This is a genomic window from Streptomyces sp. 63XJN7_1_ISO-PGPR-S23-121, from assembly GCF_056173025.1.
The window spans coordinates 6,861,566-6,916,356 of record NZ_CM149653.1; the positions used below are offsets into that span (position 1 = coordinate 6,861,566).

Genomic DNA, 54,791 nt, shown 5'->3' on the forward strand with positions numbered 1-54,791 from the left:
CTCCTGGTCGAGCTGGCCCGGGAGCGCCGGGCGCCCGTCGCCGTCGACATCCACCGGGCCGGCCAGCAGCTCTTCCACGCGGCCCTGCCCGGCTCGACCCCCGACAACGACGCCTGGATCGCCCGCAAGCGCCGGGTGGTGGAGCGGTACGGCTCCGCGTCGTACCTGGTGGGTGCCCGTTTCCGGGCCAAGGGCACGACCTTCGAGGACTCCTCGCGGCTCGACCCCGACGTGTACGCCGCGCACGGCGGCTCCTTCCCCGTCACCGTGGAGGGCGTCGGCGTGGTCGGCGCGGTGACGGTGTCGGGGCTGCCGCAGGTGGAGGACCACCGGCTGGTGGTGGAGGCGCTGGAGCGGTTCCTGGGCGAGTAGCCCGGACGGCCGTCCCGGGAATCATCTCCGGCTCCCTCCGGTTGGCACGCGACAACAGACGATCACGTGCCACCGGAGGGATCGGAACCGATGAACGACGCGACGGCCGCACTGAAGGAATCCGTCGGACGGTACGGGATCTGGAGCCCGCACCTGCGCGCCGAGGACCCGGAGGGCCGGGACGAACGGGCCCACGCGACCGCCGAGTTGGAGCGTCTCGGGTTCGGCGCCCTGTGGCTGGGCGGCAACAGCTCGGCCCCGCACGCCGCCCCGCTGATCGAGGCGACCTCGCGGATCGTCGTGGGCACCAGCATCCAGAGCGTCTGGGAGCATGAGGCCCCCGCCACCGCGGCGGCCTTCGCCGAGCTGGAGGTGTCCCACCCCGGCCGCTTCGTGCTCGGCCTCGGGGTGAGCCACGGCCCGCGCGTCGAGGGGTACAGCCGCCCGTACTCGAAGATGGCCGACTACCTCGACGAGCTGGACAAGGACGGGATGCGGTCCGGGCACCGGGTGCTGGCCGCACTGGGTCCGAGGATGCTGGAGCTGTCCCGGGACCGGGCGGCGGGCGCGATCCCGTACCTGGTCACGCCCGAACACACCGCGCGGGCCCGCGAGACGCTCGGCGAGGACCCGCTGCTCGCCCCGGAGTTCAAGGTCGTCCTCGACTCCGACCCGGCCCGCGCCCGCGCGACGGCCCGCGCCTATCTCGCCCGGTACCTCCAGTTCCCGAACTACACGCGGAACTTCCTGCGTCTCGGCTTCACGGACGCCGACCTGGCCGACGGCGGCAGCGACGGCCTGATCGACGCCCTCTTCGCCTGGGGCGACGACGACACGGTCCGTGCCCGCGTCACCGCCTTCCACGACGCGGGCGCCGACCACGTCGCCCTCCAGGTGGTGGAGGACGACATGACGTCCGCCCCGAGGGAGGGGTGGCGCAGGCTCGCCGCCCTGCTGGGCTGAGCGAGAACGCGCCCCCGAAGGGGCGCGGGGAACTGCGCGACCAGCCGCAACAGCCCGCAGCCGACAGCGCACCGCAGTTCCCCGCTATCCAGCGGAGCGCTTACGCGTCCTTCAGCTGCTGCCGCTGCCGCCCCAGTCCCTCGATCTCCAGCTCGACCACGTCGCCCGCCCGCAGGTACGGCTTCGGCTCCGGCCGGCCCATCGCCACCCCCGCCGGCGTCCCGGTGTTGATCACGTCACCGGGACGCAGCACCATGAACCGGCTCAGGTACCGCACGACCTCCCCCACCGGGAAGATCTGCTCCGCGGTCGTCCCGTCCTGCTTCAGCTCGCCGTTGACCCACAGCCGCAGCGGCAGCCGCTGCGGGTCGGGCACCTCGTCGGCGGTCACCAGCCAGGGGCCCAGCGGGTTGAACGTCTCGCAGTTCTTGCCCTTGTCCCAGGTCCCGCCCCGCTCGATCTGGAACTCCCGCTCGGAGACGTCGTGCGCGACCGCGTACCCGGCGACGCACGCGAGCCCCTCCTCGGCCGAGTCCAGGTAGCGGGCCGTACGCCCGATCACGACCGCCAGCTCCACCTCCCAGTCGGTCTTGCGGGACCCGCGCGGCACGAGCACGGTGTCGTCCGGTCCGACGACCGTGTCCGGCGTCTTGAGGAAGACGACCGGCTCGGCGGGCGGCTCGGCCCCCGTCTCGCGGGCGTGGTCGTGGTAGTTCAGCCCGATGCACACGATCTTGCCGATGCGGCCCACGGGCGGTCCGACGCGCAGCCCCGTGGCGTCCAGGGCGGGCAGCTCGCCGGCCTCGGCGGCGGCCCGTACCCGGTCGAGTGCCGCGTCGTCGGCGAGCAGTTCGCCGTCGATGTCCGTCACCACGCCCGACAGGTCACGCAGGATCCCGTCGGCGTCGAGCAGGGCGGGCCGTTCCGAACCCGCCGTACCGACTCGCAGCAACTTCATGATCCCCAACTCCCTCTTTCGCGGGCGCCCGCCCGATGAGGTGCGACCTGGTTGCGGCAGGGCGCGGCCATCGGAGGACTTGTTCGATCGTCCGAGGTCGGCTTCCACTCCGCAAGACCCGGTTCACGTACTGGACCGTAGGCAGGGGCCGGGGCCCGCCTCACCGGTACAGGGCGGCCCGTTCGAGGGCGCTCCACGTGGTGCTGGTGACGATGTACAGGGCGGCGGCCAGCGGCACGACGGCCACGGTGACGAGGGTGAAGAAGGACATGAACGGCATGACCTTGGTGATCGCGCCCAGCCCGGGCACCTGCTGCTCCCCGTCACCGGCGGCGGGCAGCACGGGCCGGTCGGCCATGGTCCGCCGGGTGAGCCGGTAGCTGACGGCGGCGACGCAGGCGACCAGCGCGAACAGCGCCACGTACACGAGCCCGGCGCCGCCGAGCATCCCGCCGTCCCCGAGCGCGTCGGCCCACCGTCCGCCGAGCGGCGCGGCGAGCAGCTGGTGGGACAGGAGGGCGTTGGCCTCGCCGCCGATCGTGCCGCTCGAGAAGAGGTGGTAGAGGAGGAAGAAGGCGGGGAGCTGGCACAGGCTGGGCAGGCAGCCCGACAGCGGCGACACCTTCTCCTCGGCATGCAGTTCCAGGACGGCCTTCTGGAGTTTCTCGGGGTTCTTCGCGTGCTTGCGCCGCAGTTCGGCGATCCTCGGCCGGAGTGCGGTGCGCGCCTTCTGCCCGCGTGCGGCGGCCCGCGACAGGGGGTGGACGAGGAGCCGTACGAGGGCGGTGAACAGGACGATGGCGGCGGCCGCGGCGGAGGCGCCGAACAGCGGCTGGAGCAGGTCGGCGAGGTGCCCGACCAGGCTGGCGAAAACGGACATGGGTGAGGAGCCCTCCGGGGGTCTCGTCGTGCCGGGGCGATCGGTGATCGGGTGTGCGGCATGACGACCCGCGCGGGTGCACGGTCCTTGCGAGGTGAAGGGATGCCCTACGCGGTGGTCGCCGGGAGGGCGTGTCCGGGTGCTCGTGGCCGGCGGCGGCCTGCGGCGTCGGGATCGCGTTGCGGCAGGAAGGCCGTACGGCGGTCCCGGTCCCTGATGGCCGTACGCACCCGGGTGGGCGGCACGGCGGGCACGCAGCGCGCGGTGATCAGGGCGCAGACGGCGAGCGCGGAGCCGGCCGCGGCGGTCGCGGCGAGCGCGACGGTGGCGGAGAGGCTGCCGACGTCGACGAGGGCGACGGGCAGGAGCAGGAGCAGCAGCACGAGCAGGGGGCTCGGGACGGTCCGGTCCCGGGGCATCGGCGGCTCCTCCCCTCGTACGCGTGTTTGCCCCAGTTATACAGGACCCGGAACGGCGCCCGACAGCACGCGCACGGACGCCGGGTCGCCGCCTGGGCGCGGTCCCGGCGCCGGCGGTCGGCCACCGGCGCCCGCCGGATCGGTGCAGGATGACGCCCGAGACGTTTGTTCAAAGGGCCCGGGTGTGGGTGGACATCCTGCGGGGCCAGCCCCCGGAGGAATACGAGGCGCTGCTGGCCGAGCTGGGAGCCCGGTAACAGAGCAGTCACCTTCCGGTCCCGGCCCCGTTCGTTTTTGTCTTCGACGGCGAACGGGGCCGCGTCGTCTGCCGGCAAGCGGGAGGCGTACGTTCCACTGCTCGGTCGTACTTCCGGACAGAAGACCGCGGCCGCCGCCAAGGAGAGCAGTAGCATGTCGGACCCGGGAAAATCCGCTCAACTCCCCTGACTCGTAAGTGACCTGGTGGATCCGCAGAGAGGTTGTCGCGTGTACCTGAGTGTTCCCTTCGAGGACGGCGAGGTCTTCGTTGTCGAACTGCCCGACGACCAGGGGTCCGGGGTGATCCGGGCGAGCCGCGGCGACGGGCTCTTCGAGACGTCCGCCGACACGTTCGAGTCGGGCATGGCGCGGGTACAGCGAGTGGCCGCGACCATGCTGGAGCGGTTGGCAGATCTGCCACGCAGCCCTGATCACGTCCGTGCGGAATTCGGACTGCGGGTGACAGCCGAGGCAGGCCTAGTGGTGGCGAAAGGTTCCGGGGACGCCCATATCAAGCTGGAACTGGAGTGGAGCCGGACCGAGGGCGGTACGTGACACCGGCAGCCGAGCCGGACCGCGCGTGGGAGCGTGGGACGGCTCGGGTGCTGCACGCGGGCCGTCCGGTCGGGGTGGCGTTCCTGATACCCGACCGGCTGCTGCTCACGTGCGCTCACGTCGTGGCCGCCACCGCTGACCTTCCGGAGGACGAGCCGCTACCCGAACTCTTTCCGGTCACCCTCGACTTCCCGCTGCTGCCCGGGCGTCCCGAGGTCTCGGCGACCGTGCATTTCAGCGTGCCGGTGGCCGCCGACAGCAGCGGTGATGTCGCCGTCCTGCAGCTGACCGGCGAGCTCCCGCCGGGGGCCGTCCCCCTGCGGATCGTGGAGGCGGACGATCTGGCCGGGCACCGCTGGCGGGCCTTCGGGTTCCCGAAGTACTCGGGACGAGGTGGCACCAAGGACGCCGGAGTCTGGACCCGCGGCACCGTCGAGGGCCGCGAGGGTACCGGCTGGTGGCAGCTGACCTGCGACGAGGACGTACCGTTCTCACTGGCCGGCGGCTTCAGCGGAGCGCCGGTGTGGGACGAGGAGTACGGCGGTGTTATCGGCATCGTCGTAGCCGTCGAGGGGGACCAGCGGCGCCGGACCGGCTACGCGCTGACCGTGGAATCTCTCACCCGGGAATGGCCCCTGCTGCGCAGGAGGCTGTTGGCGGACAGCCCGTACCGGGAGCTGCTGCCGTTCACCGAGCACGACCGCGCCGTCTTCCACGGCCGTAGGAACGAGACACAGCGGCTGGTCGAACTCCTCGAGCAGCAGCAGGTGCCCCTCCTGCCTGTGCTCGGGCCTTCCGGGGTCGGCAAGTCCTCGCTGGTCGGCGCCGGTCTGCTCGGGAGCCTCGACCACGACCGTTACGTGATCGCCCGCATCCCGCTGGGGCTGCGCCTCACCGCCGAGGAACTGCTCGCCTGGGCCCTGAGCTCAGCAGGAGACGCGGACACCATGAAGGCCGACTGGTACGACCGCTGGTCGGCGCTGGCCCAGCAACTCACCGACGAGCAGGGCATCCGTACGGCTGTGGAGCAGACGCTGGCCCGCCACGGCGGGCGGTCTCGGCTGGTGCTGGTGGCCGACCAGTTCGAGACGCTGCTCGCCGACGCGCCGAGCACCGCCCGCCGGCTGGACACCATGCTCGGGGTCCTGACGGACCGCCGCACCGACGGAAGCCGCCCCGCCCAGGCCGTGGTCGTCGTCCGGATCGACTTCGTTCGGCACATCGAGCAGCTCCCCCACCTTCGGACGGCATGGGACGCCACGACGATGGTGGTGCAGCCGATGATGCGGAATCAGCTGGCAGAGGTGATCAGCGGTCCGCTGGCGGGCCGTGCGGGAATTCGGTTCGCCGACGGCCTGGTCGAGCGGATCCTGCGGGATGCCCCACCCGGTCCCGCGGCGCTGCCGATGCTGGAGTACGCCCTGAGCCGGCTGTGGGAGCGGCAGGAACGGGGTTGGCTGACCACCACCGCCTACCAGGAGCTCGGTGGTGTGCAGGGCGCCCTGGCGGGCGACGCGGATCAGAGGCTCTGGGCCTGGGCGGACCGGACCGAGCGGCAGGCGCTGGAGCGGATCTTCATCCAGCTTGTACGCCCCGGAGAGGAACTGGACGCCGGGGAACGCGGACCGGACACCCGCCGGGTCGCCGCCCGCACCGAGTTCTCCGAGGGTGACTGGGCATTGGTCCACCGGCTGGCCAGCACCCGGCTGGTCGTGGTGACGCGCCGCCCGACGGGGCGGGACACTGCTGAGATCGCCCACCAAGCGCTGGTGGAGACATGGCCGCGGCTGCGACGCTGGCTCGAGGAGAACCGCGCATTCCGCAGCTGGCAGGAGGAGCTTCGCCGCTCGCTGCGGATCTGGCAGGAGCAGGGCCGCCCGCGCGATCTGGCCCTCGGCCGGGAGCAGATCGCCCGGGCCCGGCAGTGGATCGATGAACGCGGCGAGGAGATCCCCGCTGAAGAAGCCGATTTCGTGGCGGTCAGTGACCAGATCCAGCGGCGACGCGTCCGTCGGCGCCGCCTGGTCCTCGCGGGTTTCGCCGTGCTGACCGTGCTTGCTGTCGTCGCGGTGTTTCTGGCCACCCGCAGTGCCCGCGACAGCAGTGAACAGCGGGCACTGGCCGCCGCCCGGAGCCTGGCCGAGGAGAGCCGTAAGCAGGCCATCGCCGACCCCGCCCTGGCCGCTCGTCTTGCTCTGGCCGCCGATCGCGTCTCAGCGACTCCGCAGACCCGCGCCCGGCTGCTGGCCGCAGTGTCCTCACCCCTGCGCGCCACCCTCGCGAAGCACACGGCGGCGGTGGCATCGGTCGCCTTCAGCCCGGACGGCAAGACGCTCGCGACCGGCGGCAACGACGGCACAGCCCGACTGTGGGACGTGCGGGGACGTCGGCAGGTAGCCCTACTCGACGGTCAAAGCAGCCAGGTACACAACACCGCGTTCAGCCCTGACGGCAGAACCCTTGTCACCAGCCATGCCCGTTGGAAGGTACGGGTGTGGGACGTCCGCACGCGCAAGCAGACCGCTGTCCTGACCGGCGCCGGAGGCCCAGCGGTTTTCAGCCCGGACGGAGACACAATCGTCACCGGAGGTCAGCAGGGGCACCTCCTTGTCTGGGACGCCCGTACTCATCGGAAGACCGGCGAACTCCAAGTCCACTCCAGTACCGATGGCGCCCAGCTCCACGGCCTCGCCTTCAGCCCGGACGGCACGACCCTCGCCGTCACCGTCGCGGGCTTCCGGGTCAGCAAGAGCCAGGAGTCCGAGGTACAGCTCTGGGACGCGATGAAGAGGACGCGTCTCGCCACGCTGACGGGACACACGGGACAGGTGATTTCGCTGGCGTTCAGCCCGGACGGCGACACGTTGGCCACGGGTGCGAGCGACGCGACGACACAGTTGTGGGACGTGCGCACACGGCGCTCGACGGCCACGCTCACCGGCCACAGCGGCTCCGTCTTCGCACTGGCCTTCAGCCCGGACGGCCGGACTCTGGCGAGCGGGGGACAGGACCGTAGCGTGCGACTGTGGGACGTGCGGGATCGTACGGCCGTGACCGTGCTGAACGGGCATGCGGGGATGGTGGACGCACTCGCCTTCAGTCCGGACGGCGTGACGCTGGCCAGCGGATCCGAGGATGCCGCCGTTCGGCTGTGGGACATGAGATCAGGGCGGCCACGCGCAAGCTTCGCCGGGCCGGGCGGTTCGGCATGTCCTGCGGACTACAGCCCCGACGGAAAGACGCTCGCCACCGGCGCCGGCGACGGGACGGTGTACCTGCACGACGTCCGCACGCAGCGGCCGGTGGGCCGCCTCTCTGGGCACACCGGTGAGGTGAACACGGTGCGGTTCAGTCCGGACGGCCGGTTCGTCGCCGCGAGCAGCAACGACGATGCGTCGGTCCTGCTGTGGGACGCACGCAGCCACCGTCGCCTGGCCAGGCTCGAGGGGCATGACAGGCCCGTGCAGCGCGTCCTCTTCAGTCCTGACGGCGAAACCCTCGCCACCAGCAGCTACATCGACAGGACGACGCGCCTGTGGAGTGTGCGCACCCATGGGCAACTGGCGTCCTTCACCAGCGCGAGCCCCCTGATGGCCTTCAGCCCGGACGGCACGGTCTTCGTGACCGGCGGAGACAAGTTCTCGTCCGTGCAACTGTGGAACGCACGGACACACAAGCGCCTGGGTGCCCTGGACGGGCTGACCGGCATGGTCAGCGACCTGACCTTCAACCCGGACGGCGATCTCCTGGCAACGGCGAGCTGGGACGGCGAGCTGCGGCTGTGGAACGTACGGGACCGCAGCCTCACCGCAACGTTCACAGGGCACACCGACGCCGCGCAATCGGTGGCCTTCACCCCGGACGGGAGGACGCTCGCCAGCAGCGGCAGGGACGCCACGGCAAGGCTGTGGGACGTACGCACCCACCGCCGCCTCGCCACCCTCACCGGCCACACCGGCGCCGTCTGGTCGGCCGTCGTCAGCCCCGACGGCCAGACCCTGGCGACCGCTGGCGACGACCGGACGGTCAGGCTGTGGAACATCGAGACCGGTCAGCAACTGGCCCTGCTCACCGGGCACACCGGCGTCCTGCGCTCGGCAGTCTTCGCCCCGAACGGGGACACCCTCGCCACCAGCAGCGACGACGAGACCATACGGTTGTGGGACACCGGCGCCTTCAACGACCTCGCCGCCCTCCATGACCAGGCCTGCGCCATCGCGGGCCGGTCCCTGACCGAGCAGGAATGGCACCAGTACGTTGTGGATGGAGTCGCTTACCGCCGGACATGCCCATGACGGCGACGACCGCTCAGTGTCAGGGCCGCTCGCCGTTGTACCGGTGAGCGTGTTCCTCACTTCGCAGGCGGACCATGCCGACTCTCAGCTCCGCTGGACCGACGCCGACGGCACCGAGCACGAGCACGCCCTCCCCGATGCGACGGACGCCCACCGGATCGCCAAGGGCACCCGCGTCCACCTGCGCCATCTCCCCGGCGCCCCCGAGAGCGTGGTCCTGGACTCGCCGGAGCGCTACCGGACGGCGGTGCTCGGCATGTGGCTCGGCGTGCTGGTGTGGGTGGGGACGCTGACGGCGGTCCTGATCCGCATCGCGAACCTGTACGCCTTCTAGCCTCCGCGTCGTCTCCGGCCACCGCCTCTGACCTGCGGGCCCCTGACTCCCGTCACCTCGCGGCAGTACGGTGTCACCCATGCGCCCCGACACGCCTGCCGAAAACGTCGACCACACCGCCGAAGCCGCCCGCCTGGAGCGGACCGCCGGCCTGTACCCGGAGGACGCCGAGGCCCTTCTCGTACGCGCCGCCGCCCACCTGGAGCTGTCCGGCGACCGCCCCTCCGCGACCAAGCTGTACGACCGCCTGTTGTCCTCGCCGGACGGGCTGGAGAACCCGTCCCTGGTCCGCGCCCTGAAGGCGTCGAACCTCTGGGAGTACGGCCACGAGGCGGAGGCCAGGGCGATCATCGAGGGCGTCCGCACGACGGCCCCGCGCGACCCGGCGCCGTGGGTGATCGTGGCCGAGGCCCTGGAGTCCCACGACGAACTGGAGGCGGCCCAGGAGACGTTCACGGAGGGCGCCCGCCTGCTGCTGTCGGACGTGGCCGAGCCCCCGTACACCACGCATCCGCTGCTGTACGGGCGTCACCGGGTGCGGCGCATGCTGGGCGTGCCCCACGACGACTGGGACCGCCTGGCGGACACCCTGCACTCGATGCCGGTGTCCCTGGACGAGCTGCACGACCCGAAGCGCGTCTGGTCCCTCGGCTCGGACGACCCGGCCGACCTGGAGGCGGAGATCTCCCGCCTGCGCGCCGAACTGGGCGCGTACCGCGAGGCCCTGTCCCGCCCCTTTCCCGTGGCCATGCTGCACTGGCCGGAGGACGAGCTGACGGAGCTGCTGGAGGCGTACCCGTCGCTGTCCGCCGAGTACCCCTCCTACGAGGAGCACCTGGCGACGATAGAGACGGCGCTGCGTGAACTCGCGTCGTCGGGCACCCCGAACCTGGGCGTCGTGCCCGGCACGGTCCCGTCGTACGAGGCGTTCGCGGCCTCGGAGGGCGCGTCCCCGGCCGACGCGACGCTGCTGCCGCAGTACGCGACGACCCTGGCGGCCCGGGGCCGCGCGACGGCGTGGCCCCCACAGCGGGGCGCGGCCTGCTGGTGCGGGTCGGGCCGGGCCTACGGGGAGTGCCACGGGGAGGCCGCCTCGGCGGGGTGAGGTTCCGTCGCGCCGCCTGGCGGGGTGAGGTTCCGTCGCGCCCGGTTGCCCGCACCGCGGTCGCGCCGGGCTCACCGCCGGGCGTGGTCGCCCGGCCTCGTCCGGAAAAACAATCTCCCGACCCACCGATGAGATCCCGCGCCGGGGAACGTCTACCCGTGCGACCCCCTCACACGAGGCGTGAGGGCCCTGACAGGAGGCACTTCATGAGCACCGAGCAGACCACCGCGGCCGACGGCTTCCGCTACGCCCTGACCCGCACCCTGAACGCCCCCGCGGCCCGCGTCTGGCAGGCCTGGACCACCCCTGAGCAGTACGCCCAGTGGGCGCACGCCGTCCCCGGCTCCGTCGAGATGGACGTCCGCCCGGGCGGCGCCTGGAAGTCCACGATGCTCACCCCGGACGGCACCGCCTTCCCGCTGACCGGCTCCTACGTGGAGGTGGCCGAGCCGCACCGCCTGGTCCTCGGCATGGACGTCCCGGGCCGCGCGGACCAGGTGACGATGACCCTGGAACTCACCGAGCGGGACGCGGAGCACACGGAGATCGTCCTCAGCCAGACCAGCGACACGGCGGAGGAACGGGACATGGCGGAGCAGGGCAGCGGGATGCTGCTGGACGGGCTGGAGGGGTTCCTGGCGGAGGGAGCGCGGGGCTGAGGCCCTTCCTCCGCCCCCGCCGTCAGGAACTGTGCAGCATCGCGTCGCCGAGCGCGAGGGTCGCGGACTCGTTGTCGCTCTGCACCGCCTCGATGTGGAGGATGGCGACGCCGGTCAGGTCCACGGTCACCTGCACGGGCCGGTTGATCTGCGCGGTCGCGGTCTTGAGCGTCTTCTCGCCGTCCTGACCGGCCTTGAAGGCCACCGTGACCGGATAGGCCGCGGTGTTGTCGTCTATTGAACCCGATGGCAACAGGGACGGACAGGGCTTTCCAGGAGCCGATCGCGAACCGCACCAACGGTGGGGAGCGGCGTACGACGCGCACCGCACCGCGCACGGTCGGGAGACGACCTCGAGCTGTCGCGTTACGCGCTGTCGCCCGCCTTGCCACTCCCGATAGCCTGCCTGGTGACTGTGGACAGCACGGCGTGGGGATACGAGGGGAACCGTGGGACGGGGCGATGTGCGAGGGCATTACGACGGGTTGGCAGCCGAGTACGACGAGCACTGGGTGTACGGACCGGACTATGTCCCATGGATGTCCGGCCGGATCGCCGAGGCACTGAGGCTGGACCCGGCCGACCGGATCGCCGACATCGGCTCCGGCACGGGCCTGTTCGCGAGGGAGCTGGCCAGGCAGCTCCGTCCGAGCCGCCCCATTCTCTGCGTCGATCCGTCCGAGGCGATGCTCCGCGGACTCGGCACCCCACCTCCTCCGACCCTGACACCGGTCGTCGCCTCCGCGGAGGACGTCGCCGAAGGTCGGGCTCGGCTGCCGTACGAGGAACTGGACGCGATCTGGCTGAAGGAGTCGGTGCACCATGTGGCCGACCAGGCAGGCACGTTGGGAGGTCTGGCCGACCGTCTGGCACCGGGTGGTCGGCTGCTGGTCGTCATGCTTCCGGCCACCATCCGGTACCCCTTGTTCAAGGCGGCCCTCGCCCGCTTCGAGGAACTGCAACCGGACCCGGGCGTGATCGAGGGGCATCTCCGCCGAGCGGGACTGGAGACCACGCTCGATCACGTCGAGCACGACCTCCGCATCGACCGCGACAAGTACTTCGGCATGGTCCGCGCCCGCTACATGTCCCTGCTCTCCACTTTCAGTGACCGCGAGATCGAGGAAGGCATCGAGGAGATGCGAACCGCTCACCCGGAACCCGTGTTGACGTTCCCGGACCGGTTCGCGTTCATCCTCGGTCGGCGAGCGGAGGGGAGCGCGTGAGTACCGTCGTCGACGAGCGGCTGAGGCGGTTACGGAGGGAACTCGACGACCACTCCCGGATCGCCGACCGTCTCGGCCTCGACCTGGAACGTCCGTTGCGGTCGCTCAACGACGGTTATCCGGAGAACGCCGTCGCGCTGGTCGGGAAGCTCACCGAGAAGCTCCTCAAGGAGCTGTGGCGACACCACGGCGTCGAGGGCGACCCGTCCACCAAGGCTCTGAACGACCTGGTGAAGCGCTGCCGCCCGTACATCCGCAGCAGCACGGTGCTGGACGCGCTCGACGACATCCGCCGCCTGCGCAACCGTTCCACACACGACGGGTACGACATCAGCGACGAGGACGGACTCCTCGCGGTGCGCAGGCTCGTCGACGTCCTCATCTGGTTCACCGACACCGGAAGCGCGGCCCTGCTCGGCGGGGAACCGGACGTCGCTCCCGAGGTCGCGCGTCGCTGCGAGTTCCTCGCGGGACTCCACGTCACCCTCGGCTACCGGCAGGCCAAGCGGTTCGTGCTCAGCCCGGACACCGTGTACCTGCTGTTCTGCCGGGAGTCGGGGATGCGGCTGGAGTACGTGGAGCTGATGCTCTCCCGGGACGCCGACGACCTCGGCACCGTGCTCGCCTCCCACGGCGGTGAGCTGCTCCGCACCCAGCTCCCCAAGCTCACTCGATTCGTGGTCGTGGACAGCGACGGCGGCGGCGCTCCCGGCGCGCTCCACCAGTTGCTGGGCACGGACTTCCGGATCGTGCGGTACGACGGGTTCGTCGACACCATCGTCAATCTCGACGCCCACCTCGCCGGACTCACGGACACCACCGACGGCGCTGCCGACGCTCGGCCCGAGCCGCGGGCCGCCGTCGCCGCGACCGTTCTGAGCACCGACCCGCGCACCGGCGAACCGACGGTGACCGAGTCCGGTGACGCGGCGGAACTGCTGACCCACCTCGCACGCGGCAGCGCCAACGTCCTGGTCACCGGACGGCCCGGCAGCGGGAAGAGCACCCTGCTGCGGGCCCTGGCCGCCGACCCGGAGGTCCGCCGTTTCCGCTTCTACTTCGACCTCGGCCTCAAGCCGAAGGACGAGCCCTTCTCCGAGTACGCCGCCCGTCTCCTGGCACCGGCCATGGCCTCGGACCGCTCCCGCGCGTACGACCTCTTCCTCTACCTGATCCGCTCGGGCACCGCACTGTGTGTGCTCGACGCCGTCGACGAGGGCGTCGCGGAACCGAGTCCCGCGGGCTTCCTGCGCCTGTTCACCGACCTCTCGGCCGTCCTGTCCGCCGAGTCCGCCGTCGTCATCAGCTCCCGGGTCTCCTTCCTCGCGGACTCCCCCCAGGTGCGTCAGCTCCTGGACAGCGGCGCCGGCCGATCCGAACAGCTGGTGGAGCAGATGTACGCGAACGGCGTGGATCCGTCCCGCGTTCCGCATTTCCACGTCGTACGCCTCACCGAACCGGAGGCGACCCCGCTCGAGCGACACCTCACCACGAGGCTGGGGCTCCCTCCGGGCCGGCCTCTCGCCGAGATCCTCGGCGCGCACCTCACGCGAACCCTGGCCGAGCACGGCAGTCCCGAGCTGGAACAACGCCTGCCCGGCACTCTCGGGCGCGCCTTCCTCGCCGACCGGACCGTCTTCTCCCTGCTCGACCTGTACCGCGAGCTGGGTGGCGACGCGTTCACGGACGGACGCCTCGATCCGGCCTCCTGCGTCCTCGCGCCGCTGCTGCGCCCCGCGGGACCCGACCATGTGGCGTTCGCCCACACCGCCTACCAGGAGCTGCTGGCCGCCCGGTATCTCGCCGACCCGGCTCACCTGGCGGCCGTCGCGGACACCCCGGACGTCTTCCTGACGGAGCAGGTGCGTGCCTTCCTCGCCGAGCTGTCCAGCGGGCGGGCCGGCGGCAGTGACGGCGGCACGGTGAGCGAAGACTGCGTGCTGCCCGCCGGGGCGTATCTGGTCGGCCCGGCGGAGCGGCTGCTGATCCGCCCTGTCCGGCGTCCCGTACGCTTCGACCGCCGAGCGGTGACCGTCGCCCGCTACCGGCGTTTCCTCGAAGCCCTCGAAACGGACGGCACCTCCCGGTGGGACCACCCGGACCAGCCGTCCCATGTCACCCACCGCCCCTGGACCGACCGGCTTCGCCACCCCGACTACTACGAGAACCCGCGCTTCGACGACCATCCGGCGACCTGCGTCAGCTGGTGGAGCGCGTACGCCTTCGCCGCGTTCGAGGGCAAGCGGCTGCCGACCTCTCTCGAGTGGGAGGCGGCGGCGCGAGGCACCGACGGGCGGCTCTTCCCCTGGGGTGACGTCCCGGACAGCGACCGGGTCAACTGCGCCGACACCTGGGTCGGCCGGCCAGTCGTGACATACCAGACGTGGTACCGGGACTTCGCCGGCGACGCCGTCCGCCGTGCCGGTGCCACACCCGCCGACGACCGCCCGGGCAACCGTTCCCCGTTCGGCGTCCTGGACATGGTGGGCAACTGCTGGGAGTGGACATCCACATCGCTGGGCGACCCGGACGAGGCCGTCATCTGCGGCGGAAGCTACGACAACCCCATGCGCGCGGTGCAGACCAGCACCAAGGGCATCTACCGCAAGCGCGGCGGGAGCAACGCGGTCGGCTTCCGCTGCGTCCAGGACATGGCGCCGACGGGGACCCTCGTCACCCCTGGGTCCGACGACACGGCCGACAAGGGGAGGACGACAGCATGAGCGGCGGCAGCGGGGGCGGCGGATTCGGCGTCGGCGGCGGGCCGCGGCACGGCACCATCGTCGACCGGCGGCCGAGTGGTGGAGGGGCGAGTGGTGCCCTCGGCTCCTACATCGTCCGGGACGACGAGGACGAGCGGTACTACAGCTTCGACTACCGACAGATCGTGACGGAGGGCTTCCGCACCATCCGCACCGGCGAGCACGTCCGTTTCCACGTCAGCGCCACCAGCCCCGACAGGGCGGAGTTCGTCATCCGTCTCGACCAGCCCGACCCTGCCGAGTACTACCGGTGACGGCACCCGACGCCGGCCCGCGCCTCGACGACGTCACGGGAGCCCGGCAGGAGGTGACCGTCGTCCTACCCGTCCGGCTGCGCCGCGCTCCCAACTGGGCCGAGGGCCCGTTCCCCTTCGAACTCGGCAGCCGCCGCACGGACACGCAGACCCGGTCCACCTACTTCGCCCCCGCCTCCGCACGCGCCCTCTACGGTGCCCCCGGGCGGCCGTGCCGCTGGCATCGGCCACTGGACATCAAGCACGACGGGCTGCGTCTGCTCGGTATGGAGCTGCTCAGCACGGCCACCGCCCGTGACCCCGAACACGCGCTGGCCGTCCTGCACTTCAGCGCGGAAAGGCCGCTCCTGCCGCTCCTACGGGCCCTGTCCGGCCGCGGCCCGGCCGCCACGGACGGACCGCTCACCGGACCGTTCGATCCAGCCGTGCTCCTCGGCGGCATCGCCCACGTCCAGGACCCGACCGCGCCGTTCGCCATAACCCGGCCCTACACCATCGCCTTCCTCACCCCGAAGGCACACCACACGCCCGCATTGCGCGACGGCGCGGAAGGGCAGCTCCCCGCCACCGCGGACCACTGGCTGTGGCAGCTCGCCTCCCGCTCCAACTCGCAGGACTTCCCGCTGGCCCCGGAGACCGCCGCGGAGCAGCTGAAGGACGCCGTACGCATCTCCGCGGACTGGAGTGCCCTGGTGCTTCGGCAGGGCGCCGCCTTCCTCGGCCACCGGCCGGACACCGGCGAGGGCGACTTCTACGAGTTCGGGGCACTGCACTCCCGCACCGTCTACCTCGACGCCCTGCTGCTCGGCTCCCTCCAGCGCGACCACATCGACGAACTGACCGACGAGCTCTCCGAGGTGTTCACCTCCTCCAGACGCCTGGCCCGCCGGGTCGCCACGCTGGAGCGCAACATCGCGCACTTCCGCAGTGGCTACTGGAGGCAGCACCTCACGGCACACGGCCCCGCGAACGAGCTCCTCCTCGCCTTCCAGAACCAGCATCGACTGCCGGCCCGCTTCAACGAGATCCTCGGCGAGGCCGCCGACTACAGCCGACTGGTCCAGACACAGGAGAGCCAGCAGATCAGCGGCGCCCTGGGCGTCCTGACCATCCTCGGCCTCCCCCTCGGCACGGCCCTGGGCATCCTCCAGGTCCTGGACGACCACTCGCTGTCCCACCTCCTCACCGCCCTGGCCCTGTCGGTGGCCGCGACGGCAGCGGTGCTGACCACGCGGTACGGACGGTTGGTGCTGTCCTCGCTGCGGGGTGGGAAGAGGGAGGGATAGGAAACTCGCTGGCGGCGGCATCAAGCCTGAGGCATCACCAGTCACCCTGACCGGAGCTAACCGCGAGTCTTTTCACCCCGTGACGTGCCGCCAACTCACATGAAAGAGTGTCTTCATGGCTTTGATCGACAAGTTCCAAGCAGTCCCGTCTGACACACAGAGACTGCACGGGCCGGTTACCTGCGGCTACCGCACGTTCACGGCGGATGGTCAGCGCATCTTGCAGTTGGACACCTACGGGTCTCCGGATCGGCAGATCCTCGATAAAGTCAGCCAAAGCATCCAACTCGACGCTGACTCAGCCCGAGATCTCCTGAAGATTCTCCAGGAAGCGTTCCCCGGGCTCACTCACTGAAGACTGCGCCCTCTACCTCTACGGGATGTCGGTAAGCGAACTTCAGCCGTAGATCGTGATCTTCGTGCCGAGGTGCGGATCGCCGCCGGCAGGGACTAGCGCGCGATCGTGGCTGGTGGCGGCACCCGTCGGATCGGAATGTCTACCACCATGACCAACTCAGCACGCACGCCCACGCGGTGAAGCCGTGAGGTGGCGGTGCCGCAGAGTGGGCACGACGTTTACCGGGCCTGGCGAGGGAGTATGTCCTGTCGCATGTCTGTATCGAGCAGTTCGCCACTCACCACGCCTACTTGCCGCACCGCTCGCCTAATTGATTCGAACGCACCGTGAACTCACGCCAGAGAGAGGAACGATGGAAGCGCGAAACCGAGACTTGAAGGATTGGGTATCTGCTATCAGCCGGGGACAGGTTCAACTCCCCCGCTTTCAGCGCTTCGAAGCGTGGAGTTACGGCCAGATTGCCAGCTTGCTTGAAAGCGTCCTGAACGAGCTGCCCGTTGGTTCAATGTTTGTCCTGCAAGTCGAAGGTGAGCCCCCCTTCAAGCACAGACCCATCAACGGTGTACCAGTTCCCGACGATGCACGAGTATCCGAACTTCTTCTTGATGGCCAGCAGCGCCTCACCGCGCTCTGGAAGAGCCTCAACGCTCGCTATCAGGACCGAGATTACTTCGTCAGTTTTAATGAGCGGACAGATTATGACGGAATAGCCGTTCAGAGCGTAAAGATCAACTATAAGCAAGGCAGGAAGTACCCTCTATGGACGAACAGCCCGGTTGAGCTAATAAAGCGCGGATACGTCCCTGTCCAACTCCTCCTGCCCGGCGAAGAGACGGCACAACGAGTTACCGAATGGGTCAAAGAAGCGTGCGTTGATTCACCTGAAGAAGTCCTTGAGCATGTAATACGAATCAACGCTTGGCGAGCCAAGTTTTCATCGTTCAACATCCCCTTCTTGTCGCTCCCGACCACAACCAGTCGAGCGCAAGTACTGGAGGTCTTCACGAGGATCAACACAGGCTTCACACCTCTTTCCATCTTCGATATCATCACCGCCGACATCGAGCAGGAAATTGGCGAGTCTCTGCATGACTTGCTCGAAAGTCTCAATGGCCGCGTCCCAGGACTTGCCCGCTATGGAGACGTTCAGGACATTATCCTGCGCACGGCCGCACTGGTGCAGGACAAGACGCCGGACCGACCGAGCATTCTAGAGCTCGACTGGAAAAAACTTGTCGCAGGTTGGGCGGAACTCGTAGTCGGGGCCGAAGAAGCAGTCAAGTTCCTCGAATCAGAAAAGGTACTCGACGCGCAACGACTTCCGACTTTCACGGTCCTGCCCGCACTCATCACCCTCTGGTCTTACGCCGCAGAACTCACTGGCGACAAACTCGGCGAAGCACGGACTCTCCTGCGTAAATTCCTTTGGAGGGGGTTCTTCACGGAGCGCTACGAGAGCAGCGCACACACAGCCGTAATTCAAGACGTACGAGAACTCAGGAAAATAATCCGTGAGGGCGGAGAAGGAAATCCCCCAATCTTTGCCGCAGATCTCCCAAGCAAGCAGGAGATACTCGAGGCTGGGTGGCCCAAGAAAAAGGACCGCCTGGCTCGCGCCATTCTCCTAGTATCCCTTAAGGGAGGAGCAACGGACTTGGCGGACGGAGGAGAGATACAGGTCAGCAACGCTAGCCAGCGCGAGTATCACCACATATTCCCCGAGGCTTACCTCAAGAATCAGCGAGCAGAGCAGCCTGGCAGTCTCGCTCTAAACTGCGCGCTGATAACATGGAAAACGAATCGCACCATTCGAGATAAAGAACCCCTTGTCTACATGCGTGATCGAGCAGACGCAAGTAGCCTGGGAGATGAAGAGATCCTTTTTCGCTTGAAGAGCCATTCGATCCCTGAAGAGCCTCTGCGGGAGAATAACTACGAGGCATTCCTGAACGACCGTGCCGACTTGGTTGAGGCTGCTATGCGCGCTTTGGCAAGCGGCCGGCCTTGGAGTCCGTGATTTAGTGACAGCCTAGGGCCGTCTCGATGACATCGATGACAGCCCAGCCGTAGAACCGCTGCCCCTTCGCGCCTTGCCCCGTCGGCATGCCTCGCTGAACAGGCATCGATACGAAAACAGTGCAGAGGATCTCTGCTCTGCACGCTCTTCTAATAGAACTACGGGGCTCACGCGCTCACCATTAACGCGTCTCGCCCTCCGCCTCGAAGTGCGCCTGGGCCCGGTCCAGTACGTCGTCGGGGTCCCGGCCGTGTGCCCTGAGCCAGTGGAGGAGATCGGCGATGACGTCGATCGCCGTCTCCTCCGCGACGGTCGCCCCCAGTCTGCTGAAGGTCGCGCCCCGCGGCGGCATCGGCACACAGGCGTAGAGCTCCAGCACATCCGCTGCCCGGGCCACGCGAGGCGGGACCGTGTGGTCCTTGGTCGCCGTGGGGCCCGTGCGGAGTTCGCACCAAGTCGATTTCCGGTCGGCGGTGAGGTCGACGCCCCAGCGGTCGGTGACGGCGTCGATGAGCGCCAGACCCCGTCCGCCCTCGGCGTCCGTGCCCGCGTCGGTCAGTACGGGGAGAACCCGGGAATTCGGGTCGGTGACCTCGATCCGCAGGCGGGTTGCGTTCGCAGAGACGGCGAGCAGGGACGGTGTTCCCGGCCCGACGTGCTTGATGACGTTCGCCACCAGCTCGCTGACGCAGAGCTGGGCTACGTCGGCCAGATCGTGCAGGTTCCAGATCTCCAGGTGCAGTCGCACGAGGCGGCGCAACCCGGCCACTTCCTCCGCTTCCGCCGAGAAGGGCAGCTTCCATGCCCGCCTCGCCCTCTGGACGGCACTCCCCATGAAGTCGCTCACTCTCTTACTCCTTCGACCTGGACGTCCCGTGCTCTCCGTGACGTCGTCGCAACTAAGAGTCGCAGTGAAACTCTCAAAATGGAACTCTCACGAGCCTCGGGAAGGAGCGTGGAGGCTCAGCGCGCGCCCCCGGCGCACACCGTCTTGCCGTTCCTCTCCATGGACAGGACGATCTACGGCATCGACATGAAGGGCAGTTGGCATGGCAGTTGGACCCACCACTCGCAGGCGTCAGCTAGGCGCCGACCTGCGTCGACTCCGCGAGACGAAAGGTTTGACGCTGGAGGAGGCGGGGGCTCTGGTCGGCATCTCCAAGGCAACACTCAGTCGTTACGAGACGAAGGAGGGCACGGTCAAGTGGCCGGCCGTCGACGCCTTGTGCCGTGAGTACGGCGCCACCGACGCGGAGCGCTCAGCACTGGTCGAGCTTGCCAAGGGTGCCAAGATCCAGGGCTGGTGGCGCTCCCTCGCCGACCCCATCCCCGAGTCCATGAACCTCATGCTGACCCTCGAGGACGAGGTCGTACGTGAGGACCACTACGCCTGCATGTACGTGCCCGGTCTGCTGCAGACCCGCGCCTACGCCGAGGCCGTACATCGAGCCTCGGAAGTGCAGTGCGAGGAGCGCGAGGTGCGACTCATGGTCGACATCCGCATGAAACGCCAGGAGTTGCTGGACCGCGAGGAGCCGCCGCACATCTGGTGCGTCATCGACGAGGCGGCGATCAGGCGGCGAGTCGGCGGCAAGGAGGTCATGAAAGGGCAGCTTGAGCACCTTCTCGCCATGGCCGAACGACCACACGTCACGGTGCAGGTGCTGCCGTTCGCACGCGGCGCGCACGCAGCGGCCGTTGGCAGTTTCGCCCTTCTCCACGGACAGACTCCCGAGCTGGACGTCGTGTACGTGGACCTTCTCGGCGGTGGGCTCTTCATGGAGAAGCCGCAGGAGTTGGAGCGTTATAGGTTGGCGTTCCAGTACCTCAGCGCACAGGCGCTCGACTTCGAGTCGTCAGCCGAACTCGTCGATCGGATCAGCAGGGAGCCATGATGACGGCAGCGTCGGAGCCGCACTGGTTCGCGTCCTCCTACAGCGGAGGCAGCGGCACCGAGTGCGTGGAGGCCGCGTTCATACCGACCGGCATATTGATCCGCGACTCCAAGCGCCCCGACGGACCTCGCGTCCAGGTCTCCAACGACGCATGGTGCCGGTTCCTGGCCGCCTCCCTGAAACGCTGATCCGTACCCCTACGCGAACTCAACAAGCCGGAACCGCAGGCACACCAGCGGGGTGTCGCCGTCCACCGGCGTGCCGATGGCTTCCCAGAAGCGGCTGTGGCCGGTGCGCCACTCGTCCAGGGAGCGGTCGCCCTCTCCCTCGGCCGCGGCGTGTTCCCACGTGACCTCGGCGAAGGGGACGAGCTCGACGCCGGTGATCTCGATCGTGGCGACGCGGTCTCCGTCGTTGCCGAGCAGCGCCAGGCGCTCGCCCTCGAACTCCAGGCCCTCCGTTTCCTCGGCGTACTCGGCCAGCAGCCCGGTGGTGGCGGTCTTCCTCTCGGCCAGGACGAGCGCGTTGAGCCGCTCCCGCATCTCACCCGCCGTGCCGAGCTCCAGCGCCCGCATGCCGTCCACCCGTGGCCACATGGTTCCCCCACCCCTTCCGGGCACCTGCACCCGCGCCGTCACCGACCGTTCCGCACGGAGTCTAGGCATCCGCCGTGCGGGGACCGAGGACGAGGCACCGTCAGGACGGCGTCCCCGCCCCGTCCGCTTCCAGCTGGTGGTCCGCCCAGACGTACGTCTCCGGCAGCAGGTCGGTGACGGGCACCGTCCGGATGTCGGCGCCCCTACCGACGACGACCTTCAGGTCGGGGAAGTAGTCGGCCAGGACTTGCCGGCACCGGCCGCACGGGGGGACCACGCCCCGGTCGCGGTCGCCCACGGCGACGATCGTGTCCAGCTCGTAGGCGCCCTGCGCGGCCGCCGCGCCGACGACGACCAGCTCGGCGCAGGGGCCTCCGGTGAAGTGGTAGGCGTTCACCGCGGTGACGATCCGGCCGTCCCGGGCGCGGGCCGCGGCCGCCATGGTGTGGTTGTCGCCCCGGCAGCGCGTGCGCGCGACGTCGGCCGCGGCCTGGATCAGTTCGTGGTCGACGGGGTGCGTCACGGCGGGGTCTCCTCCGAGGTGGTCAGGGCGTCGGCCGACCAACCTAACGTCGCCGCCTCCCCCTTCGGCACCGAATATCGGCGGCGGGGGCGCCGGCGTCCGGTGGGCCGGGACGGTGAGAGAGTCCGCCCCATGACGCGAACCACACCGCCCCGCCCGCTCGACGTCGAGGCGCTCTTCCCGGAACTCGCCCGGTACCGCGGCACCACCACCCGGCTGCACCCGCGGGCGGGCCGCCCGCTCGCGACGGACAGTTCCGTGGGCGGGCCCCTGCTGTGGCCCGTGGACGAGCCCTGGCCCGTGTGCGTCGAGCCGCACGCGCGGGACCGGGGACGCCGGCTCCCGGACATCCGCCGGGAGCGGGAGCTGTGGGCGGCGGCACGGTGTCGTGAAACGGGGCTGACGGACGCCGAGAGCGAGCTGCTGGACGAGCTGAAGCGCACCCACCGCGCGCCCGGCGTCCCCGAGACGGCCCCCGTGCCGCTGATCGGTCTCGCCCAGCTGTACCGGCGGGACGTCCCCGACCTGCTGCCCGGGCCGGACGGCGCCGACCTGCTCCAGGTGTTCTGGTGCCCCTTCGAGGCGCACGGCAGGACGGGGTACGAGCCGTACGTGCACCTGCGGTGGCGCAGGTCGGCGGAGGTGGGTGAGGTGCTGACCGCGCCGCCGCTGCCGGAGGTGGTCGGCTTCGCCGGGTGCGTACCCGAGCCCTGTGTGCTGCACCCCGAGCAGGTCGTCACCTATCCGTTCGCCGGGCTGCTGCCCCAGGAGCTGTGCGACCGGATCGACGCCTGGGAGGAGGCGTTGGAGGAGGAGGCCGAGGAAGCCGCCGACCGCGGTGCCGACGCGGGCGAGCCGGTCGGGTACCCGTACGACCTGTCCATACCGCCCGGCTGGCACGCGGGCGGCTACGCCTCCTGGCACCGGACCGATCCGTACGCCGTGGACTGCCGGGCCTGCGCGGCCCCCATGGAGCTGCTGCTCACCGTCGACTCCTCCGAATGGGACGGCGGCAGCGGGAGCTGGAGGCCTGTCGAGGACCGGGACCTGCCGCCCCACCCCTTCGCCAGGCCCACGGAGGTCGTCGTCGGCAACCACGGCGAGCTCAACGTCTTCGCCTGCCCGGCCGACCCGGGGCACCCGCACCGCTGGAGCGTCCAGTGAACATCCGCGAGGGCTAACGGAACGCCGCCGCGTTGCGGGTCGCCCAGTCGGCGAAGTCGCGCGGTGCGCGGCCGAGAATGCGCTCGACGTCGGGGCTGACGCGCTGTTCCGCGGGTGTCGGCTCGCCCAGTATGGACAGGGTCGTCTCCACCACGGGCCCGGGCATGAAGCCGAGGAACCGGGCGGCGGCCTCCTCACGGGTGAGTTCCGTGAAGCGGACCGGTTCGCCCAAGGCCTCGGCGATCGCCTGTGCCTGCCGACGCGGTGTGACGAGGGCAGGGCCCGTCAGTTCATACGTCCGGCCCGCGTGGCCGCCCGCCCCGTCGCCGCCCTGCCGCAGGATCGCCGCCGCGACCTCGGCGATGTCCGCCGGGTCGACGGTCGGCAGACCGACGTCCCCGAAGGGCGCGGCGACGGTCCGGTGGGCACGGACCTGCCCGGCCCAGGCGTACGCGTTGGAGTGGAAGCCACCGGGGCGCAGGATCGTCCAGATCAGGCCCGATTGCCGCACGGCCTCTTCTATGGAGCGGCCGACCTGTCCGTGGGACGGCGACTCCGGCCGGGTGGCCACGCCCTGGGAGGACAGGAGAACGACCCGCTCCACACCTCCCGCCTTCGCCGCGTCGAGGATCCCGCGCGGGTCGATCAGGTGCGCACTGGCGCCGCCGTTCTGCAGGAACAGTGCGTCGGCGCCGTCGAGAAGCGGCCGGAGGGACTCGGCGTCGGTCAGGTCCGCCTGCCGGTGCCGGACGCCTCGCGGCACGTCCGCGGCCGTGATCCCGCGGGACGTCGCGGTGACCGCCTCGCCGGCCGCGGCGAGGATGCCGACCAGTGAACGGCCGACGCCGCCGGTCGCCCCCGTAACGGTGATCATGCTTAACCCCTTTGCTCATCAGGCACGTTGTTGGCTCGGTGAGGAGCACGAGGAGACGCTAACAGCGTCGGTATAGTAGGTACCCAGAGGAAAGTGACTTTCCGGAAGGGATGCGCACGTGGCCCGTGACACCGCCCGCAAGGCCGCCCCGGCGGCTCCGGTGGACGATCCCGAGCTGGCCTGTCCGGTCAGTCCCGTGGTGGACATCGTGTTCAGCCGGTGGACCACCCCGATCCTGTGGTCCCTGCACGCGTACGGGCGACAGCGGTTCGTGGAGCTGGAGCGGCGGATCTCCCGCATCACGCCCAAGGTGCTGACCCAGCGGCTGCGGCAGCTGGAGCGGGACGGCCTGGTCGTGCGCACGTACCACGCCGAGGTGCCGCCCCGCGTCGAGTACGAGATCAGCGACCTCGGCCGCAGCCTCGCCCCGCTCTTCGCGCATCTGTCCGAGTGGGCCACCGAGAACCTGGTCAAGGTCGAGCGGGCCCGGGTCGCCTACGACTCCGAAGCCGGCCACTGACTAGCAGAACGCCGATTCTGCGACCAACTACTTTCCAGTCAAAGCGAGTTGGCGGTCAACCGCGCATTTTTCGCCTCAAACCTCCAAGGGCGAAGGTCCGTAGTCACTGAGCTGCCACAACGCGTGAGCACAAGCGGTAGGGTCCCTGCCGAACGCCCTTGGCGGGCCCGGTAGTTCAGGTGTGTGAAAGAACGAACCTGCGCTGCCGCGGGCCCGTCGCCGCCGTCGACCCGCCGCTCGCGCAGGCCCGCGCTTGCGCCCTGGAGATCCATGTCGTGCACCCTCACCGTTGACAGCACCGTTGAGTCCTCGGCGCGTGGAGGCGTGACGGGGGCCCGGTCCCGGGCCGTGCCGCGCGAGAGCGGCGAGGGCCGTCGCGTCCCCGTGCCGCGGGCCGGGAGACGCGGGCCTTTTCTGGCTTGTTGAGGCCCCTGGCCGCCGACGGGCGGATGCCGGCGCGCCCCCGGGGGCCGCGGCACCGGCCCGCCGGGCCCGCCCCAGCCCTCCCGCCGTTCCCCCGCCCCGGCCGTTCCCGCCGCCGCGGCCGGTCGTCCCACCGGCTCCGCCCGGGCCGGCCGGCACCCCCGCACCGACGGCTTCCCGATCCGTGAGGACCTGATGACTGAACTGGTATTGACCGGCGCCGTGCTGCTCGCGGTGGCCGCGGCCGGGGCCGCCTGGTACTTCCGGCACAAACACGGTCAGGCCCGGCGCGAGGCCGAGCTGCTGCGCCGGCACGCCGACCGGCTCACCCTGCAACTCCTGTCGGCCGAGCAGTGCGTCGGCCACTTCGCGACCACCGTGATCCCCGCGGCGGCCGGCGCCGCACCGGACGGCGACGGCCGTCAGGGCGGACTCGTCGTACCGCCGAACCTCGAGGGCACGCCGCTCGCCGAGCGGCTGCGCACCCTGCCCGGGGCACTGGCCTCGGCGGTCGGCGAGATCCGGGCCCAGGAACGGGCCGCGGCCGCCCGCACCGCCGACCAGTTCCGTCAGGAGACGGAACGGCAGATCGCGCAGGTGCGGCACGACTCCGTGGGCGTGGCCCGGGCCGCCGTGCGCGGCTTCGCCAACAACGTGGTGGCGCGGGCGGCGCGGCTCGGCCGGGCCGTCAGCCAGGGCGTGCGGCGGCACATCTCGGACGAGGCGTACGCCACGCTCGTGGAGATCGACCACCTCGCGCAGCAGATGCTGCTCACCGCGTCCGGCTACGCCGTGCTCGCCGGGGACAAGCTGTCGCGGCGCTGGCCCGCCACCTCGCTGAACGACATCGTGCGGGCGGCGATGGGCCGGATCGAGGGGTACGAGCGGATCAGGCACCCCGAGATGGGGTCCGTCGCGGTCGAGGGCCGCGCCGTGGAGGCGGTCGTGCACGCCCTCGCGGTGCTGCTGGACAACGCGCTGCGCTACTCCCCACCCGCCGCCAGCGTCCACGTCTCGCTCGAGCAGGGCCACCACGCGTTCTTCCTGATCGTGGACGACGCCGGCCTGCGCATGGACGACGAGCGGCTGCTGTGGGCCAGCAACGTGATGTCCGGCGAGCAGCGCGACGACATCACACGCCTGGGCGCCCACCCCCAGACGGGGCTGCGCGTGGCCTCCCTGCTCGCGGAGAACTACGGCTTCCGCGTCGAACTGACCGCACCCAACATCTACCAGGGCACCCGGGCCATGATCGTGCTGCCGAAGAACCTGCTCGCCACCTCGGGGCCGGCCGGCCCCGCCGTCGTCTCCGCGCCGTCGGCGCCCGCGGCGCAGCCCGAGCCGCCCGCCGCCGCGCCGGCTCCCGCCGCCGTGCCCGCCGCCGCGCCTGCCCCCGTGGCCGAGCCGGCACCGCGGGCCGTGCCGGCGTCCCCCGTGGCCGAGCCGGAGCCGCAGGCCGCTCCGGCGGCCACCACCGCCAGCGGCCTGACCGTCCGCCGGCGCACCACGGCGCCCGCCACCGCGCGCCGCACCGCCGCGCCCGCCCCCGTGGCCGGGCCCGGCCGTCCCGCCATCGCCGCGGCCTGGGCGGCAGGCACCCGCCGCGGCCGGCAGGACCAGCCCTCTCCCACCCCCACCGGGTCCGACGCGGCACACCGGACGGCACCCGGACCCGACCCCGCACACGACGAAGGAAACTGATCGTGCGAGACACACACAGCAACAGCCTGGGCTGGCTGCTCGACCAGGAGCTCGGCACCGTCGAGGGCGTCCGCTTCGCCGTACTGATGAGCAGCGACGGTCTGCTGACCGCCCGAACCGAGACGATCGGCCAGGACGACGGGGAGAAGTTCGCCGCGCTGACGGCGGCGCTGCGAGCCGCGGGCAAGGCGTGGGACGAGTTCACCGGCGGCCAGGGCATGCGCCAGCTGCTGATCGAGTCGGTCGGCTGCATCGGCCTGACGACCACCGCGGCGAGGAACACCATGCTGTCGGTGTGCACGACGGGTCCGGACGCCGACGTCGGCCTGATCTCCCATCACATGGTGCGGCTCGCGACCCGGGTGGGGCACGAGCTGGGGACCGCGGAGCGGGTGCCGGCCGCGGAAGGCGGCTGGCCGGCATGACGGGGCCGCGGCGTGACCCCGACATGGTCAGGCCCTACGTCCGCACCGGCGGTCAGGTCCGCGCCCGTGACGACGTGCGCCTGGAGAGCGTGCTCATCGCCGCGTCCGGGCCCACGGACGCCCTGGGCCCGGACGCCCGCCGGGTGATGCGCCTGTTCGCCGGCGCGGAGGGCGGCCTGGCCGTCGCCGACATCGCCGCCGCGCTGGAGCTGCCGCCCTCCACGGTGCGCATCCTCGTCTCCTCGCTGATGGACGCCGGCCTCCTGGCCAGCCCGGTCGCGGCGAGCGACCACATGCCCGAACCCGACCTGTTGCAGGAGGTACTGCGTGGACTGCGCTCCTTGGTCTGACCCGCCCGTCACCTATGTCCCGGCCACGGTGACACGGTCGGCCAAGATCGTGGTCGCGGGGGGTTTCGGCGTCGGCAAGACGACGTTCATCGGCAGCGTCTCGGAAGTGAAGCCGCTGCGGATGGAGGAACCCATCACGCAGGCCAGCACCGGTGTGGACGATCTGCGGGGCACCCCGCACAAGACCACGACCACGGTGGCGATGGACTTCGGCCGCATCCACATGGCCGGCGGGCGCCTCGCGCTGTACCTGTTCGGTCTGCCGGGGCAGGCCAGGTTCCAGCCGCTGTGGGAGGACCTGGCCGAGGGCGCGCTCGGCTGCCTGGTCCTGGCCGACACCCGCGACCTCGACGCCTCCCACGACGCCCTCGGTCTCCTGGACAGCGGCGGCATACCGTACGCCGTCGCCGTCAACACCTTCCCCGGCGCTCCGGGTTACCCCGCGGAGGAGCTGCGCGAGGCACTGGCCCTCGACCCGGCGACTCCGCTGACGACCTGCGACGCCCGGGACCGCACGTCCTCCCTGCACGCCCTGATCACGCTCACCGAGTACCTCACCGAGCACCGCTCGGCCGCCCTGATGGAGTCCCGCCGATGACGATGCCCTCCGCCGCGTCCGTGCCGACGAGCCCACCGGACCGGATCGCCCTGTACTCCGCGGAGTTCGCCGCCGACCCGCACGCCGCCTACCGGCGCATGCGCCAGGTCCACGGCCCCATGGTGCCGGTGGACCTGGCGCCCGGCGTCCCGGCGACGCTGGTGATCGGCTACTACCAGGCCCGCCGCATCCTCAACGACCCGCTGCACTTCCCCGCCGACCCCCGCGCCTGGGAGAAGCTGATCCCGGCGTCCTGCCCGGTCAAGCCGATGATGGAGTGGCGCCCCAACGCGCTGCGTTCCGGCGGCGCCGAGCACGCCCGCTACCGCGGTGCGAACACCGCCGCGATCGGGGCCGTCGACCAGCACGGGCTGCGGGCCCTCGTCGAGCGGGTCGCCTCCGGCGCGATCGACGACTTCCGCGCCAAGGGCGAGGCGGACCTGCTGTCGCAGTACGCGTTCCCGATCGCCTTCCGCGTGCTGAGCGCGCTGCTCGGCTGCCCGGACGAGATCGGCATGCGCATCGCCGACGGCATGGCGAAGATCTTCGACACCAGGCATGCCGAGCAGGGCAACCGGATCCTCGGGCAGGCCGTCGCCGACCTGGTGTCCCTGCGCCGGCAGCACCCCGGTGACGACATCACCTCCCGGCTCGTCCTGCACTCCGCCCGGCTGACCGACGAGGAGATGGGCCACCAGCTCGTCACGCTCTACGGCGCCGGGATCGAGCCGTTGACCAACCTGATCAGCAACACCGTGCTGAAGATCCTCACCGACGAGGAGTTCTCCGCCGACCTGCACGCCGGGCTGTCCACGGTGCGCGACGCGCTGGACACCGTCCTCTACACCGACCCGCCCATGGCGAACTACTGCATCTCGTACCCGCCGTTCCCCATCGACGTGGACGGGTACCTGCTGCCCGCCGACCAGCCGGTCGTGATCTCCATGGCGGCGGCCAACAACGACCCGGCCCTCACCGACGGCGTGCCCGAGGGGCGCCATACGGGCAACCGCGCCCACCTGGCCTGGAGCGTCGGCCCGCACACCTGCCCCGCCCGCTCGCACGCCTATCTCATCGCGGAGACCGCGGTCACCCATCTCCTCGACGCGCTGCCGGAGACGGACCTCGCCGTGCCCGTCGCCGGCCTCGTCTGGCGGCCCGGCCCGTTCCACCGCGCCCTGGAATCCCTGCCCGTCACCTTCCCCGCCGTTTCCTAAGGAGCCCGCCATGGCCGACCAGCAGTCTCCCCTCGTCCTGGACCCCGCCGGCGCCGACCACCACGCCGAGCACCGTGCCCTGCACGCCCGCGGCCCGGCCACCCGGGTGGACGTACTCGGCGTGGAAGCCTGGTCGGTCAGCGACCCGGCCCTGCTCAAGCAGCTCCTCACCGGTCCCGACGTCTCCAAGGACGCCCGCGCGCACTGGCCCGACTACGCGCAGCGGGTCGGCACCTGGCCGCTCGCCCTGTGGGTGGCGGTGGAGAACATGTTCACCGCCTACGGGCCCAACCACCGCAAGCTGCGGCGCCTGGTGGCGCCCGCCTTCAGCTCCCGCCGCATAGCCCACATGCGGCCGGCCGTCGAGGGCATGGTGGACCAGCTGATCGACCGCCTCGCGGGCCTCCCCGCGGGCGAGCCGGCCGACCTGCGCCAGGAGCTGGCGTACCCGCTGCCCATCGCGGTGATCGGCCACCTCATGGGCGTGCCCGAGAGCCAGCGGGACGACTTCCGGGCCCTCGTGGACGGTGTCTTCGACACCACGCTGAGCCAGGACGAGGCGCAGGCCAACACCGCCCGGCTGTACGGGGTCCTGGACCAGCTGATCGCCGACAAGCGCGGCACCCCCGGCGACGACATGACGTCCCTGCTCATCGCCGCGCGGGACGACGAGAGCGACGGCGCCCGCCTGTCGCCCGAGGAGCTGCGCGACACCCTGCTGCTGATGATCAGCGCCGGCTACGAGACGACCGTCAACGTCATCGACCAGGCCGTCCACACCCTGCTGACCCGTCCCGACCAGCTCGAACTGGTCCGCAAGGGTGCCGTCACCTGGGACGACGTCGTGGAGGAGACGCTGCGTCACGAGCCGGCGGTCAAGCACCTGCCGCTCCGGTTCGCGGTCACGGACATCCCGCTGCCCGACGGGCGGACCATCGCCCGCGGTGACGCGATCCTCGCGTCCTACGCCGCCGCCAACCGTCACCCCGGGTGGCACGACGACGCCGACACCTTCGACGCGGCCCGCACCGTCAAGGACCACCTGGCGTTCGGGCACGGCGTGCACTTCTGCCTCGGCGCGCCCCTCGCCCGCATGGAGGTCACCCTCGTGCTCCAGCGGCTGTTCGACCGCTTCCCCGACATCCGTCTCGCCGTGCCCTCGGCCGAGCTCGGAACGGTGCCGTCCCTGATCAGCAACGGCCACCAGCGGCTCCCGGTGCTGCTGCACGGCTGAGCCCGAGCGGCGTGAACGGCCCGCCCCGGGTTGCCGGGGCGGGCCGTTCACGTCCCGCGTCCCGCGGGCGTCAGCCGAACATGCCCGGCTCGTAGTCGCCCGCCGGCTGCCGGGTGATGACGTTCAGCCGGTTGTAGGTGTTGATGACGGCGATCAGCCCGACCAGCGCCGCCAGCTGGTCCTCGTCGTAGTGCTTCGCCGCGTTCGCCCAGGCCTCGTCGGTGACGCCGCCGGCGTCGGCGATGCGGGTGCCCTGCTCGGTCAGCTCCAGGGCGGCGCGTTCGGCGTCGGTGAAGACCGTGGCCTCCCGCCAGGCCGCGACCAGGTTGAGGCGCAGCGAGGTCTCCCCCGCCGCCGCGGCGTCCTTGGTGTGCATGTCGAGGCAGAAGCCGCAGCCGTTGATCTGGCTGGCGCGGATCTTCACCAGCTCCTGGGTGGCGGCCGGCAGCGCCGAGTCCGTCACGACCTTGCCCGCCGAGTTGATGTGCCGCAGGAGCTTGCCGGCGATCGGACTGCCGAAGAGGTTGAGGCGAGCGTCCATGGTGGTTCCTCCGTCGTGGGTCGTCGGCGGTTGCCGTACCGCGTTACACAGTTACGACGGAATGCGGCGGCCCGGTGTGACAGACCGGCCGCCCGAAACGGTGTGACCTGCGCCACAGCGTACCGGTGACCGGCCGTGCGCCCGGCACGGGTGCCGGGCACGGCGGGGATTAGCCTCGGTCCGAGAGGCCGGAGAAGAGCCGGACAAGAGCCGGCGAACGGCCGGAGCGAAGCAGGAGGCAGGCATGGCGAAGATTCCCAGCGCGGTGGTCGCGGCGGGCGGTCTCGTCGGCGGGTACGCCGTGGCCCGCTGGACCGGGAAGCGGCAGCTCGGCGGGGCCGTGCTCGCCGTCGCCGGGGCGGCGGCCGCGCAGCAGTGGCGCGAGCGGGCCGGCGGGCGGGCCGCCGGGGCGCTGTCGGCCGCGTACGTGACCGCTTTCGCCGGGTCCCACCCGCTGGCCAGGAAGGTCGGCGCCTGGCCCGCCGTGTTCGGTGTCGCCGGTGCCGTCGCCCTGGCCTCCTGGGCGGTCGCCGACCGGCGGGCCTGACCGGACCCGGTCCGTGGAAGCCGATCGTGCCCGTCCTGGCACGGCCGAGCATCTGGCCTCCATGCCCGGTCCCACCGTCCGTGATCTGGATCTGGCTGCCGCCCTGGCCGTCGCGCACCAGGAGAGCGCCCTGGTGCTGCCGATGGCCAGGGCTGCGGACGGTGGGCGGGTAGGGCCGTACGGGCTGGAGGTCTTCATGGCGGTCTGTCAGAGCTTCCAGTCGCACCCTGAACCGGTGGGCAAGCGCATCACTGCAGCCGTCCTCCTGGCAGACGACCCACGTGGCGATCGAACGTGCCCCTCGCTGGCCGCCGCCGTGCGCGGTCGGCGTGATGGCGGCGCACACGAGCGCAGTGCTGCTGGACCGGCGTTCCGCGTGCCGTGATCGAACCACGTGCGAGCCCGTTCGGCCGAGCTGCCAGAGGACACGGTTCGACACAGCGCGATTTGCACTCCTCATCTGCGGTGCTTGCCGTGACGTGGCCGCGGGCGGGTGCCACGGGTGAAGGCGCAGACAAGACCGAGGCATTGCAGGACGGCGCAGACGGTGATCACTGTGTGTATGTCTGCTGGGGTGACGAGTGCCATGAGGACGCCGGCAAGGGGGTAGGGCAATAGGAGAATCAATACGGTCACGGACAGCGTGCTGCCGAACACTTCGGCGGGGATGAGCTGGGATCGCAGGGTGCGCAGCACGACGGCCAGCACGCTGTCGCCGGCCATGAAGACGGCGGTCAGGATCAGGTAGGTGGGGTAGGAGCCGGCGTGCGCGACGAGGAAGCACGACACTGTCGTCACCAGAGCGGCACAGCGGCCCACGCTTGTCAGCCCCCACCGGTCGATCGTGACGCGGCAGGTAGTGACTGCCAGCAGTGAGGCGGCGGCCGCGCAGGACCATACCAGCCCGACCGAGGCGCTGGACTGGCCGAGTTGCTTCACCACGATCACCGGGGCGGCCGCTTCCAGAAGACCGAGGGCCAGGTTGGACAGTGCCAGCCCCGCCACCAGCCACGCCAGCCTCGGCAGCTCGCGCAGGGTGGACCAGCCCGTCCGCCACCCCCGTGCCACGGGCCCGGTTGCCTCCGGTGTTTGCGGAGGCGCGTGACGTGTGCGCGGGGCGATGGCGGCCGAGAACATCGATAGGCCACTGATCACCACGAGCATGCTGCTGGAGCCGCCCCACTGCAGGAGGAGGCCGCCTGCCGCGGGGCCGGCCAGAGCGGCTGTCTGGTCGATGCCCAGCAGGACCGACTGGACGCGGTGCGCCGCGCGGTCGGCGTCCCGGCTGGCGACCGCGCCGACACTCTCGGCCGCGATATAGCTGAACTGGGTCAGGCACCCGGCGCACGCCGCCAGGAGCATCACCAGGCTCGAGGCCGTTTCGTCGTCGGTCATGGCCAGGGCGGGCGCCGCGCATCCCGCGACCAGCGCCCGGGCCGTGGCGGCCACCCGGAAGACTCGTGCGGGCCCGAAATGGTCGACGGCCGCTCCGGCCAGACTGAACGTGCACAGCCGTGGCGCCCACGCCAGCATGAAGGCGATCCCGGTCAGCGATGACGAGTTCGTCGTGCCCAACACCAGCAAGGGGATGCCGTAGGTGGCCATGGAGGACGCGGCAGCATCCGCGAGGCGAGGCAGATACACACCCCGTACCTGGCTATGGACCACGGCCCGGGCATGCCGGGGTGGAGCAGGCCGGACGTTCGTAGGTATCAACGAGACGTGCTTTCTCTGTGAACGGTGGCGGCGGTCAGCGATCGTCCCGAACAGGAAGCGGAACAAGACACGGCAAAGTTCTCTTTCTCGGCGAACCTTTCTCTGTGGGAGCTGGGCAGGCCACATTCCGGACCGTGATCACAAAGGCGGCCCTGCCCCCTGGCAAGCGGCAGCGGGCGCCCGACGCCATGCAGCCCACTACGGACGGGTGGCGCTGCGACGTAACACCGGTGATCAACCGGTACACCTCTAGAAGCGTGATCGACTTGCTGAACGTTACGCCGGGTAAGCCGAGGTCACACATGCCGAGGCGGGTATGAAGAGGTCATCACCCGCGGTCGCCCGGACCGAACGGCCATCCTCTTCTTTCACGATTTCCGCCCCGCCGCCTGCCACCGCCATCGCAACCGGAGCGGCGCCCCTTGCGGACTCCGCCGATGTTCTGCGCGGTGTGGCGCCACCCGGACAGCGACCGTCTGCTGGTCGCGTCCCTTGAGGTGGACGGCGAGCATCGCCCTGCGCCACGCGCTCCGGCGACGTGGCGCATGGGCACCTCGGCGGAAAGCGACTCGCCGCAGGCGGCCGCCTCGTCCGCTCCGCCCGAAGTGCCCCTGTCGGCCGAGACGGCTCGGGCGCCTAGGAGCGGTGCGTCAGCACGTTCACCACGCGCCCGCTCGGGTCGCGCACGAAGAAGCGCCGCACGCCCCACTCCTCATCCCGCAGCTCCCGCACGATCTCCGCGCCCGACGCGACGAGCCGGGCGTGGACCGCGTCGACGTCCTCGACCTCCACGCTGAAGTCGGGGACGACGGGCGCGGTGCGCTCCTCGGTGAAGAAGCTGATCTGGGCGGCGGGACTGGACGGTGAGGCCAGGGTCGTCACCCAGCCCATGTCCATGACCTCCTCGAAGCCCAGCAGGCCGTAGAAGTCACGGCCGGCGGCCAGTTCGTCCGGGGACCCGGCCCGGATGTTGGGGACGATCCTGCGGACGGTCATGGGGCTCCTCGCGGTCGGTCGGGTCGGAGGCGGTGCCCGGACTCTACGCCGTCGCCGTCCCCGTTTCCGGCGTGTCCTTCGTTCCCGCCCCCGCGGCCGACAGCGGCTCCGCGATGTCCTCCAGGGAGCGGCGTTCCGCCTTCACCGCGAGGAACGCCGCCACCAGGCCGGCCGCGCACATCAGTCCGGCGCCGATCTGGAAGGCGAGCACCGTGTCGCCGACCACGCCGGACTCCGTGAGGTCGGCGAAGAGCAGCGGGCCGCTGATGCCGCCGGCGGCGGTGCCGAGGGCGTAGAAGAAGGCGATGGCCATCGCCCGGGTCTCCATGGGGAAGATCTCGGAGACGGTCAGATACGCGCTGGAGGCGCCCGCGGAGGCGAAGAACAGCACCACGCACCAGCAGGCCGTCATGGTGTTGGCCGTCAGCGAGCCGCGGTCGAAGAGCCACGCCGTGACGAACAGCAGCACACCCGACAGCAGGTACGTGCCCGAGATCATGATCCGGCGGCCGACCGTGTCGAACAGCTTGCCGAGCAGCAGCGGGCCGAGGAAGTTGCCCGCGGCGATGACGGCGAAGTAGTAGCCGGTGTGGCCGGTCGGCACGTCGAAGAAGGTGATGAGGATGGTGCCGAAGCCGAAGGTGATGGCGTTGTAGAGGAACGCCTGGCCGATGAAGAGCGACAGGCCGAGGATCGCGCGCCGCGGGTACGTGCCGAAGACGGTCCTGGCGATCAGGCCGAAGCCGATGCCCTTGCGCTGGTGGATGGTGATCTCACCGGCCGGCGGCGGCAGCGGCTCGCCCTTCTCCTGCTCGATCTCGCGTTCCACGGACGAGACGAGCCGCTCGGCCTCGTCGCCGTAGCCGTGGATGAACTGCCAGCGCGGACTCTCCGGGACGTGCCGGCGCACCAGCAGGATGACCAGGCCGAGGACCACACCGAGGGCGAAGCTGAGCCGCCAGCCGAGGTCCTTGGGGAAGATGTCGGTGTCCAGCATGACGATGGACAGCAGGGAACCGCCGATCGCGCCCAGCCAGTAGCTGCCGTTGATGATCAGGTCGACCCGGCCCCGGAACTTGGAGGGGATCAGCTCGTCGATCGCCGAGTTGATGGCCGCGTACTCGCCGCCGATGCCGAAACCGGTCAGGAACCGGAACAGGAAGAACCACCAGGACTCGAACGACACCGCCGTCAGCGCGGTCGCCAGCAGGTACACGACCAGCGTCAGCATGAACAGCTTCTTGCGGCCGTGCCGGTCGGTCAGCCAGCCGAAGAACAGGGCGCCCGCACAGGCACCGGCCACGTAGAGGGCGGCGGCCAGGCCGGTGATCTGGGCGGAGCTGATGTCCAGCCCGCTGCCGTCCTCGGCGATCCGGCCGGCCACGTTGCCGACGATCGTGACCTCGAGGCCGTCCAGGATCCAGACGGTGCCGAGGCCGATCACGATCATCCAGTGCCACCGGGACCAGGGCAGCCGGTCCAGCCGGGCGGGGACCGCGGTGGTGACGGTCCCCCCGGAGGCGCGACCGGAGCCCGGCGACGACGATTCCGCTGACATGACTCCCTCTCCGCCGAGGACCGTGGGCTGCGATTCGCCCGGTCCCGCGGTGCCGTGCGGCGCCGTCGGAGCGGGCGATCGGAACCCGTGTGCCCCCAACCGCGGCGGGCAAGCGCGGCCGCTCGGGGGCTACGCGCCCAGGACGCGGGAGACCGTGTAGATCAGCAGTCCGGCCAGCGAGCCGACCACCGTGCCGTTGATCCGGATGAACTGGAGGTCCCGGCCGATGTTGGCCTCGATCTTCTTCGTGGTGTGCTCCGCGTCCCAGCCCGCCACCGTGTCGGTGATCAGCGACGTGATCTCCCGCCGGTAGGTGGTCACGACGTACACCGCGGCGCCCTCGACCCACCCGTCGACCTTGCCCTGCACCTTCGGGTCGGAGGCCATCCGGGCCCCCAGCGACAGCAGCGACGCCCGCACCCGCAGCCGCAGCTCGCTGCGCTCGTCCTCCGCCGCCGAGACGATCATGGATCGTACGGCGGTCCAGGCGGACGCGATCAGGTCCTGGACCTCGCCGCGGCCCAGCACCTCCGTCTTCAGCCGCTCCACGCGCGCCCGGGTCGCGGTGTCGGACCGGAGGTCGGAGGCGAAGTCGGTGAGGAAGCGGTCGAGGGCGCCGCGCGCCGGGTGGGCGGGCATGTCGCGCATCTCGGTGACGAAGCGCAGCAGCTCCTTGTAGACGCGCTCGCCGACCTTCTTGTCCACGAACCGGGGCGTCCAGCCGGGCGCCCCGCCCTGCACGGCGTCCATCACCGAGTCGCCGTGCAGCACCAGCCAGTCGTGGGCGCGGGAGACGACCAGGTCCACGGCCCGCCGGTGCCCGCCGTCGGCGACGACCCGGCCCAGCAGCTTGCCGATGCCCGGGGCGATCTCCTGCGCGTCGGCCCGCCGGGTGATGGCCTCGCCGACCACCGCCTGCACGTCGGAGTCCCGCAGCACGGTCAGGGCGCCGCGCAGGGCGGCGGACAGCTCGGCCGCCACCCGGTCGGCGTGCTCGGGCACCGCCAGCCAGGCGCCGAGCCGGCTGCCGATGCCGACGGCGCGCAGCCGCCCGCGCACGACGTCCTCGGAGAGGAAGTTCTCGCCGACGAACTCGCCCAGCGAGACGCCCAGCTGGTCCTTCTTCCGGGGGATGATCGCGGTGTGCGGGATGGGCAGCCCGAGGGGGTGGCGGAAGAGGGCGGTGACCGCGAACCAGTCGGCGAGCGCGCCGACCATGCCCGCCTCGGCGGCGGCCGAGACGTAGCCCGCCCAGGCGCCCGCGCCCCGGTGGGAGGCCCACTCGGCCAGCACGTAGACCACGGCCACGAACAGCAGCAGGCCGGCGGCGGTGAGCTTCATGCGGCGCACGCCGCGCCGCTTCTCCTCGTCGGCCGGGCTGAACGCCGTCATCGCCCGGTCGCGGACGGGACCGGACCGGGCGGAGGACTGGCTGTAGGCCGTCCCGGTGTCCTGCCCGCTACCCATGGAACCCTCCGGACGTTCTGCCTTCGTGCGTGCCATCCGCTCCACCGTTCGCCGATCCGTCCCGCACACACTGTCCCTTCCCGTACGACTCCCGGAACGGAACACACGTTCCCGGCGTCTGACGGGGAAGGGGAAAGCACGGGGGTCACGAGGCCTTCTCCGGGCCCATGCCGCATCATGGGCTCATCGGACCGGAGCCTCGGAGCTCCCCTCGCCCGAGGAGAACGACACAGCATGACCCAGGGTCATGACGGAGGCGTGGGGGCGCCTCCTCCCAGCAAGCAGCGTGCCCTGCTGGCCGCGATCGTCGCCCTGGTGGTGGCGATCTCGGCAGCCATATACGCCACGGTGGCCTCCGACGACGGCACCCGCGACCGCACCCCGGTCGCCGGCGGCCGGGCCCCGCACAACGACGCCGCGCCCGCCTCCACGGGCACCTGGGTCGGCGCCTGGTCCACCTCGCCCGTCGGCCCGGAACCGGGCACCGCGGCGCGGGGCATGGCGGGCCGGTCGGTGCGCAACGTCGTGCACGCCGGCATCGGCGGCAACGGCGCCCGGATCACCCTGTCGAACCTGTACGGCCACTCGCCGCTGACCGTCACCCACGCGTCCATCGCGCTGGCCGCCGACGACGGCACCGCCGCCGCGGCCGAGGGCAGCATGCGCCGGCTCACCTTCGGCGGCAGCCCCCGGGTGGTCGTCCCCGCGGGCGGCCAGGTGATGAGCGACGTCGCCCGCATCGCCGTCCCCCACGGCAGCGACGTACTGATCACCACCTACTCCCCGGTGCCGTCCGGCCCGGTCACCTACCACCCGCAGGCACGGCAGACCAGCTACGTCGCCGACGGCGACCGCGCCGAGGACGTCACCGCCGACGCCTACACGGGCCGGACCTCGTACTGGCGGTACGTGACGGCGCTGGACGTGCTGAGCCACGACGCCGTGGGCACCGTCGTGGCCCTCGGGGACTCGATCACCGACGGCTACCTCTCCACCATGGACGCCAACCACCGCTGGACCGACTTCCTCGCCGAGCGCCTGCGCACGGCGGCCGGCGCCGGGCGCAACGTGCCCCGCTACAGCGTCGTCAACCAGGGCATCACCAGCAACCGGCTGCTCACCAGCGGCCCGGGCACGCCCCCCGCCAACCCCAGCACGCTGTCCCGGTTCCCCCGGGACGTGCTGGGCCGCACCAACGCCCGGGTGGTCGTCGTCGCCATCGGGGTCAACGACATCCTGCACAGCCCGGAGCTCGCCGACCGGGACTCGGTCCTCGCGGGCCTGCGCACGCTCGTCGACATGGCCCACGCCCACGGGCTCAAGGTCGTCGGCGCGACCGTGATGCCGTTCGGCGGGCACAGCGGCTACACCGCCGCCCGCGAGACCATGCGGCGGGAGATCAACGAGGAGATCCGCGAGGGGCGGGTGTTCGACGAGGTCGTCGACTTCGACGCGGCGCTGCGCGACCCGTACGACCCGCGGCGGCTGAGCGCGGAGTACGACTGCGGCGACCACCTCCACCCCAGCGACCGCGGCTACGCCCGCATGGCCGCGGCCCTCGACCTGACCGACCTGAACCCGAGAACCCCGGCAACCCTGTAACACCACCGCCGCCCCACCCGCCTCAGCCGCGGGCAGTCGTGCTGGCCTCACCCGCCCCAGCCGCGGGCAGTCGTGCCGCTGGGGCGGCACGGGTGGGCGCGGCGGCACCCCGCCCGCGCCGGGCCGCGCGACCCACCCGCGGCGGCACCCGGTCACGCGGTCAGTCCTCGCGCCGGCGCCGCTCCCGCATCAGATCCCGGTGCCCGTCCAGCATCGTGCGATGGGCCTCCTCCACGTCCTCCCGGAACGAGGAGTGCAGCTCCCGCCGCGCCGCCCTGCGGTCCAGCTTCTCCTGCCGGCGCTCCTCCTTCAGCCGCACCCGCTCCGCCCGCGTCACCTTGCGCTCGACGCCGACCCCGCCCCAGAAGGCGAAGCCGGTGACCACCACGCGCGGGGCACCCGGCTCCGCGGGGACGCCCTCCTCGCGGTGGTCGAACCCGCCCATGATCCCGATGCCGCGCACGACCACCTCGACACCCGGCGGCACGATCACGTTCAGGCCGCCCATGACCGCGACGCAGTTGATCACGACCTCGCCGTCCGCGAAGTTCGCCTCCCGCAGGTCGAGCTCACCGCCGCCGCAGAACGCGAAGCCGTTGAACCGCTTCGGCACCGTCCAGCGCCCCTTGCGCTCGAACCCGGACAGCACGGCGACCGCCCACGACGACGACCCCTCGCCGCCGGTGATCCGCCCCGCCCAGCCCCCGCTCTCCGCGGGCTCCTTGGTCATCGACACCCGCGGCACCGACGCCGCGGCGCCCTGCCCGGCCGGCAGGTCCCGAGTGATCGGTGCCAGGTCCCCGTACGTCCGCGCACGGTAGGTGGCGTCCAGCCGCTCCTCGAACTCGGCCATGTCCAGGCGGCCTTCGGCGAGGGCGTCCCGCAGGATCTCGGCGACTCGTTCACGGTCGGCGTCGGATGCCCGGAGGTCCGGGGCGTCGTCGGTCATGTACAGCAGCCTACGAGCTCACCCCGCCGGGCACTACGCGCTCGCCCGTTCCGCGTACATCTTGGCGATCACCGCTTCGATGTCGGGCTCCCGCACCGAGAGGTCCACCAGCGGATACCGGGCCGCGATGTCCGCCACCAGCCCCGCGGCCGACGCCGACGCGGGAAACGCCAGCCACTGCCGCGGCCCCTCCACCCGCACCACCCGCGCCGGGGCCGGCACCTCGACCGGCGGCAACTCCCGCTCCAGGTCCACCACCAGGGTCCGCTCGCTCTCCCCCGCCTCGTGCAGCCCGGCGAGCGGACCGTCGTACATCAGCCGCCCGTGGTCGATGACCATCACCCGCGAGCACAGCTGCTCGATGTCCTGGAGATCGTGCGTGGTCAGCAGCACCGTCGTGCCGCGCTCCGCGTTCAACTCCCGCAGGAAGCCGCGCACCTGGGCCTTCGACACGACGTCCAGCCCGATCGTCGGCTCGTCCAGGTACAGCACGTCCGGATCGTGCAGCAGCGCCGCCGCGACGTCGCCGCGCATCCGCTGGCCCAGCGACAGCTGCCGCACCGGCACGTCCAGCAGGGACCCGAGCCGCAGGAGCTCCACGCAGCGCTCCAGGTTCGCCCGGTAACGCGCGTCCGGGATCCGGTACATGCGGTGCACCAGCCGGTAGGAGTCGATCAGCGGCAGGTCCCACCACAGCGTCGTCCGCTGCCCGAACACCACCCCGATGCGGTGCGCCAGCCGCGTCCGCTCCCGCGACGGGTCGATGCCGGCCACCCGCAGCCGCCCGCCGCTCGGCGTCAGGATGCCGGTGAGCATCTTGATCGTCGTCGACTTCCCGGCCCCGTTCGGGCCGATGTAGCCGACCATCTCGCCCCGCGCCACGGTGAACGACAGCCCGTCCACCGCCCGCACCTGCCGCCGCTCCCGCTTCAGGAACCCCGTCCTCCTGCGCACGTCGAAGACCTTCTCGACGCCCTCCAGCTCGATGAAGCCCGCACCCGGTCCCCCGGTGCCGCCGGTGATGTCCATCTCCCGCTAACTCCCTGTACTCCGGTACGAACGAAGCCCCGCCCGCCACGCCAGACCCGCCACCGCGCAGCAGGCCACGGCCACCAGCGGCGTCGTGAACGCCACCCATCCGGGCAGCCCCACCGGGTACGGCCGCTCCAGCACATAGCTCGCCGGCAGCCAGTTGACGAAGGCCAGCGGCACCACGAACGTCACCCCCGCACCAGCTCCTGCGCGAACACCGTCGGCGGGTACTGGAGCATCGTCGTACCGCCGTACGTGAAGGCGTTGGACACCTCCGAGGCGTCCTGCGCCACGAACTGGAAGGCCGCCGCCGCCACGAACACCGCGCAGAAGATCCCCGCCCCGCCGAGCAGCATCACCGGCATCAGCAGCAGCTTCGCCGCCGACCAGTCGATGTCCAGCACCACCAGCGCGTAGCCCAGCACCAGCGCGCCCTGCGTCACCCGGCCCAGCCGGCGCAGCGCGAACCGGTCCGCGGCCACCTGCGCCAGCACCGGCACCGGACGCACCAGCAGCGTGTCCAGCGTGCCGTCCCGCACCCGCCGCCCCAGCCGCTCCATCGAACCGACCGCCAGATCGGCCAGCCCGAAGGAGACCCCGGACAGCCCGTAGAGGAACGCCACCTCGGGCAGCGCGTAACCGCCCAGCGCGTCGACCCGGGAGAACATCAGCAGGACCGCCACGAAGTCCAGCAGGGTCACCGCGAAGTTCGCGAACACCGCCAGCGCGAAGGACACCCGGTACGCCATCGTCGACCGGATCCACATGCCCGCGATCAGCCCGTAGGCCCGCACCCCCGCGGCGACCCGGCCGCCCCCGGCCACCCGCGTCCCGGCCGTCTCAGCCACCCTGCACCACCACCCGCCGCGTCGCCGCCGACTGCACCAGCCGCCCCACCGCCAGCAGCGCCACCGCCCACCCCGCCTGGAACGCGAAGGTCCCCAGGGGGTCCGCCTCCCCCAGCAGCACATCGGCCGGCGCCTGGAGCAGGGACGACCACGGGAGCACCCGGACGACCTCGCCGAGCGCCCCCGGGAACACGTTCAGCGGCAGCAGCATCCCCGAGCAGAACAGCCCCGCGATCCACGCCATCTGTGCCACCCCGGTGCCGTCCATCAGCCAGAACGCCGACAGCGCCACCAGGTAGCGCAGCGCGAACCCCACCACCATGGCGAGCCCCACCGCCACCAGGAACGCCAGCCACCTGGACGCCTCCCGCGGCAGCGCCACCGGGAAGAACAGCGCCCCGAAGACGAACGGCACCACCCCGCGCCCCAGCAACTGGAACAGCGCGCGCCCGGCATCCGCCGCCAGCCACCACAGCTGGAGATCGGCCGGCCGGTACAGATCGACGGCGATGTCACCCGTACGGATGCGCTCCATCAACTCGGTCTCGACCCCGCCGCCACCGATCGCCAGCGCCGCCAGCAGCGCCTGCCCCAGCCACACGAACGTCACCGCCTGCGCCTGGTCGTAGCCCCCGAGCTGCGGTTTCTCGTCCCACAGGGCCAAGTAGGTGTACACGAGGACCAGCCCGAAGACCGTGTTGGTGAACACCCCGGCGGCGGTGGCCGCCCGATACGTCGCGTACCGTCGGAATCCTCCCACCGCGACGGCCGCGTACAACCGCCCCGAACCCACGCCCACAGCCCTCACCTCCGCCCGGCGGCAAAGCGCAGGAGCCTAGTACGACGGCGACGGGGCACGCCACGGAATTACCGGGCAGGGGGTTAGGAAACCGGGACGACGGCACCCAGTTTCACGGGTGTGCCGCGGAACGGGAACGGAACGCCCGGTGCGAGAGTCTTCAACAGAGGACGCAGAAGCGTACAAGGCCGTACGAGACCGTACGACGCGAAACAGGAGTCCGTGCACGAGATGAGCGACGAGCCGCAGCAGCCTGACCAGGGCTCGGAACCGGGAACGGCGAAGGCGAAGAAGCCGAAGAGGCCCAAGCGGACCGGATGGCGCCGGCTGATCCCCACCTGGCGCATGACGCTGGGCGCCTTCGTCGTCGGCGTCCTGCTGGTGATCGGCGGCTTCTTCCTCGGCTACCAGCTGGTGCAGATCCCGTCGTCGGCCAACACCCTCGCCACCCAGCAGAGCAACGTCTACCTGTACGCCGACGGCAGCGTCCTCGCCCGCGACGGCGAGATCAACCGGGAGAGCGTCGCCCTCTCGCGGATCTCCAAGGACGCCCAGCACGCCGTCCTCGCCGCCGAGGACCGCGACTTCTACACCGAGTCCGCCATCGACCCCCAGGCGATGATCCGGGCCGGCTGGAACACCGCCACCGGCAAGGGCAAGCAGTCCGGCTCCACGATCACCCAGCAGTACGTCAAGAACTACTACCTGGCACAGGAGCAGACCGTCACCCGCAAGGTGAAGGAGTTCTTCATCTCGATCAAGCTCGACCGGCAGAAGAGCAAGGACGAGATCCTCGAGGGCTACCTCAACACCAGCTTCTTCGGCCGCGGCGCCTACGGCATCCAGGCCGCAGCCCAGGCCTACTACGGCGTCGACGCCGCCAAGCTCACCGCCGCCCAGGGCGCCTACCTCGCGTCCCTGCTCAACGCCCCCAGCGAGTACGACGTCGTCGCCCACCCGGAGAACAAGGCCGCCGCCGAGGCACGCTGGAACTACGTGCTGGACGGCATGGTCAAGATGAAGTGGCTCACCCAGGCCGACCGCGTCGGGCTGACGTTTCCCGCGCCCAGGAAGACCACCGTCTCCACCAGCATGTCCGGACAGCGCGGCTACGTCGTCACCATCGTCAAGGACTACCTGATCAAGAACGGCATCGTCGACGAGGAGGACCTCGACCGCGGCGGCTACCGGATCACCACGACCCTCCAGAAGGACAAGCAGGACGCCTTCGTCGAGGCCGTCGACGACAAGCTGATGTCCGAGCTGGACAAGGACCGCAAGGTCGACTCCTACGTCCGCGCCGGCGGCGCCTCCGTCGACCCGCGGACCGGCAAGGTCGTCGCGATGTACAACGGCATCGACTACGTCAAGCAGTACACCCCCAACGCCACCCGTCGCGACTTCCAGGTCGGCTCCACCTTCAAGCCCTTCGTCTTCACCGCGGCCGTCGAGAACCACTCCGACACCCAGGACGGCCGCATGATCAACCCGAACACGACCTACGACGGCACCAGCGAACGACCCGTCGAGGGCTGGAGCGGCGCCCGCTACGCCCCCGAGAACGAGGACCACCGCGACTACGGCAACATCACCGTGCGCGAGGCCACCGACAAGTCCGTCAACGCCGTGTACGCGCAGATGGCCGTCGACGTCGGCGCCGACGAGGTCCGGCAGACCGCGATCGACCTCGGCCTGTCCCCCAAGACGCCCAGCCTCGGCGACGCCGGCCCCTCCATCGCCCTCGGCGTCGCCCAGGCCAGCCCCCTCGACATGGCCCAGGCCTACGCCACCCTCGCCAACCACGGCCGGCACAGCACGTACACCCTGGTCGAGAAGGTCATGAAGGACGGCAAGCACGCGGTGCAGCTGCCCGAGCGGCGCGAGAGCCAGGCCGTCAGCCGCGAGGCCGCCGACACCACCACCTCCGTGCTGCGCAGCGTCGTCCAGAACGGCACCGCGACCGCGGCCCAGGCCGCGGGCCGCCCCGCCGCCGGCAAGACCGGCACCGCGGAGGAGGACACCGCCGCCTGGTTCGCCGGGTACACCCCCGAACTCGCCACCGTCGTCGCCGTCATGGGCCAGGACCCCGTCACGGCCGCCCACAAGTCCCTCTACGGCGTCATGGGCCTCGACCGCATCAACGGCGGCGGGGCACCCGCCGAGATCTGGGGCCAGTACACCCGCGACGCCCTGAAGGGCAAGCCGGTCACCGACTTCGACCTCCAGCTCCAGGCGGGCGCCGACGTCACCGCACCCCCCTCCGCCGAGGCCTCCGACGACACCGGCACGGGCGACGAGTCCGACGGCGGCACGGGCGACGAGGACGGCACCGACGCCCCGGAGACCGGCACCGCGACCCCCGGCCACAACGGCGGCACCAGCACCGAACCGGGCGACACGGGCGGCGACGGCGACTCCTCGACCGGCGGGCCCACCACCGGCGGCCCCACCACCGAGCCCGGACCCACCGGCGGCGGGGACGGGGACAACGGCGACGGCGGCACCGGCGAGGGCGATCCCGGCGGGGCGGGCGGCGGGGAACCGGACCCCGGCGGACTCGTCGGCGGCATGCCCGCCACCCCGCGGGGCCAGTGACCCCCGCGCCGGGTCAGTGACCCGAGGTCGCCTTCAGACCCACCACGGCGACCAGCAGCAGACAGATGAAGAAGATCCGGGCGGCGGTCGCCGGCTCCCCCAGCACCACCATGCCGAGCACCGCCGCCCCGGCAGCGCCTATCCCCACCCACACGCCGTAGGCGGTACCGATGGGAAGCGTCCGGGCCGCGTACGACAGCAGCACCATGCTGGTCACGATCCCGGCGCCGGTGAGCAGACTCGGCACGAGCCGGGTGAAACCGTCGGTGTACTTCATCCCGACCGACCAGCCGACCTCGAGCAGACCGGCGACGACAAGCAGGACCCACGCCATGACAGGCACCTCCGTGGAGCGAACTGAACGGGGTGCGTCGTCTTTTCCTTCGACCCGGTACGGCGCGTCTCGTCGGGATGCGTCCAAGGTAGCAAAGACAGCACGAAGGGGCTGGTGACACTGGTCACCAGCCCCTTCGCCGCCGCTCGGCGGATACGGCCGCCGCGCTACAGGTACAGCCCGGTGGAGTCCTCCGACCCCTCGAACCGGTCCGCGGCCACGGCGTGCAGGTCGCGCTCGCGCATGAGCACGTACGCGGTGCCCCGCACCTCGACCTCCGCACGGTCCTCCGGGTCGTACAGCACCCGGTCGCCGGGCTCCACCGTGCGCACGTTCTGCCCCACCGCGACGACCTCGGCCCAGGCAAGTCGCTTGCCGACGGCCGCCGTCGCGGGGATCAGGATGCCGCCCCCGGAACGGCGCTCGCCCTCACTGGTGTCCTGCCGCACGAGTACCCGGTCGTGCAGCATCCGGATGGGCAGCTTGTCGTCCGGGGAACCGTGCCCGTTTCTCTTGGCGCTCACGCCCTGAAACCTACCTGCCCGGCCTCAGTCCCTGCGCCGCCGGGTGCCGAGGGCGAGGAGCCCCACGACGCCGACCACGACGAGGGCCACGGGCACCACCCGCTCCATGCGCGGCGAGCCCTCCTCGTCCACGAACTGCGACTTCACATCGCTGACCACCTTGTTGACCTGGACGTACGCCCGTCCGAGTGTGTGATCGACGCTGGAAGCGACCTTGGCCTTCGCATCGCCCATGATCGTCTTCGGGTGCACCCGCACCCCGATCTCGTCGAGCGTCTCGGCCAGCACCTCGCGGCGGCGCCTGATGTCCGCCTCGATCTGCGCCGGGGTTCTGATGTCCGACGTGTCCGCCACCGTACGGCCTCCGAAGTCTGCTGACGCTGTTCCGGACAGTCTGTCAGCTCCTGCCCGAGCCGCACTGTCAGGACCCCCCGATACCCTGGATCGATGAGCGAGCGACTCCAGCCGGGGGACCCGGCCCCCGCCTTCACCCTCCCGGACGCCGACGGCAACGAGGTGTCCCTGGCCGACCACAAGGGCCGCAAGGTCATCGTCTACTTCTACCCTGCCGCGCTTACCCCCGGCTGCACGAAGCAGGCGTGCGACTTCACGGACAACCTGGAGCTGCTGGCCGCCGCCGGCTACGACGTGCTCGGCATCTCCCCCGACAAGCCGGAGAAGCTCGCCAAGTTCCGCGACACCGAGTCCCTGCGGGTCACCCTCCTCGCCGACCCGGACAAGAAGGTCCTCGACGCGTACGGCGCCTTCGGCGAGAAGAAGAACTACGGCAAGACCTACATGGGCGTCATCCGCTCCACGATCGTCGTGGACGAGGCGGGCAACGTCGAACGCGCCCTGTACAACGTCCGCGCCACGGGCCACGTGGCCAAGATCATCAAGGACCTGGGCATCTGAGGTCCCCTGCGGGGCCCGTACCGACCTTTTCCGGTGCGGGCCCTTCCGCATGCCGTGCGTGACGGTCCGATAAACGGTTCGTTACTCCGTACGAGGCCGCGAACGCGCGGCCGAGAACGGAGGGGCTATGGGGGCCAGCGCATACAGCCGGGAACGGCTGGAGGAGGCGGCTCGAGGGGCTCGGACGCTGTCCGAGGCGTTGGTGTGGTTGGGGGTGGATCCGAAGAGTTCGACACGGCGATACGTACTGGGCCGGATGAAGAGGCTCGGGGTGGACGTGTCGCACTTCCAGCGCGAGGGCGTGAAGTGGACCAGGGAGGTCCTCCAGGAAGCCGTGTCGGCCTCGACGAACATGTGCGAGGTTCTGCGGCATCTCGGGCTGGAAGTGGTCGGCGGACACCACACGCACATCAGTCGGCGGGTCAAGGCGTACGGCATCGACATCGCCCACTTTCAGGTGCCGACCCGGAAGGGCAAGTCGTGGCGCCCCCGAACGCCGGAAGGCCTGCTCGTCGAGCAGGTGCCCGGGCAGGCCAGGCGTATCCCGAGCGACCGGATCAAGTGGGCCATGACACAGATCGGCGTACCGGAGCGGTGCGCGCTCTGCGGTACCGGGGGTGTCTGGCGGGGGCGGCCGCTCCCCCTGGAAGTCGACCATGTCGACGGCAACTGGCGGGACAACCGCATCGAGAACCTCCGCCTGCTTTGCCCCAACTGCCATTCCACGACGGACAGTTACCGAGGGCGCGGTAAAGGGCGTACCGGCGCATGAGCGACTACATGCGGTATGCCCGCACCCGACCCACCTCCGCAGCACTCCACGCGGCGGTTAGCGGCTCGGTCTCGATTGCCGAGGCCTTGCGTCGACTGGAGCGACCGGACAACGGCACGCAGCGCGCCCTGCTGCGTCGGTGGATCACCGAGGAGGGCCTGTCAACAGCGCACTTCCTGGGACAGGCCCACCAACGCGGCAGGCCAGGCGTGACCCCGCTCAGGCAGCCCGAGGACATCCTGGTCAAGCACGAGGGCAAACACCGTACAAGGACTGCTCTGCTGCGTCGGGCACTCCGCGACCTGGGAGTGCCGGAGAAATGCGCAGAATGTGGCAGCGGCCCCGGGTGGCTGGGGAAGCCGATGACGCTGGAGATCGATCACGTCAACGGTGACTGGAGCGACGACCGACGGGAAAATCTGCGGTGGCTCTGTCCCAACTGCCACGCATCGACAGACACCTGGTGCAGAGGTGGGCAGCGGCGCCCGGGTCTTCCCCAGTAGAGTGGGGCTGCTCGGGCGCCCGTACGCCAATGGCTGAGCGGCAATCTTTAGGTGGTTGTGTTTGTCGGTTCGAATCCGACCGGGCGCACTACGAGAAGTCCCCGTACCTCGTTCTTGGTCCGGGGACTTTTTCTGTGCCTTCAGCCAAGCAGCTCCCGCACCACCGGGACCAGCGCTCGGAAGGCCTTGCCTCGGTGGCTGATCGCGTTCTTCTCCGCGGCCGTCAGTTCCGCGCAGGTGCGGGTCTCGCCGTCCGGCTGGAGGATCGGGTCGTAGCCGAAGCCGCCCGTGCCCGCCGGGGCGTGGCGGAGGGTGCCGCGGAGCTGTCCCTCGACCACGCGCTCCGTGCCGTCGGGCAGTGCCAGGGCCGCCGCGCACGCGAAGTGCGCGCCCCGGTGCCCGTCGGCGATGTCGCCGATCTGGGCGAGGAGGAGGTCCAGGTTCGCCTTGTCGTCCCCGTGGCGTCCCGCCCAGCGGGCGGAGAAGATGCCGGGGGCGCCGTTCAGGACGTCGACGCAGAGGCCGGAGTCGTCGGCGACGGCGGGGAGGCCGGTGGCCCGGGCGAGGGCGTGGGCCTTGAGGAGGGCGTTCTCGGCGAAGGTGAGGCCGGTCTCCTTGACGTCGGGGATCTCCGGGTAGGCGTCCGCGCCGACGAGGTCGTGGGGCAGGCCCGCGTCGGCGAGGATGGCCCTGAGTTCGGTGATCTTTCCGGCGTTGCGGGTGGCGAGGATCAGGCGGGTCATGGGGCCCAGTATCCCGGACGCTCCCCGGGGCCCTTTCCGCGCGGCGGCCGTCGCTAGGGCGTGCACACCTTCGTCAGTTCGCCGGCCTCGTCGGTGACGGGGCTGATGTCGGGGGTGTTGTCGCCGTTGCGGACGGACGTGCGGATGTTGTCCACGGCCGTGCCGAGGTCGTCGACGGCCTTGTTGACGTCGGCGTTGTCGGTGCGGTCGCCGATCCGGTCGAGGTCCTTGTCTATGGAGTCGAGGGACTCCTCGAGGCGCGTCGGGTCGTCGGACGCGTTCTCCACGGCCTGTTGGAGCGAGGTGACGCTGTCGGCGATGGCGTCGGCGGTCTGGACGCAGTCGAGTGCCTTGCCGACGGCGTCGCAGCCGGTGGTCAGGCCCACGGTCAGGGCGGCGGCCGTCAGGGCTGCGGCGGCGTAGGCGGTGCGGCGACGGCGGCTGCGTCGGGTCGCGGCCATGGGTCTCGGTCCTCCCCTTGGGACAGGGCCGGTCGGCCCGTGTGCGGTGCGGCGCGGGGCGTACGGCGGTGTGGCCGTACGCCCGTACTGCCGAAGACGCGATGGCGGGCGGTCGAGTTGCGCGCCGGGGCGTTGTTTTCTTGGCGTCCTCTTTACCGTTCGAGGGTGGTGGCGAGTGCCTTGCGCTGCAGCTCGGCCAGTTCCGCGCAGCCGGCGGTGGCGAGGTCGAGGAGGGCGTTGAGTTCGTCGCGGGCGAAGGGCTCGGCCTCGGCGGTGCCCTGGACCTCGACGAAGCGGCCGTCGCCGGTGCAGACGACGTTCATGTCGGTGTCGGCGCGGACGTCCTCCTCGTAGCGGAGGTCGAGGAGCGGGGTGCCGCCGACGATGCCGACGGAGACGGCGGAGACGGTGCCGGTGAGGGGCTTGCGGCCCGCCTTGATCAGCTTCTTGCCCTGGGCCCAGCCGACGGCGTCGGCCAGCGCGACGTAGGCGCCGGTGATGGCGGCCGTGCGGGTGCCGCCGTCGGCCTGGAGGACGTCGCAGTCGAGGACGATGGTGTTCTCGCCGAGCGCCTTGTAGTCGATGACGGCGCGCAGGGAGCGGCCGATGAGGCGGCTGATCTCGTGGGTGCGGCCGCCGATGCGGCCCTTGACGGACTCGCGGTCGCCGCGGGTGTTGGTGGCGCGGGGCAGCATGGCGTACTCGGCGGTCACCCAGCCTTCTCCGCTGCCCTTGCGCCAGCGGGGGACGCCTTCGGTGACGGAGGCGGTGCACAGGACCTTGGTGTCGCCGAAGGAGACGAGGACGGAGCCTTCGGCGTGCTTGCTCCAGCCGCGCTCGATGGTGACGGGGCGGAGCTGTTGGGGGGTGCGGCCGTCGATTCGTGACATGCGGGTGAGCCTAGCGGCCCATACGGAAGGGGCCTTCCCCGCTGCGGGAGGACCGCTGCGGGAAAGGCCCCTGGCCGGTGCACCGGTGTGGGCCGGTGGTCACATCATGTCTTCGATCTCCGCGGCGATCGGGTCGGCGTCGGTGCCGATGACGACCTGGATGGCGGTGCCCATCTTCACGACGCCATGGGCGCCGGCGGCCTTGAGGGCGGCGTCGTCGACCAGGGCGGGGTCGTTGACCTCGGTGCGGAGGCGGGTGATGCAGCCTTCGATCTCGTCGATGTTCTCGATGCCGCCGAGGCCGGCGACGATCTTCTCAGCCTTGCTGGCCATGTTCCTTCTCCCTGATCCGAACCGCTTTGTCGCAGTAACCCACAGTTGGCCCATCCTCGCGAGCGTTCATACGGTGCGTACCGAATGATGGCGTCACGACGGCGGAACCGTCTCATTTGGTCTACACCACTGTGGGGACGGCCGCCAAACCGCCTCCCGCCCGAGGGGACTTCCAGGCGGCCGGACGCAGACCGGATGGAGGCCGGATGAGTGCCGAGAGCGCGGTCGGTCCTGCGCGCGCCCGCTGGAACAAGGGGTTCCAGGGCCTGCAGAAGATGGGCCGCAGTCTCCAGTTGCCGATCGCGGTCCTGCCCGCCGCGGGCATTCTCAACCGGCTGGGGCAGCCGGACGTGTTCGGGGCCGACGGCCTGGGGTGGACGGACGTCTCGAAGGTGATGACGGGCGCGGGCGGCGCCCTGCTCGACGGTTCGCTGGGGCTGCCGCTGCTGTTCTGCGTGGGCGTGGCCATCGGGATGGCGAGGAAGTCGGACGGTTCGACGGCGCTGGCGGCGGTGGCGGGGTTCCTCGTCTACTTCAACGTGCTGCGGCAGTTCCCGGAGGACTGTCCGGAGGGGTCGAAGGCGATCACGCAGGTCGGCTGCCAGGTGACCGACGGTTCGGGCACGGTGACGGCGTTCGTCTTCCAGAACCCGGGGGTGTTCGGCGGGATCGTGATGGGGCTGCTGTCGGCGTACTTCTGGCAGCGGTTCCACCGGACGAAGCTGGTGGACTGGCTGGGCTTCTTCAACGGCCGGCGGCTGGTGCCGATCATCATGGCGTTCGTGGCGATCGCGTTCGCGGCGCTGTGCCTGTGGGTGTGGCCGCCCATCGGTGACGCGCTGGAGAGCTTCAGCGACTGGCTGAACGGGATCGGCGCGTGGGGCGCGGGGGTGTTCGGGCTGGCGAACCGGGCGCTGCTGGTGATCGGGCTGCACCAGTTCCTGAACGTGCCGATGTGGTTCCAGTTCGGCAGTTTCACGAAGCCGGACGGCACGGTGGTGCACGGCGACATCAACATGTTCCTCGCGGGCGACCCGGACGCGGGCCAGTTCACGTCGGGCTTCTTCCCGATCATGATGTTCGCGCTGCCGGCCGCGGCGCTGGCCATGACGCACTGCGCGAAGCCGCACCGCCGCAAGGAGGTCGGCGGTCTGATGCTGTCGGTGGCGCTGACGTCGCTCGTGACGGGCATCACCGAGCCGCTGGAGTACTCGTTCCTGTTCGTCGCCCCGGCCCTGTACGCGGTGCACGCGGTGCTGACGGGGGTGTCGATGGCGGTGACGTGGGGGCTGGGGGTGCACGACGGGTTCAGCTTCTCGGCGGGGCTGATCGACTACGTCATCAACTGGAACCTGGCGACCAGGCCGTGGCTGATCATCCCGATCGGCCTGTGCTTCGCGGCGGTGTACTACGTGGTCTTCCGGTTCGCGATCACGAAGTTCGACCTGAAGACGCCGGGGCGCGAGGCGGAGGACCAGGTCGAGGACGTCACCAAGGTGTAGACCTCACGTATCCTGGGTGCGTGGTCTCGCGAAGGCCCCCGGACTTCTCGTCCGGGGGCCTTCGACGCGCTCTCCGGGGGTCTGACCTGGGCGGCTCGATCGGCACTGCGCGTAGTGCCGCGGTAGCGGAAGAGCGGGTTCCTCACGCGGCCTCCATCGTGCTACAACAGGTCTACACCACTGAGTGGTTTAGACCTGCGAGGACGCCGTCCCCTATCTTCCCGTGCGACCGGGCGGCGCGCCCTGTCCCCCCTGGAGGATGTTGTGACCACGCCCAGTGCCGCGCCCGCGGCCGAGAAGAAGAAGGGCGCCGGCGTGATGTCTGTACTGCAGCGCATCGGCCGCAGCCTGATGCTGCCGGTCGCGGTGCTGCCCGCCGCAGCCCTGCTGGTGCGCCTCGGCAACTCCGACATGCTGGGCCGTCCGGAGTTCCCCACGTTCCTGACGAAGATCGCCGGGTTCATGGCGGCGGGTGGCAACGCCATCCTCGACAACATGGCGCTGCTGTTCGCCGTGGGTATCGCCATCGGCTTCGCCAAGAAGTCGGACGGCTCGACGGCCCTCGCGGCGGTCGTGGGCTACCTGGTGTTCAAGAACGTGCTGGCCACGTTCACCGACAAGAACCTGCCGCAGGTGGCGCAGGTCGTCGACGGCAAGGTCGTCATGACGGACGCGCCGGTGGACGCCAAGGTCCTCGGCGGCGTGGTGATGGGCATCGTGGTGGCGCTGCTCTACCAGCGCTTCTACCGGACCAAGCTGCCCGACTGGGCGGGCTTCTTCGGCGGCCGTCGGCTGGTCCCGATCCTGTCGGCCTTCGCGGGCCTGATCCTCGGCATCGTCTTCGGCTACATCTGGCCGGTGCTCGGCACTGCCCTGCACGGCTTCGGCGAGTGGCTGGTCGGCTCGGGTGCCGTCGGCGCGGGCATCTTCGGGGTCGCCAACCGTGCGCTGATCCCGATCGGCATGCACCACCTGCTCAACTCCTTCCCGTGGTTCCAGGCAGGCTCGTACGAGGGCAAGAGCGGCGACATCGCCCGCTTCCTGGCCGGCGACCCGACCGCGGGCCAGTTCATGACCGGCTTCTTCCCGATCATGATGTTCGCGCTGCCGGCCGCCTGCCTGGCGATCGTGCACTGTGCCCGCCCCGAGCGCCGCAAGGTTGTCGGCGGCATGATGTTCTCGCTCGCGCTCACCTCGTTCGTCACCGGCGTGACCGAGCCGATCGAGTTCACCTTCATGTTCATCGCGCCAGTGCTGTACGCCATCCACGCGGTCCTCACCGGTGTCTCGATGGCGCTGACCTGGGCGCTGGGCATGAAGGACGGCTTCGGGTTCTCGGCCGGCGCGGTCGACTTCTTCCTGAACCTGGGCATCGCGAACAACCCGTGGGGCCTGGCCCTGGTCGGCCTGTGCTTCGCAGCCGTCTACTACGTGGTCTTCCGGTTCGCGATCACCAAGTTCAACCTGCCGACGCCCGGCCGGGAGTCGGACGAGGAAATAGCCGAGCTGCAGAAGGCAGAGGGCAGGTAGCCCGCACGCACCTCACACGGCGGCGGGGCCCGGTCCAGGTGACCGGGCCCCGCCGCCGTTCTCGTACGTCAGATCCGGTACACCGCGCCCGGCGCCGCCACGTCCACCGGGCCGTCGTAGACCTCGCGGGCGTCGGCCAGGTTCACCTGCGGGTCGGTCCACGGCGGGATGTGGGTGAGGACCAGGCGGCGGGCACCGGCCCGGCTCGCGCTCTCCCCCGCCTCGCGCCCGTTGAGGTGCAGGTCGGGGATGTCCTCCTTGCCGTGCGTGAAGGCGGCCTCGCACAGGAACAGGTCGGCGTCCCGGGCGAGTTGGTCCAGCACGGGGGTGACGCCGGTGTCGCCCGAGTACGTCAGCGACCGGCCGCCGTGCTCCACGCGGACGGCGTAGGCCTCGACGGGGTGGGCGACGCGCTCGGTGTGCACGGTGAAGGGGCCGACCTCGAAGGTGGACGGCTTGACCGTGTGGAAGTCGAAGACCTCGCTCATGGACGAGGCGGAGGGAGTGTCGGCGTAGGCGGTGGTGAGCCGGTGCTCGGTGCCCTCGGGTCCGTAGACGGGGAGGGGATCGCAGCGGCCGCCGTCGTGCCGGTAGTAGCGCGCCACGAAGTAGGCGCACATGTCGATGCAGTGGTCGGCGTGCAGGTGGCTGAGGAAGATCGCGTCGAGGTCGTAGAGACCGCAGTGGCGCTGCAGCTCGCCCAGGGCGCCGTTGCCCATGTCGAGGAGCAGCCGGAAGCCGTCGGCCTCGACGAGGTAGCTCGAGCAGGCCGATTCCGCGGACGGGAACGACCCCGAGCAGCCGACGACGGTGAGCTTCATGAAGCAGAAACCTCCGCTGGCGGGTATGGAGAGACGGGGGTCGTGCGGTCCGTCGAGCGTAAGGCGCAAAACCTCGGGTCGCTCCTCCGCCAGGGGCCGTTGTGGGCGAACTCACCTGTGCCGTCACCGGTTCGGCTGGAAGTGGGGCGCCTTGGGCCACTGAGGGGCGCGCGGTGCGGGCGCGCGCCGGTAACGTCTGCGGTATGGACACGTCCTGGTGGCTCGCCCTCGCCGCGGTGGTGCTTCTCGCGCTCGTGGCCACGGTCGTCGACGGCTGGGGCCCGGGGCGGCGGCGGCCCGTCGGCAGCCGGCGCCCGCCGGGACGCCCCCGGGGCCCGCGCGACCGGGCCGTGCGGCCGCGGCCGGCGGAGATCTGGTGGGCGAACGTGCCCTTCGAGGACGTCCGGGGCGCGAAGGACCGGCCCTGTCTGGTGATCGCGGTGCGCGGACGGCAGGTGCTGGTCGCGAAGATCACCAGCAGGCGCCGGGAGGGGCGCCCCGGGGTGATCCCGCTGCCGCCCGGCTCGGTCGGGGACGGACAGGGGCGGGCCAGTTACCTGGAGACGGACGAGCTGCGCCGGGTCCCGGTGGG

The 54,791-nt window shown here is 70.8% G+C and carries 56 protein-coding genes, 1 tRNA gene, 1 pseudogene and 1 riboswitch (2 of these 59 running past the window's edge); of the genes and pseudogenes, 33 read left to right on the forward strand and 25 right to left on the reverse strand.

The features are described 5' to 3' along the window. Window positions 1–372, forward strand: the 3' portion of a protein-coding gene (locus AC0VYN_RS30720) for a heme-degrading domain-containing protein (RefSeq protein ID WP_475533594.1). 108 nt of this gene lie to the left of the window's left edge; only the last 372 of its 480 coding nucleotides appear in the window; the start codon falls outside the window, past its left edge; its stop codon occupies window positions 370–372. A 90-nt stretch (window positions 373–462) separates the two neighbouring features. Next, window positions 463–1,335, forward strand: a complete 873-nt coding sequence (locus AC0VYN_RS30725; RefSeq protein ID WP_475533595.1) for an LLM class F420-dependent oxidoreductase — start codon at window positions 463–465, stop codon at window positions 1,333–1,335. A 100-nt stretch (window positions 1,336–1,435) separates the two neighbouring features. Here AC0VYN_RS30725 and AC0VYN_RS30730 read toward each other — a convergent pair whose 3' ends face one another. From AC0VYN_RS30730 to AC0VYN_RS30740, 3 genes are all read right to left on the reverse strand, one after another. Then, window positions 1,436–2,293: a fumarylacetoacetate hydrolase family protein gene (locus tag AC0VYN_RS30730; protein ID WP_475533596.1), complete on the reverse strand. Its 858-nt coding sequence runs from the start codon at window positions 2,291–2,293 to the stop codon at window positions 1,436–1,438. 160 nt (window positions 2,294–2,453) lie between these two features. Further along, the gene (locus AC0VYN_RS30735) at window positions 2,454–3,173 is read right to left on the reverse strand and encodes a YidC/Oxa1 family membrane protein insertase (RefSeq protein ID WP_475533597.1); all 720 of its coding nucleotides are present in this window, start codon (window positions 3,171–3,173) and stop codon (window positions 2,454–2,456) included. A gap of 107 nt (window positions 3,174–3,280) precedes the next feature. Next, a complete protein-coding gene (locus tag AC0VYN_RS30740; RefSeq protein WP_475533598.1) occupies window positions 3,281–3,592 on the reverse strand; it encodes a DUF6412 domain-containing protein in 312 nt (103 codons plus the stop codon). A gap of 486 nt (window positions 3,593–4,078) precedes the next feature. On the opposite strand from AC0VYN_RS30740, the gene AC0VYN_RS30745 reads away from it, so the two are divergent. The 5 genes from AC0VYN_RS30745 (at window position 4,079) to AC0VYN_RS30765 (ending at window position 10,798) form a co-directional block, all read left to right on the forward strand. Beyond that, entirely contained in the window at window positions 4,079–4,405 is a 327-nt protein-coding gene (locus tag AC0VYN_RS30745) for a CU044_2847 family protein (RefSeq protein WP_475533599.1), read from the forward strand. Beyond that, window positions 4,402–8,700, forward strand: coding sequence for an nSTAND1 domain-containing NTPase (locus AC0VYN_RS30750; RefSeq protein ID WP_475533600.1), 4,299 nt, complete (start codon window positions 4,402–4,404; stop codon window positions 8,698–8,700). The genes AC0VYN_RS30745 and AC0VYN_RS30750 overlap by 4 nt, the downstream gene beginning before the upstream one ends. A gap of 49 nt (window positions 8,701–8,749) precedes the next feature. Beyond that, the gene (locus AC0VYN_RS30755) at window positions 8,750–9,034 is read left to right on the forward strand and encodes a hypothetical protein (RefSeq protein WP_475533601.1); all 285 of its coding nucleotides are present in this window, start codon (window positions 8,750–8,752) and stop codon (window positions 9,032–9,034) included. A 79-nt stretch (window positions 9,035–9,113) separates the two neighbouring features. Beyond that, the gene (locus tag AC0VYN_RS30760; RefSeq protein WP_475533602.1) at window positions 9,114–10,139 is read left to right on the forward strand and encodes an SEC-C metal-binding domain-containing protein; all 1,026 of its coding nucleotides are present in this window, start codon (window positions 9,114–9,116) and stop codon (window positions 10,137–10,139) included. A 206-nt stretch (window positions 10,140–10,345) separates the two neighbouring features. Continuing rightward, window positions 10,346–10,798, forward strand: a complete 453-nt coding sequence (locus AC0VYN_RS30765) for an SRPBCC family protein (RefSeq protein WP_475533603.1) — start codon at window positions 10,346–10,348, stop codon at window positions 10,796–10,798. Window positions 10,799–10,820: 22 nt separating this feature from the next. Here AC0VYN_RS30765 and AC0VYN_RS30770 read toward each other — a convergent pair whose 3' ends face one another. Beyond that, a complete protein-coding gene (locus tag AC0VYN_RS30770) occupies window positions 10,821–11,003 on the reverse strand; it encodes a hypothetical protein (RefSeq protein WP_475533604.1) in 183 nt (60 codons plus the stop codon). 280 nt (window positions 11,004–11,283) lie between these two features. Here AC0VYN_RS30770 and AC0VYN_RS30775 point away from each other — a divergent pair, with 280 nt between their 5' ends. The 6 genes from AC0VYN_RS30775 (at window position 11,284) to AC0VYN_RS30800 (ending at window position 18,701) form a co-directional block, all read left to right on the forward strand. Beyond that, window positions 11,284–12,024 carry a class I SAM-dependent methyltransferase gene (locus AC0VYN_RS30775; RefSeq protein ID WP_475533605.1) on the forward strand — a complete coding sequence of 247 codons (741 nt, stop codon included), beginning with the start codon at window positions 11,284–11,286 and terminating at the stop codon, window positions 12,022–12,024. Next, window positions 12,021–14,747, forward strand: a complete 2,727-nt coding sequence (locus tag AC0VYN_RS30780; RefSeq protein ID WP_475533606.1) for an SUMF1/EgtB/PvdO family nonheme iron enzyme — start codon at window positions 12,021–12,023, stop codon at window positions 14,745–14,747. Before AC0VYN_RS30775 ends, AC0VYN_RS30780 begins: the two co-directional genes overlap by 4 nt. Continuing rightward, on the forward strand, window positions 14,744–15,040 hold the full coding sequence (locus AC0VYN_RS30785) for a hypothetical protein (RefSeq protein WP_475533607.1): 297 nt from the start codon (window positions 14,744–14,746) through the stop codon (window positions 15,038–15,040). The genes AC0VYN_RS30780 and AC0VYN_RS30785 overlap by 4 nt, the downstream gene beginning before the upstream one ends. Then, complete coding sequence (locus AC0VYN_RS30790; RefSeq protein WP_475533608.1) at window positions 15,037–16,326, forward strand: hypothetical protein; 1,290 nt, start codon at window positions 15,037–15,039, stop codon at window positions 16,324–16,326. The genes AC0VYN_RS30785 and AC0VYN_RS30790 overlap by 4 nt, the downstream gene beginning before the upstream one ends. Window positions 16,327–16,441: 115 nt before the next feature. Next, on the forward strand, window positions 16,442–16,681 hold the full coding sequence (locus tag AC0VYN_RS30795) for a hypothetical protein (protein WP_393582523.1): 240 nt from the start codon (window positions 16,442–16,444) through the stop codon (window positions 16,679–16,681). Window positions 16,682–17,036: 355 nt separating this feature from the next. Beyond that, complete coding sequence (locus tag AC0VYN_RS30800) at window positions 17,037–18,701, forward strand: GmrSD restriction endonuclease domain-containing protein (RefSeq protein ID WP_475533609.1); 1,665 nt, start codon at window positions 17,037–17,039, stop codon at window positions 18,699–18,701. Window positions 18,702–18,882: 181 nt separating this feature from the next. Here AC0VYN_RS30800 and AC0VYN_RS30805 read toward each other — a convergent pair whose 3' ends face one another. Continuing rightward, window positions 18,883–19,548 carry an ATP-binding protein gene (locus AC0VYN_RS30805; RefSeq protein WP_475533610.1) on the reverse strand — a complete coding sequence of 222 codons (666 nt, stop codon included), beginning with the start codon at window positions 19,546–19,548 and terminating at the stop codon, window positions 18,883–18,885. A 202-nt stretch (window positions 19,549–19,750) separates the two neighbouring features. Between AC0VYN_RS30805 and AC0VYN_RS30810 the strand changes: the two genes are divergently transcribed. Beyond that, window positions 19,751–20,596, forward strand: coding sequence for a helix-turn-helix domain-containing protein (locus AC0VYN_RS30810; protein ID WP_475533611.1), 846 nt, complete (start codon window positions 19,751–19,753; stop codon window positions 20,594–20,596). Further along, window positions 20,593–20,784 (forward strand): DUF397 domain-containing protein, encoded by a 192-nt coding sequence (locus AC0VYN_RS30815; protein WP_475533612.1) that lies wholly within the window; start codon window positions 20,593–20,595, stop codon window positions 20,782–20,784. Before AC0VYN_RS30810 ends, AC0VYN_RS30815 begins: the two co-directional genes overlap by 4 nt. Window positions 20,785–20,793: 9 nt before the next feature. Here the strand turns inward: AC0VYN_RS30815 and AC0VYN_RS30820 are convergent, their stop codons facing one another. After that, window positions 20,794–21,192, reverse strand: coding sequence for an ASCH domain-containing protein (locus AC0VYN_RS30820; RefSeq protein ID WP_475533613.1), 399 nt, complete (start codon window positions 21,190–21,192; stop codon window positions 20,794–20,796). A 100-nt stretch (window positions 21,193–21,292) separates the two neighbouring features. Then, window positions 21,293–21,715, reverse strand: a complete 423-nt coding sequence (locus AC0VYN_RS30825) for a cytidine/deoxycytidylate deaminase family protein (protein ID WP_475533614.1) — start codon at window positions 21,713–21,715, stop codon at window positions 21,293–21,295. A gap of 132 nt (window positions 21,716–21,847) precedes the next feature. Between AC0VYN_RS30825 and AC0VYN_RS30830 the strand changes: the two genes are divergently transcribed. After that, complete coding sequence (locus AC0VYN_RS30830) at window positions 21,848–22,879, forward strand: hypothetical protein (protein ID WP_475533615.1); 1,032 nt, start codon at window positions 21,848–21,850, stop codon at window positions 22,877–22,879. Window positions 22,880–22,892: 13 nt separating this feature from the next. Here AC0VYN_RS30830 and AC0VYN_RS30835 read toward each other — a convergent pair whose 3' ends face one another. After that, entirely contained in the window at window positions 22,893–23,753 is an 861-nt protein-coding gene (locus tag AC0VYN_RS30835; RefSeq protein ID WP_475533616.1) for an NAD(P)H-binding protein, read from the reverse strand. Window positions 23,754–23,871: 118 nt separating this feature from the next. Between AC0VYN_RS30835 and AC0VYN_RS30840 the strand changes: the two genes are divergently transcribed. The 7 genes from AC0VYN_RS30840 to AC0VYN_RS30870 all read left to right on the forward strand — a co-directional run bounded on the left by AC0VYN_RS30840 (window position 23,872) and on the right by AC0VYN_RS30870 (window position 30,221). Further along, window positions 23,872–24,273, forward strand: a complete 402-nt coding sequence (locus tag AC0VYN_RS30840; RefSeq protein WP_475533617.1) for a winged helix-turn-helix transcriptional regulator — start codon at window positions 23,872–23,874, stop codon at window positions 24,271–24,273. A 618-nt stretch (window positions 24,274–24,891) separates the two neighbouring features. Continuing rightward, window positions 24,892–26,397 carry an ATP-binding protein gene (locus AC0VYN_RS30845; RefSeq protein ID WP_475533618.1) on the forward strand — a complete coding sequence of 502 codons (1,506 nt, stop codon included), beginning with the start codon at window positions 24,892–24,894 and terminating at the stop codon, window positions 26,395–26,397. Window positions 26,398–26,399: 2 nt separating this feature from the next. Next, a complete protein-coding gene (locus AC0VYN_RS30850) occupies window positions 26,400–26,822 on the forward strand; it encodes a roadblock/LC7 domain-containing protein (protein WP_475533619.1) in 423 nt (140 codons plus the stop codon). Beyond that, window positions 26,819–27,172 carry a DUF742 domain-containing protein gene (locus AC0VYN_RS30855; protein ID WP_475533620.1) on the forward strand — a complete coding sequence of 118 codons (354 nt, stop codon included), beginning with the start codon at window positions 26,819–26,821 and terminating at the stop codon, window positions 27,170–27,172. The genes AC0VYN_RS30850 and AC0VYN_RS30855 overlap by 4 nt, the downstream gene beginning before the upstream one ends. Next, window positions 27,150–27,770: a GTP-binding protein gene (locus AC0VYN_RS30860; protein WP_475533621.1), complete on the forward strand. Its 621-nt coding sequence runs from the start codon at window positions 27,150–27,152 to the stop codon at window positions 27,768–27,770. Before AC0VYN_RS30855 ends, AC0VYN_RS30860 begins: the two co-directional genes overlap by 23 nt. Beyond that, complete coding sequence (locus AC0VYN_RS30865; protein WP_475533622.1) at window positions 27,767–28,987, forward strand: cytochrome P450; 1,221 nt, start codon at window positions 27,767–27,769, stop codon at window positions 28,985–28,987. The genes AC0VYN_RS30860 and AC0VYN_RS30865 overlap by 4 nt, the downstream gene beginning before the upstream one ends. Window positions 28,988–28,997: 10 nt before the next feature. Further along, the gene (locus AC0VYN_RS30870) at window positions 28,998–30,221 is read left to right on the forward strand and encodes a cytochrome P450 family protein (RefSeq protein WP_475533623.1); all 1,224 of its coding nucleotides are present in this window, start codon (window positions 28,998–29,000) and stop codon (window positions 30,219–30,221) included. A gap of 70 nt (window positions 30,222–30,291) precedes the next feature. Here the strand turns inward: AC0VYN_RS30870 and AC0VYN_RS30875 are convergent, their stop codons facing one another. Then, window positions 30,292–30,762 carry a carboxymuconolactone decarboxylase family protein gene (locus AC0VYN_RS30875; RefSeq protein ID WP_475533624.1) on the reverse strand — a complete coding sequence of 157 codons (471 nt, stop codon included), beginning with the start codon at window positions 30,760–30,762 and terminating at the stop codon, window positions 30,292–30,294. Window positions 30,763–31,006: 244 nt separating this feature from the next. On the opposite strand from AC0VYN_RS30875, the gene AC0VYN_RS30880 reads away from it, so the two are divergent. Together AC0VYN_RS30880 and AC0VYN_RS30885 are read left to right on the forward strand one after the other, a co-directional pair. After that, window positions 31,007–31,309, forward strand: a complete 303-nt coding sequence (locus AC0VYN_RS30880; RefSeq protein WP_475533625.1) for a hypothetical protein — start codon at window positions 31,007–31,009, stop codon at window positions 31,307–31,309. 13 nt (window positions 31,310–31,322) lie between these two features. Next, the gene (locus AC0VYN_RS30885; protein ID WP_475533626.1) at window positions 31,323–31,694 is read left to right on the forward strand and encodes a hypothetical protein; all 372 of its coding nucleotides are present in this window, start codon (window positions 31,323–31,325) and stop codon (window positions 31,692–31,694) included. 71 nt (window positions 31,695–31,765) lie between these two features. On the opposite strand, the gene AC0VYN_RS30890 is transcribed toward AC0VYN_RS30885, so the two are convergent. From AC0VYN_RS30890 to AC0VYN_RS30905, 4 genes are all read right to left on the reverse strand, one after another. Continuing rightward, window positions 31,766–32,977 (reverse strand): MFS transporter, encoded by a 1,212-nt coding sequence (locus tag AC0VYN_RS30890; RefSeq protein ID WP_475533627.1) that lies wholly within the window; start codon window positions 32,975–32,977, stop codon window positions 31,766–31,768. 684 nt (window positions 32,978–33,661) lie between these two features. After that, window positions 33,662–34,021 carry a VOC family protein gene (locus AC0VYN_RS30895; RefSeq protein WP_475533628.1) on the reverse strand — a complete coding sequence of 120 codons (360 nt, stop codon included), beginning with the start codon at window positions 34,019–34,021 and terminating at the stop codon, window positions 33,662–33,664. A 43-nt stretch (window positions 34,022–34,064) separates the two neighbouring features. After that, window positions 34,065–35,579, reverse strand: a complete 1,515-nt coding sequence (locus AC0VYN_RS30900) for an MFS transporter (protein WP_475533629.1) — start codon at window positions 35,577–35,579, stop codon at window positions 34,065–34,067. A 129-nt stretch (window positions 35,580–35,708) separates the two neighbouring features. Beyond that, window positions 35,709–37,046 (reverse strand): DUF445 domain-containing protein, encoded by a 1,338-nt coding sequence (locus AC0VYN_RS30905; RefSeq protein WP_475533630.1) that lies wholly within the window; start codon window positions 37,044–37,046, stop codon window positions 35,709–35,711. A 234-nt stretch (window positions 37,047–37,280) separates the two neighbouring features. Here AC0VYN_RS30905 and AC0VYN_RS30910 point away from each other — a divergent pair, with 234 nt between their 5' ends. Then, complete coding sequence (locus tag AC0VYN_RS30910; protein WP_475533631.1) at window positions 37,281–38,648, forward strand: SGNH/GDSL hydrolase family protein; 1,368 nt, start codon at window positions 37,281–37,283, stop codon at window positions 38,646–38,648. Window positions 38,649–38,808: 160 nt separating this feature from the next. Here AC0VYN_RS30910 and AC0VYN_RS30915 read toward each other — a convergent pair whose 3' ends face one another. From AC0VYN_RS30915 to AC0VYN_RS30930, 4 genes and pseudogenes are all read right to left on the reverse strand, one after another. Continuing rightward, window positions 38,809–39,597, reverse strand: a complete 789-nt coding sequence (locus AC0VYN_RS30915; protein ID WP_475533632.1) for a DUF1707 SHOCT-like domain-containing protein — start codon at window positions 39,595–39,597, stop codon at window positions 38,809–38,811. 33 nt (window positions 39,598–39,630) lie between these two features. Continuing rightward, complete coding sequence (locus AC0VYN_RS30920) at window positions 39,631–40,626, reverse strand: ABC transporter ATP-binding protein (protein WP_475533633.1); 996 nt, start codon at window positions 40,624–40,626, stop codon at window positions 39,631–39,633. 6 nt (window positions 40,627–40,632) lie between these two features. Continuing rightward, window positions 40,633–41,396: pseudogene (locus AC0VYN_RS30925) on the reverse strand (ABC transporter permease). A 73-nt stretch (window positions 41,397–41,469) separates the two neighbouring features. After that, window positions 41,470–42,276, reverse strand: a complete 807-nt coding sequence (locus tag AC0VYN_RS30930; protein WP_385461356.1) for an ABC transporter permease — start codon at window positions 42,274–42,276, stop codon at window positions 41,470–41,472. Window positions 42,277–42,507: 231 nt separating this feature from the next. On the opposite strand from AC0VYN_RS30930, the gene AC0VYN_RS30935 reads away from it, so the two are divergent. Beyond that, window positions 42,508–44,871, forward strand: a complete 2,364-nt coding sequence (locus tag AC0VYN_RS30935; protein ID WP_475533634.1) for a transglycosylase domain-containing protein — start codon at window positions 42,508–42,510, stop codon at window positions 44,869–44,871. Window positions 44,872–44,884: 13 nt separating this feature from the next. Here the strand turns inward: AC0VYN_RS30935 and sugE are convergent, their stop codons facing one another. The 3 genes from sugE to AC0VYN_RS30950 form a co-directional block, all read right to left on the reverse strand. After that, window positions 44,885–45,205: a quaternary ammonium compound efflux SMR transporter SugE gene (gene sugE, locus AC0VYN_RS30940; RefSeq protein ID WP_385461362.1), complete on the reverse strand. Its 321-nt coding sequence runs from the start codon at window positions 45,203–45,205 to the stop codon at window positions 44,885–44,887. A gap of 31 nt (window positions 45,206–45,236) precedes the next feature. Further along, window positions 45,237–45,303: riboswitch (guanidine-III (ykkC-III) riboswitch) on the reverse strand. Window positions 45,304–45,372: 69 nt separating this feature from the next. Then, window positions 45,373–45,675 carry a GroES family chaperonin gene (locus tag AC0VYN_RS30945; protein WP_202437592.1) on the reverse strand — a complete coding sequence of 101 codons (303 nt, stop codon included), beginning with the start codon at window positions 45,673–45,675 and terminating at the stop codon, window positions 45,373–45,375. 78 nt (window positions 45,676–45,753) lie between these two features. Further along, window positions 45,754–46,083, reverse strand: coding sequence for a DUF3618 domain-containing protein (locus AC0VYN_RS30950; RefSeq protein WP_386919962.1), 330 nt, complete (start codon window positions 46,081–46,083; stop codon window positions 45,754–45,756). A 93-nt stretch (window positions 46,084–46,176) separates the two neighbouring features. Here AC0VYN_RS30950 and bcp point away from each other — a divergent pair, with 93 nt between their 5' ends. The 3 genes from bcp (at window position 46,177) to AC0VYN_RS30965 (ending at window position 48,007) form a co-directional block, all read left to right on the forward strand. Then, window positions 46,177–46,644, forward strand: a complete 468-nt coding sequence (gene bcp / locus AC0VYN_RS30955) for a thioredoxin-dependent thiol peroxidase (protein ID WP_385461368.1) — start codon at window positions 46,177–46,179, stop codon at window positions 46,642–46,644. 127 nt (window positions 46,645–46,771) lie between these two features. Then, window positions 46,772–47,416 carry an HNH endonuclease gene (locus AC0VYN_RS30960; protein ID WP_475533635.1) on the forward strand — a complete coding sequence of 215 codons (645 nt, stop codon included), beginning with the start codon at window positions 46,772–46,774 and terminating at the stop codon, window positions 47,414–47,416. Between the two features lie 518 nt (window positions 47,417–47,934). Next, window positions 47,935–48,007 (forward strand) — tRNA-Leu (locus tag AC0VYN_RS30965). A gap of 52 nt (window positions 48,008–48,059) precedes the next feature. On the opposite strand, the gene rdgB is transcribed toward AC0VYN_RS30965, so the two are convergent. The 4 genes from rdgB to AC0VYN_RS30985 form a co-directional block, all read right to left on the reverse strand. Then, window positions 48,060–48,662: an RdgB/HAM1 family non-canonical purine NTP pyrophosphatase gene (rdgB, locus tag AC0VYN_RS30970; RefSeq protein WP_475533636.1), complete on the reverse strand. Its 603-nt coding sequence runs from the start codon at window positions 48,660–48,662 to the stop codon at window positions 48,060–48,062. A 53-nt stretch (window positions 48,663–48,715) separates the two neighbouring features. Next, window positions 48,716–49,123 (reverse strand): hypothetical protein, encoded by a 408-nt coding sequence (locus AC0VYN_RS30975; RefSeq protein ID WP_475533637.1) that lies wholly within the window; start codon window positions 49,121–49,123, stop codon window positions 48,716–48,718. Window positions 49,124–49,275: 152 nt separating this feature from the next. After that, window positions 49,276–50,013, reverse strand: a complete 738-nt coding sequence (gene rph / locus AC0VYN_RS30980; RefSeq protein ID WP_451688169.1) for a ribonuclease PH — start codon at window positions 50,011–50,013, stop codon at window positions 49,276–49,278. Window positions 50,014–50,112: 99 nt separating this feature from the next. Next, window positions 50,113–50,346: a PTS sugar transporter subunit IIB gene (locus AC0VYN_RS30985; protein ID WP_217144073.1), complete on the reverse strand. Its 234-nt coding sequence runs from the start codon at window positions 50,344–50,346 to the stop codon at window positions 50,113–50,115. A gap of 206 nt (window positions 50,347–50,552) precedes the next feature. Between AC0VYN_RS30985 and AC0VYN_RS30990 the strand changes: the two genes are divergently transcribed. Continuing rightward, window positions 50,553–51,848 (forward strand): PTS transporter subunit EIIC, encoded by a 1,296-nt coding sequence (locus tag AC0VYN_RS30990; protein WP_475533638.1) that lies wholly within the window; start codon window positions 50,553–50,555, stop codon window positions 51,846–51,848. A 264-nt stretch (window positions 51,849–52,112) separates the two neighbouring features. Continuing rightward, window positions 52,113–53,378, forward strand: coding sequence for a PTS transporter subunit EIIC (locus tag AC0VYN_RS30995; RefSeq protein WP_475533639.1), 1,266 nt, complete (start codon window positions 52,113–52,115; stop codon window positions 53,376–53,378). Between the two features lie 68 nt (window positions 53,379–53,446). Here AC0VYN_RS30995 and AC0VYN_RS31000 read toward each other — a convergent pair whose 3' ends face one another. Beyond that, on the reverse strand, window positions 53,447–54,199 hold the full coding sequence (locus AC0VYN_RS31000) for an MBL fold metallo-hydrolase (protein ID WP_475533640.1): 753 nt from the start codon (window positions 54,197–54,199) through the stop codon (window positions 53,447–53,449). A 203-nt stretch (window positions 54,200–54,402) separates the two neighbouring features. Here AC0VYN_RS31000 and AC0VYN_RS31005 point away from each other — a divergent pair, with 203 nt between their 5' ends. Beyond that, a protein-coding gene (locus tag AC0VYN_RS31005; RefSeq protein WP_475533641.1) for a type II toxin-antitoxin system PemK/MazF family toxin crosses the window boundary here: on the forward strand, window positions 54,403–54,791 show its 5' portion. It continues 70 nt past the right edge of the window; only the first 389 of its 459 coding nucleotides appear in the window; the start codon lies at window positions 54,403–54,405; its stop codon lies off the right edge, out of view.

Bases quoted from the DNA above. Each gene is read 5' to 3' on its own strand.
- AC0VYN_RS30735 (WP_475533597.1), bottom strand. From the start codon at position 3,173: ATGTCCGTTTTCGCCAGCCTGGTCGGGCACCTCGCCGACCTGCTCCAG.
- AC0VYN_RS30765 (WP_475533603.1), top strand. From the start codon at position 10,346: ATGAGCACCGAGCAGACCACCGCGGCCGACGGCTTCCGCTACGCCCTG.
- AC0VYN_RS30810 (WP_475533611.1), top strand. From the start codon at position 19,751: ATGGCAGTTGGACCCACCACTCGCAGGCGTCAGCTAGGCGCCGACCTG.
- AC0VYN_RS30815 (WP_475533612.1), top strand. From the start codon at position 20,593: ATGATGACGGCAGCGTCGGAGCCGCACTGGTTCGCGTCCTCCTACAGC.
- AC0VYN_RS30855 (WP_475533620.1), top strand. From the start codon at position 26,819: ATGACGGGGCCGCGGCGTGACCCCGACATGGTCAGGCCCTACGTCCGC.
- AC0VYN_RS30725 (WP_475533595.1), top strand. From the start codon at position 463: ATGAACGACGCGACGGCCGCACTGAAGGAATCCGTCGGACGGTACGGG.
- AC0VYN_RS30905 (WP_475533630.1), bottom strand. From the start codon at position 37,046: ATGGGTAGCGGGCAGGACACCGGGACGGCCTACAGCCAGTCCTCCGCC.
- AC0VYN_RS30835 (WP_475533616.1), bottom strand. From the start codon at position 23,753: ATGATCACCGTTACGGGGGCGACCGGCGGCGTCGGCCGTTCACTGGTC.
- AC0VYN_RS30990 (WP_475533638.1), top strand. From the start codon at position 50,553: ATGAGTGCCGAGAGCGCGGTCGGTCCTGCGCGCGCCCGCTGGAACAAG.
- AC0VYN_RS30845 (WP_475533618.1), top strand. From the start codon at position 24,892: ATGACTGAACTGGTATTGACCGGCGCCGTGCTGCTCGCGGTGGCCGCG.
- AC0VYN_RS30910 (WP_475533631.1), top strand. From the start codon at position 37,281: ATGACCCAGGGTCATGACGGAGGCGTGGGGGCGCCTCCTCCCAGCAAG.
- AC0VYN_RS30795 (WP_393582523.1), top strand. From the start codon at position 16,442: ATGGCTTTGATCGACAAGTTCCAAGCAGTCCCGTCTGACACACAGAGA.
- AC0VYN_RS30800 (WP_475533609.1), top strand. From the start codon at position 17,037: ATGGAAGCGCGAAACCGAGACTTGAAGGATTGGGTATCTGCTATCAGC.
- AC0VYN_RS30760 (WP_475533602.1), top strand. From the start codon at position 9,114: ATGCGCCCCGACACGCCTGCCGAAAACGTCGACCACACCGCCGAAGCC.
- AC0VYN_RS30785 (WP_475533607.1), top strand. From the start codon at position 14,744: ATGAGCGGCGGCAGCGGGGGCGGCGGATTCGGCGTCGGCGGCGGGCCG.
- AC0VYN_RS30730 (WP_475533596.1), bottom strand. From the start codon at position 2,293: ATGAAGTTGCTGCGAGTCGGTACGGCGGGTTCGGAACGGCCCGCCCTG.
- bcp (WP_385461368.1), top strand. From the start codon at position 46,177: ATGAGCGAGCGACTCCAGCCGGGGGACCCGGCCCCCGCCTTCACCCTC.
- AC0VYN_RS30900 (WP_475533629.1), bottom strand. From the start codon at position 35,579: ATGTCAGCGGAATCGTCGTCGCCGGGCTCCGGTCGCGCCTCCGGGGGG.
- sugE (WP_385461362.1), bottom strand. From the start codon at position 45,205: ATGGCGTGGGTCCTGCTTGTCGTCGCCGGTCTGCTCGAGGTCGGCTGG.
- AC0VYN_RS30820 (WP_475533613.1), bottom strand. From the start codon at position 21,192: ATGTGGCCACGGGTGGACGGCATGCGGGCGCTGGAGCTCGGCACGGCG.
- AC0VYN_RS30870 (WP_475533623.1), top strand. From the start codon at position 28,998: ATGGCCGACCAGCAGTCTCCCCTCGTCCTGGACCCCGCCGGCGCCGAC.
- AC0VYN_RS30985 (WP_217144073.1), bottom strand. From the start codon at position 50,346: ATGGCCAGCAAGGCTGAGAAGATCGTCGCCGGCCTCGGCGGCATCGAG.
- AC0VYN_RS30880 (WP_475533625.1), top strand. From the start codon at position 31,007: ATGGCGAAGATTCCCAGCGCGGTGGTCGCGGCGGGCGGTCTCGTCGGC.
- AC0VYN_RS30895 (WP_475533628.1), bottom strand. From the start codon at position 34,021: ATGACCGTCCGCAGGATCGTCCCCAACATCCGGGCCGGGTCCCCGGAC.
- AC0VYN_RS30875 (WP_475533624.1), bottom strand. From the start codon at position 30,762: ATGGACGCTCGCCTCAACCTCTTCGGCAGTCCGATCGCCGGCAAGCTC.
- rph (WP_451688169.1), bottom strand. From the start codon at position 50,013: ATGTCACGAATCGACGGCCGCACCCCCCAACAGCTCCGCCCCGTCACC.
- AC0VYN_RS30960 (WP_475533635.1), top strand. From the start codon at position 46,772: ATGGGGGCCAGCGCATACAGCCGGGAACGGCTGGAGGAGGCGGCTCGA.
- AC0VYN_RS30830 (WP_475533615.1), top strand. From the start codon at position 21,848: ATGACGCGAACCACACCGCCCCGCCCGCTCGACGTCGAGGCGCTCTTC.
- AC0VYN_RS30865 (WP_475533622.1), top strand. From the start codon at position 27,767: ATGACGATGCCCTCCGCCGCGTCCGTGCCGACGAGCCCACCGGACCGG.
- AC0VYN_RS30935 (WP_475533634.1), top strand. From the start codon at position 42,508: ATGAGCGACGAGCCGCAGCAGCCTGACCAGGGCTCGGAACCGGGAACG.
- AC0VYN_RS30915 (WP_475533632.1), bottom strand. From the start codon at position 39,597: ATGACCGACGACGCCCCGGACCTCCGGGCATCCGACGCCGACCGTGAA.
- rdgB (WP_475533636.1), bottom strand. From the start codon at position 48,662: ATGACCCGCCTGATCCTCGCCACCCGCAACGCCGGAAAGATCACCGAA.
- AC0VYN_RS30945 (WP_202437592.1), bottom strand. From the start codon at position 45,675: ATGCTGCACGACCGGGTACTCGTGCGGCAGGACACCAGTGAGGGCGAG.
- AC0VYN_RS31000 (WP_475533640.1), bottom strand. From the start codon at position 54,199: ATGAAGCTCACCGTCGTCGGCTGCTCGGGGTCGTTCCCGTCCGCGGAA.
- AC0VYN_RS30740 (WP_475533598.1), bottom strand. From the start codon at position 3,592: ATGCCCCGGGACCGGACCGTCCCGAGCCCCCTGCTCGTGCTGCTGCTC.
- AC0VYN_RS30920 (WP_475533633.1), bottom strand. From the start codon at position 40,626: ATGGACATCACCGGCGGCACCGGGGGACCGGGTGCGGGCTTCATCGAG.
- AC0VYN_RS30975 (WP_475533637.1), bottom strand. From the start codon at position 49,123: ATGGCCGCGACCCGACGCAGCCGCCGTCGCCGCACCGCCTACGCCGCC.